At 39.0% G+C, this 56,772-nt stretch carries 50 protein-coding genes and 3 tRNA genes (1 of these 53 running past the window's edge); 4 read left to right on the top strand and 49 right to left on the bottom strand.

The features are described from left to right. Positions 1-212: 212 nt before the first annotated feature. The 14 genes from ACDF53_RS05990 to ACDF53_RS05925 form a co-directional block, all read right to left on the bottom strand. Positions 213-288: transfer RNA gene (locus ACDF53_RS05990), tRNA-Lys, on the bottom strand. A 4-nt stretch (positions 289-292) separates the two neighbouring features. Beyond that, positions 293-367: transfer RNA gene (locus ACDF53_RS05985), tRNA-Gln, on the bottom strand. A 24-nt stretch (positions 368-391) separates the two neighbouring features. Continuing rightward, positions 392-467 (bottom strand) — tRNA-His (locus ACDF53_RS05980). Between the two features lie 217 nt (positions 468-684). Further along, positions 685-1,524, bottom strand: a complete 840-nt coding sequence (gene speE, locus ACDF53_RS05975; protein ID WP_024065843.1) for a polyamine aminopropyltransferase — start codon at positions 1,522-1,524, stop codon at positions 685-687. Between the two features lie 82 nt (positions 1,525-1,606). Beyond that, the gene (locus ACDF53_RS05970; protein WP_257847382.1) at positions 1,607-2,236 is read right to left on the bottom strand and encodes a hypothetical protein; all 630 of its coding nucleotides are present in this window, start codon (positions 2,234-2,236) and stop codon (positions 1,607-1,609) included. A gap of 4 nt (positions 2,237-2,240) precedes the next feature. Then, entirely contained in the window at positions 2,241-2,675 is a 435-nt protein-coding gene (locus ACDF53_RS05965; protein WP_005385683.1) for a peptidylprolyl isomerase, read from the bottom strand. Continuing rightward, positions 2,672-3,379 (bottom strand): ThiF family adenylyltransferase, encoded by a 708-nt coding sequence (locus ACDF53_RS05960; protein ID WP_005385682.1) that lies wholly within the window; start codon positions 3,377-3,379, stop codon positions 2,672-2,674. The genes ACDF53_RS05965 and ACDF53_RS05960 overlap by 4 nt, the downstream gene beginning before the upstream one ends. After that, positions 3,379-3,753 carry a VOC family protein gene (locus ACDF53_RS05955; RefSeq protein ID WP_004695332.1) on the bottom strand — a complete coding sequence of 125 codons (375 nt, stop codon included), beginning with the start codon at positions 3,751-3,753 and terminating at the stop codon, positions 3,379-3,381. The genes ACDF53_RS05960 and ACDF53_RS05955 overlap by 1 nt, the downstream gene beginning before the upstream one ends. Positions 3,754-3,832: 79 nt before the next feature. Next, positions 3,833-6,916, bottom strand: a complete 3,084-nt coding sequence (locus ACDF53_RS05950) for an AAA family ATPase (RefSeq protein ID WP_370815727.1) — start codon at positions 6,914-6,916, stop codon at positions 3,833-3,835. Next, positions 6,917-8,152: an exonuclease SbcCD subunit D gene (locus ACDF53_RS05945; protein ID WP_370815726.1), complete on the bottom strand. Its 1,236-nt coding sequence runs from the start codon at positions 8,150-8,152 to the stop codon at positions 6,917-6,919. It lies immediately after the preceding gene. An 86-nt stretch (positions 8,153-8,238) separates the two neighbouring features. Beyond that, a complete protein-coding gene (locus ACDF53_RS05940) occupies positions 8,239-9,075 on the bottom strand; it encodes a deoxyribonuclease IV (RefSeq protein WP_298632083.1) in 837 nt (278 codons plus the stop codon). Positions 9,076-9,258: 183 nt separating this feature from the next. After that, positions 9,259-9,678, bottom strand: a complete 420-nt coding sequence (locus ACDF53_RS05935) for a Fur family transcriptional regulator (protein ID WP_005385669.1) — start codon at positions 9,676-9,678, stop codon at positions 9,259-9,261. A gap of 171 nt (positions 9,679-9,849) precedes the next feature. Continuing rightward, the gene (locus ACDF53_RS05930) at positions 9,850-11,415 is read right to left on the bottom strand and encodes a DEAD/DEAH box helicase (protein ID WP_295200236.1); all 1,566 of its coding nucleotides are present in this window, start codon (positions 11,413-11,415) and stop codon (positions 9,850-9,852) included. Positions 11,416-11,512: 97 nt separating this feature from the next. After that, complete coding sequence (locus ACDF53_RS05925; RefSeq protein ID WP_303930139.1) at positions 11,513-11,941, bottom strand: phosphatase; 429 nt, start codon at positions 11,939-11,941, stop codon at positions 11,513-11,515. A 294-nt stretch (positions 11,942-12,235) separates the two neighbouring features. Between ACDF53_RS05925 and ACDF53_RS05920 the strand changes: the two genes are divergently transcribed. Beyond that, positions 12,236-12,811: a hypothetical protein gene (locus ACDF53_RS05920; RefSeq protein ID WP_370815725.1), complete on the top strand. Its 576-nt coding sequence runs from the start codon at positions 12,236-12,238 to the stop codon at positions 12,809-12,811. 82 nt (positions 12,812-12,893) lie between these two features. Here ACDF53_RS05920 and ACDF53_RS05915 read toward each other — a convergent pair whose 3' ends face one another. The 6 genes from ACDF53_RS05915 to recQ form a co-directional block, all read right to left on the bottom strand. Next, entirely contained in the window at positions 12,894-13,961 is a 1,068-nt protein-coding gene (locus ACDF53_RS05915; protein ID WP_370815724.1) for a hypothetical protein, read from the bottom strand. A 171-nt stretch (positions 13,962-14,132) separates the two neighbouring features. Beyond that, complete coding sequence (locus tag ACDF53_RS05910) at positions 14,133-15,617, bottom strand: aldehyde dehydrogenase family protein (protein WP_370815723.1); 1,485 nt, start codon at positions 15,615-15,617, stop codon at positions 14,133-14,135. A gap of 293 nt (positions 15,618-15,910) precedes the next feature. Further along, positions 15,911-18,193, bottom strand: a complete 2,283-nt coding sequence (locus ACDF53_RS05905) for a Tex family protein (RefSeq protein WP_370815722.1) — start codon at positions 18,191-18,193, stop codon at positions 15,911-15,913. Further along, complete coding sequence (locus ACDF53_RS05900) at positions 18,190-18,684, bottom strand: dihydrofolate reductase (protein ID WP_060924513.1); 495 nt, start codon at positions 18,682-18,684, stop codon at positions 18,190-18,192. Before ACDF53_RS05900 ends, ACDF53_RS05905 begins: the two co-directional genes overlap by 4 nt. A 129-nt stretch (positions 18,685-18,813) precedes the next feature. Further along, positions 18,814-19,605, bottom strand: a complete 792-nt coding sequence (locus ACDF53_RS05895; protein ID WP_295991769.1) for a thymidylate synthase — start codon at positions 19,603-19,605, stop codon at positions 18,814-18,816. Positions 19,606-19,720: 115 nt separating this feature from the next. Beyond that, complete coding sequence (gene recQ, locus ACDF53_RS05890) at positions 19,721-21,604, bottom strand: DNA helicase RecQ (protein WP_370815721.1); 1,884 nt, start codon at positions 21,602-21,604, stop codon at positions 19,721-19,723. Positions 21,605-21,927: 323 nt separating this feature from the next. Between recQ and putP the strand changes: the two genes are divergently transcribed. Then, positions 21,928-23,415 carry a sodium/proline symporter PutP gene (gene putP, locus ACDF53_RS05885; RefSeq protein WP_370815720.1) on the top strand — a complete coding sequence of 496 codons (1,488 nt, stop codon included), beginning with the start codon at positions 21,928-21,930 and terminating at the stop codon, positions 23,413-23,415. Positions 23,416-23,490: 75 nt separating this feature from the next. Here the strand turns inward: putP and ACDF53_RS05880 are convergent, their stop codons facing one another. The 3 genes from ACDF53_RS05880 to nifJ all read right to left on the bottom strand — a co-directional run bounded on the left by ACDF53_RS05880 (position 23,491) and on the right by nifJ (position 30,294). After that, positions 23,491-24,519, bottom strand: coding sequence for a helix-turn-helix transcriptional regulator (locus ACDF53_RS05880; protein ID WP_370815719.1), 1,029 nt, complete (start codon positions 24,517-24,519; stop codon positions 23,491-23,493). A 349-nt stretch (positions 24,520-24,868) separates the two neighbouring features. Continuing rightward, the gene (locus ACDF53_RS05875) at positions 24,869-26,485 is read right to left on the bottom strand and encodes a methyltransferase regulatory domain-containing protein (RefSeq protein WP_370815718.1); all 1,617 of its coding nucleotides are present in this window, start codon (positions 26,483-26,485) and stop codon (positions 24,869-24,871) included. A 272-nt stretch (positions 26,486-26,757) separates the two neighbouring features. Beyond that, positions 26,758-30,294, bottom strand: coding sequence for a pyruvate:ferredoxin (flavodoxin) oxidoreductase (gene nifJ, locus ACDF53_RS05870; RefSeq protein WP_370815717.1), 3,537 nt, complete (start codon positions 30,292-30,294; stop codon positions 26,758-26,760). A 385-nt stretch (positions 30,295-30,679) separates the two neighbouring features. Here nifJ and ACDF53_RS05865 point away from each other — a divergent pair, with 385 nt between their 5' ends. Together ACDF53_RS05865 and ACDF53_RS05860 are read left to right on the top strand one after the other, a co-directional pair. Next, positions 30,680-31,603, top strand: a complete 924-nt coding sequence (locus ACDF53_RS05865; protein WP_105089649.1) for a LysR family transcriptional regulator — start codon at positions 30,680-30,682, stop codon at positions 31,601-31,603. Beyond that, the gene (locus ACDF53_RS05860; protein ID WP_370815716.1) at positions 31,603-32,031 is read left to right on the top strand and encodes a hypothetical protein; all 429 of its coding nucleotides are present in this window, start codon (positions 31,603-31,605) and stop codon (positions 32,029-32,031) included. The genes ACDF53_RS05865 and ACDF53_RS05860 overlap by 1 nt, the downstream gene beginning before the upstream one ends. Positions 32,032-32,180: 149 nt before the next feature. Here ACDF53_RS05860 and ACDF53_RS05855 read toward each other — a convergent pair whose 3' ends face one another. The 26 genes from ACDF53_RS05855 to hemL all read right to left on the bottom strand — a co-directional run. Next, positions 32,181-32,798: an SAP domain-containing protein gene (locus ACDF53_RS05855; protein ID WP_178885417.1), complete on the bottom strand. Its 618-nt coding sequence runs from the start codon at positions 32,796-32,798 to the stop codon at positions 32,181-32,183. A 249-nt stretch (positions 32,799-33,047) separates the two neighbouring features. Continuing rightward, complete coding sequence (locus tag ACDF53_RS05850; protein WP_370815715.1) at positions 33,048-34,361, bottom strand: MFS transporter; 1,314 nt, start codon at positions 34,359-34,361, stop codon at positions 33,048-33,050. Positions 34,362-34,602: 241 nt separating this feature from the next. Next, positions 34,603-34,959, bottom strand: a complete 357-nt coding sequence (locus ACDF53_RS05845; protein ID WP_058948382.1) for a cupin domain-containing protein — start codon at positions 34,957-34,959, stop codon at positions 34,603-34,605. 28 nt (positions 34,960-34,987) lie between these two features. Next, positions 34,988-35,863 carry a DUF4261 domain-containing protein gene (locus tag ACDF53_RS05840; RefSeq protein WP_298631996.1) on the bottom strand — a complete coding sequence of 292 codons (876 nt, stop codon included), beginning with the start codon at positions 35,861-35,863 and terminating at the stop codon, positions 34,988-34,990. A 21-nt stretch (positions 35,864-35,884) separates the two neighbouring features. Then, complete coding sequence (locus ACDF53_RS05835; protein WP_213467169.1) at positions 35,885-36,880, bottom strand: hypothetical protein; 996 nt, start codon at positions 36,878-36,880, stop codon at positions 35,885-35,887. Continuing rightward, entirely contained in the window at positions 36,843-37,385 is a 543-nt protein-coding gene (locus ACDF53_RS05830) for a hypothetical protein (RefSeq protein ID WP_213467170.1), read from the bottom strand. The genes ACDF53_RS05835 and ACDF53_RS05830 overlap by 38 nt, the downstream gene beginning before the upstream one ends. A gap of 248 nt (positions 37,386-37,633) precedes the next feature. After that, entirely contained in the window at positions 37,634-39,181 is a 1,548-nt protein-coding gene (gene citF, locus ACDF53_RS05825; protein WP_060924527.1) for a citrate lyase subunit alpha, read from the bottom strand. Further along, positions 39,171-40,136 (bottom strand): CoA ester lyase, encoded by a 966-nt coding sequence (locus ACDF53_RS05820; protein ID WP_005382238.1) that lies wholly within the window; start codon positions 40,134-40,136, stop codon positions 39,171-39,173. Before ACDF53_RS05820 ends, citF begins: the two co-directional genes overlap by 11 nt. Further along, the gene (gene citD, locus ACDF53_RS05815; protein ID WP_009351290.1) at positions 40,136-40,405 is read right to left on the bottom strand and encodes a citrate lyase acyl carrier protein; all 270 of its coding nucleotides are present in this window, start codon (positions 40,403-40,405) and stop codon (positions 40,136-40,138) included. Before citD ends, ACDF53_RS05820 begins: the two co-directional genes overlap by 1 nt. A gap of 105 nt (positions 40,406-40,510) precedes the next feature. Beyond that, the gene (locus ACDF53_RS05810; RefSeq protein ID WP_370815714.1) at positions 40,511-41,911 is read right to left on the bottom strand and encodes a DASS family sodium-coupled anion symporter; all 1,401 of its coding nucleotides are present in this window, start codon (positions 41,909-41,911) and stop codon (positions 40,511-40,513) included. Positions 41,912-42,308: 397 nt separating this feature from the next. Continuing rightward, positions 42,309-43,220: a LysR family transcriptional regulator gene (locus ACDF53_RS05805; RefSeq protein WP_370815713.1), complete on the bottom strand. Its 912-nt coding sequence runs from the start codon at positions 43,218-43,220 to the stop codon at positions 42,309-42,311. A gap of 11 nt (positions 43,221-43,231) precedes the next feature. Continuing rightward, complete coding sequence (locus ACDF53_RS05800) at positions 43,232-43,975, bottom strand: Bax inhibitor-1 family protein (protein WP_370815712.1); 744 nt, start codon at positions 43,973-43,975, stop codon at positions 43,232-43,234. A 35-nt stretch (positions 43,976-44,010) separates the two neighbouring features. After that, positions 44,011-45,759 carry a pyruvate kinase gene (gene pyk / locus ACDF53_RS05795; RefSeq protein ID WP_370815711.1) on the bottom strand — a complete coding sequence of 583 codons (1,749 nt, stop codon included), beginning with the start codon at positions 45,757-45,759 and terminating at the stop codon, positions 44,011-44,013. Between the two features lie 148 nt (positions 45,760-45,907). After that, positions 45,908-49,315: a DNA polymerase III subunit alpha gene (locus ACDF53_RS05790; RefSeq protein ID WP_370815710.1), complete on the bottom strand. Its 3,408-nt coding sequence runs from the start codon at positions 49,313-49,315 to the stop codon at positions 45,908-45,910. 12 nt (positions 49,316-49,327) lie between these two features. Beyond that, positions 49,328-50,095, bottom strand: coding sequence for a M48 family metallopeptidase (locus ACDF53_RS05785; protein ID WP_370815709.1), 768 nt, complete (start codon positions 50,093-50,095; stop codon positions 49,328-49,330). A 124-nt stretch (positions 50,096-50,219) separates the two neighbouring features. Then, on the bottom strand, positions 50,220-50,642 hold the full coding sequence (locus ACDF53_RS05780) for a hypothetical protein (protein ID WP_370815708.1): 423 nt from the start codon (positions 50,640-50,642) through the stop codon (positions 50,220-50,222). A gap of 107 nt (positions 50,643-50,749) precedes the next feature. Continuing rightward, positions 50,750-51,022: a hypothetical protein gene (locus ACDF53_RS05775; RefSeq protein WP_370815707.1), complete on the bottom strand. Its 273-nt coding sequence runs from the start codon at positions 51,020-51,022 to the stop codon at positions 50,750-50,752. 273 nt (positions 51,023-51,295) lie between these two features. Beyond that, positions 51,296-51,727, bottom strand: coding sequence for a hypothetical protein (locus ACDF53_RS05770; protein ID WP_370815706.1), 432 nt, complete (start codon positions 51,725-51,727; stop codon positions 51,296-51,298). Between the two features lie 209 nt (positions 51,728-51,936). Next, positions 51,937-52,356, bottom strand: a complete 420-nt coding sequence (locus ACDF53_RS05765) for a hypothetical protein (protein WP_370815705.1) — start codon at positions 52,354-52,356, stop codon at positions 51,937-51,939. Positions 52,357-52,473: 117 nt separating this feature from the next. Next, the gene (locus ACDF53_RS05760; RefSeq protein WP_370815704.1) at positions 52,474-52,851 is read right to left on the bottom strand and encodes a hypothetical protein; all 378 of its coding nucleotides are present in this window, start codon (positions 52,849-52,851) and stop codon (positions 52,474-52,476) included. Positions 52,852-52,960: 109 nt separating this feature from the next. After that, positions 52,961-53,377 (bottom strand): hypothetical protein, encoded by a 417-nt coding sequence (locus ACDF53_RS05755; RefSeq protein ID WP_370815703.1) that lies wholly within the window; start codon positions 53,375-53,377, stop codon positions 52,961-52,963. Between the two features lie 5 nt (positions 53,378-53,382). Continuing rightward, positions 53,383-53,769 carry a hypothetical protein gene (locus ACDF53_RS05750; protein WP_370815702.1) on the bottom strand — a complete coding sequence of 129 codons (387 nt, stop codon included), beginning with the start codon at positions 53,767-53,769 and terminating at the stop codon, positions 53,383-53,385. Between the two features lie 240 nt (positions 53,770-54,009). Next, positions 54,010-54,171, bottom strand: coding sequence for a hypothetical protein (locus ACDF53_RS05745; protein WP_370815701.1), 162 nt, complete (start codon positions 54,169-54,171; stop codon positions 54,010-54,012). Between the two features lie 438 nt (positions 54,172-54,609). Continuing rightward, the gene (locus ACDF53_RS05740; protein ID WP_370815700.1) at positions 54,610-54,837 is read right to left on the bottom strand and encodes a hypothetical protein; all 228 of its coding nucleotides are present in this window, start codon (positions 54,835-54,837) and stop codon (positions 54,610-54,612) included. A gap of 315 nt (positions 54,838-55,152) precedes the next feature. Then, positions 55,153-55,614, bottom strand: a complete 462-nt coding sequence (locus tag ACDF53_RS05735) for a helix-turn-helix domain-containing protein (protein ID WP_105097369.1) — start codon at positions 55,612-55,614, stop codon at positions 55,153-55,155. Positions 55,615-55,698: 84 nt separating this feature from the next. Then, on the bottom strand, positions 55,699-56,772 hold the 3' portion of the coding sequence (gene hemL, locus ACDF53_RS05730) for a glutamate-1-semialdehyde 2,1-aminomutase (RefSeq protein WP_370815699.1). 234 nt of this gene lie beyond the right edge of the window; only the last 1,074 of its 1,308 coding nucleotides appear in the window; its start codon lies off the right edge, out of view — the gene reads right to left on this strand; the stop codon is at positions 55,699-55,701.

Below are 56,772 nucleotides of genomic sequence, written 5' to 3'. Positions count from 1 at the left end.
ATTACCTATCATTGTTCAGTTTTCAAAGATCTGCTACGTTAGTTCTAAGCCCTAACGACTTGTATAGTATATCAATCTAATCTTAAATCGTCAACCTCTTTTTCAAAGATTTTTTCAACTTATTTTTGATTGATTTTATACATACAATCATAACCAAATACTCTATGAATAGAGATAGAAAACTCACAAACCGAAGTTTGTGAGTTTTAATTTGGTGACTCACCCGCGACTCGAACGCGGGACACCCTGATTAAAAGTCAGGTGCTCTGCCAACTGAGCTAGTGAGTCATGTTGGCAGGGGTGGCTGGGATCGAACCAGCGCATAACGGAGTCAAAGTCCGTTGCCTTACCACTTGGCGACACCCCTACAGTGATTATGATGTGTAGGTTATGGGGTGAGTAGTGGGGATCGAACCCACGCGTAACGGAGCCACAATCCGCCGTGTTAACCGCTTCACCATACCCACCACCTTGTAGGTATCGAAGACGTTGTCTTCGTAACAAAGAGAATTATATCTGTTCTAGAGATTTGTGTCAACACCTTTTTCTCAATTTCATTTAACTTTTACAAATAAAATGAAAAAGTGTGTTATCCCTAATATAAACTCTTTCTCCTCATAAAAATAAGGAAGCACATTCATAAGTTATACCTTACGAATGGTGCTTCCCTATTATACATATTATTTACTTAGTTGGCAAATAGTTTTTTACAAAATTTGGCAAAGCAAAGGCAGCCTTTTGAATTTCAGCATTATAGTACTTAGTTTCAAAGTTTTGTTCACGATTTGGTGTCCATGTTAATGGGTCAAATGTTTTGGAACCCAATGTGAAGCAATGCATACCTGCAGGATAAATTGGAATAAATGCAGTATACAAACGCGCAATTGGGAAGTGATTATTTACATAACCAAATACCTTCTCTACGAGCGGTTGATGTAACATAGGAGATTCTGTTTGTTGTACAAATAAGCCATCTTTTTTAAGAGCTTTTAATGTATTCTTATAGAACTCTTCAGTAAATAAACCTTCACCAGGACCGATTGGGTCGGAGCAGTCTACAATAATTACATCATAGTAATCTTCTGCTTCTGCCATGAAACCAATGCCATCACCAATTTTTACAGTCAATTTAGGGTGGTTTTCAATCATAGCTTTAGCAATAGTTGGCAAATATTGTTTAGCAAGCTCCACGACTTTACCATCGATTTCAACCATTGTTACTTCTTTTACACAATCATGGCGTACACATTCTCTAGCTACGCCACCATCACCGCCACCGATGATCAATACACGTTCAGGATTTGGATGTAAAAACAATGGAACATGACTCATCATTTCATGGTAGATGAATTCTTCACGCTCAGACGTTTGGAATACACCATCTAATGCGAGCATCGTACCGTACTCTTTTGATTTAAATACTTCAATTTTTTGGAACTCAGATTCACCAGAGTATAATACTTCTTCTGCTTCAGCGCTAAGACGTAAATGAGGAGTTTGTTCCTCTGTAATCCATTGACTCATGTAGTACCTCCTACTTTTATACTACAATACGCACCGCAGATGATTGCGATGCGTATGTATATTACGTTAATTACTCTGTTACTTAATCTTTACGACTAATATAACAGAAACCGCCACCTAAAATAGTGTCTTTCATCCAATTTGCTAACGAGAAATCACGGATTTCACCTTCATCAAAGATGCCACAGCGAATATCATCGTCATCCATAAATATCTTGTGAATTGGAACCCAATGCCATGTATAAAGAGCTTTTTCTTTACCCTTATGACGATTCAAAAATGCTACAGGCACATCTTGTGCCAATGCATCATGAATAAACTGAGCTGCAGCCTCCACCTCTACACGAGATGCGCAGAACGGAGATACATTCAACATATGTACATCATAAGATAGGTCTTTATCCTCCAGTAAACGAGTAAGACCACGTTCCATCCATTGAGTTTTATAAACACCACCACCAAAGCGTGGCTTTACATATTTCCAAACTAAGTTCATCCGTTCTAAAGCAAGCGTTTGATCGGATGTGGTTTCCAGATCTAATAAGCCATCCCTAAACAGCGAATAACCCAATACTTGTGATGCCGATGTTGGACCACAACCAGACAAGCGTTGCCACTCATCAGTGAACCATTCTTGGTCATACCCATATGATGTTTTACCATTTACATCGATATATAGCCATTCTGGATGTTTAATAGATACATCATTCATGAGATTAACCTTCGATTACTTCAACAGTTTCCATGATGGCACCTTGGTGAATACCATCAACTACGTCCATACCTTCGATTACTTTACCGAATACAGTGTGTACACCATCCAAGTGAGGTTGTGGTTCGTATACGATAAAGAATTGGCTACCACCAGTATTAGGACCACGGTGAGCCATAGACAATGCACCACGTTCATGTTTATGTGGGTTGCCAATCAATTCATCTTTAATTGTGTAACCAGGGCCACCTGTACCATTGCCATTAGGGCAACCACCTTGAGCTACGAAGCCAGGGATTACACGGTGGAAACGAAGGCCATTATAGAAACCTTTGTTAATCAAATCAATAAAGTTTTGTACTGTGCCAGGAGCTTCTTTATCAAATAATTCGATTACGATATCGCCGCCGTCAGCCATATGGATTTTTGCTTTTTTCATTGTTCAGGTACCTCCAAAATTGTACGCAACACATGTGCTGCTAATATAAAACCTGCCACTGGTGGCACAAAACTACATGTACCAGGGCTTGTTGCTTCGCCGCGGAACTGTGGTTTTGTTGGTTTTTCTGTAGAAAATAAAACTAATTGCTTTTTAATACCCCGTTTTTTGAGCTCCCGACGCATAACGCGCGCCAAAGGACATGTATGAGACTTATTGATATCAGCAATCATAAGTTTTTCAGGGTAAAAGCGATTACCGCCGCCCATACAAGAAATAACAGGGATGCTTTCACGTTGACACACCTCAATAATATTAAGTTTTGCCGTTACCATATCGATGGCATCGATTACATAATCAACGTTCAAGCTTTGAATAAATCCAGGGTAATTTTCCTCAGTATACATAATATCATGAGTTTCTATCACTACATCTGGATTAATAGAAAGTGCTCGTGCCTTTGCGACCTCTACCTTACGCTCTCCAATTGTGTCATGAGTCGTAATCATTTGGCGGTTTAAGTTACTAGGTGCAATAGAGTCGCCATCGATAAGAACAATGCGTCCCACACCAGCTCGAACTAGTGCCTCGAGGGCACCACCACCAACGCCACCAACCCCAAAGAGAGCCACAGACGTATCTTTTAAGGTTTTGATTTTATCAGGACCAACCAGCCACTCTAAACGAGTTAACATATATTCCATTAGTATTTACCTGCTGGAATGATTTCTGTCCAATACCCGTCTGGATCAGCAATGAAGTAAATACCCATATCAGCATTTTCGTACGCTACAACGCCCATCTCTTTATGCTTTTTTAGAGCTGCTTCGTAGTCATCTACATAAAACGCTAAATGGAATTCATTGTCCCCTAAATTATAAGGGCGATCCCAGTCGCGCAACCATGTAAGTTCTAGTTCATGCGCTGTATATGGACTTTTTAAATATACAAGAGTGAAAGCACCACTTGGATCTTCTAAACGGCGAGATTCCTCAAGCAACAAGGCCTCTTTATAGAATGCTAAACTCTTATCAAGATCCTTAACATTTATATTATTATGAGCAAATGAAAACTTCATAGGACCTCCTTAATTAATTCCAGTATGTTTTTGTAGGAATTCTCCTCTTTTAATAGTATCACATTTGACAATTCTATAGCTAGTTAATAACAAATTTTGCCGTACTACCATCGTCACCACGTGTGACCTCTAAGTGGGCCGGTATACGAGTCTTTAATTCAGGTACATGGGAAATCATGCCGATAAGACGACCTGATGATTGTAATTTCACCAGTGTTTCCATAGCGAGTTCCAATGTATCAGGATCGAGGGTACCAAAGCCTTCGTCGATAAACATCGTATCCATATGAATACCACCTGCATAACTTTGGATGACATCCGCAAGACCTAAGGCAAGTGCCATAGAGGCCAAGAATGTTTCACCACCAGACAAGGTATTCGCAGGTCTTGATTGACCGGTGAAAGCATCCATGACTGCCAGATCGAGGCCTTGTTTGCCCCGTCCACCACCAGTATAGTCAGAACGTTCCAAGGAATAGCGATTACGGCTCATCGTTTGAAGACGTAAATTAGCTGCATATACGACTTCATCTAAAATAGCTCCCAATACATAGCGCTCAAAGGTTACATTTTTAAACCCTTGTTCACCGCCATTTGCCAAGTCATTTAGGCGACTTAAGAAAGTCACTTCCTCACGGGCTTCTCCCATAGCTTGTTCAAGTGTTTCTAGAGAAACTAGTGTCGTTTCAATATGTTTCGTTTCTCTATCCCAAGCCGCAAGAGAACCCACTAAATCATCACGCTGTTCTACTGCTGCATCATATACTTCATTGGAAACGGTATCACTTGGCTTCACTACAGATTGAGCATGCTTCAATGCCGCATCATATACAGCTTGAGCTTTATTGAAAGCCTCGTCCAATGCATGTAGTTCAGTTCTAAACGTATCTAAAGCCTTATAATCATCCAACGCATCTATAAAGTCATCTTCAGATAAAGAAATCGATTGCAATGATTCTACATAGTCTTTATTGAGTACATCAAGATTTTTTGTTTCTTCCTGCACTTGGGCAGATAAGGTTTCTAGACGTCCCCGTTTAGCATTGAGCACTTCTCTAGCAGAATCTAGATTTACTTTACAAACTTTCACCTGTTCATCGTAGTCTGTAAGCTCAGACGCCAATGATTCTATCTCTTTATGCCATGCAGCTACATCCGTAGTTGGCAAGCTTTCAGAAAGAGCATCAATCTTAGCCTGTACCGTACTAATCTGAACCTCTAAATTATGCAAGTTATCAAGTAGTTCCTTATGAGCCATCTCCAGTTTCGATAGTGTATCTTTAGCCGCACTAAGGTCCCCCTCAGTATTAGCTATAGTGTTGCTCAGTTGTTCAGTGTCGCTACGCAAGGTTGTAAGCTGTTCCATTTTGGATAACAAGTCATGTTGAATAGAAGCAAAAGCCTCTTCTGAAAAACTCTCAATAGATGACTTCAACTGAGAAACTTGGTCTTTAATTTGCTGATCTAACTCATGTAGACGAAGAGCTAACGTTTCTTTCTGACCAATTTCACTAGCTTGCTTTTGTAACTCAAGATCACGCACGGCACGAGCCTCTTCTATCTCCTCTTTAGTGGGATATAACTCAGGCTTGGCTGCCAACTGTGGATGCTCTGTAGAGCCGCATACTGGACAAGGTTCGTTATCTACGACTAAATGAACGAGTTCAAAGGCACGCCCTTCTGCCATCAAATGTTCTAACCGTTCAAGCTGCACCTTTGAATTCTTTACGAATTCATCAAGCGTAGCTAATGCCTTATCTTTAGCATCGATATCATTTTGAACCTTCTGTTTCTCAGCGACCAATTCAGAATATCGTTGCAAATGACTTAACTGTTCTTGGATACGAAGAATAGAGTCTAAGACTTTGCTATTACCTTGTAACTGTTGCCTATCCGCAACTAATTTCGCCTCTAAATCAGCTACTGTCTTATGCTGAGACTGTAACGCAGCTTCGCTTTTCTCACGGTCCTGTGTTACTAATGTACTCTTTAATGTGCTCAATTCCTTATTTAGCAGTGCTAACTCATCAAATTTTTCTGATTGCTGTTCCATTTGGGCCAGCGTAGTTCGCTTAGCTTGCATAGTTTCAGCTTGAGCTTCTAATACTGCATAAGCCTCTATACATTTAGACTCATATTGAGTTGCACTGTCCACATTGTTTTCAGCCTCTGAAAGTGATGTTTCCAAGGTTTTTAACACAGATTGTTTATCACAAACCTGTTTATATAGCTCAAAACTTGGCGTTAAAGAGGTAAGGAACTGAACCTTTTCACGTAAGCTAGTACGCTCCGTTTCTCTTGCTTTCACGAGTTCTAATTTAGAGGTAGCCTCTGCAAGAGATTGTTGTGCTTGGTTATATAAGGCCCACTCATTTCGCAACGTATTGAACTGCTCCACTACAGTTACAGCTTTATCACGGTCAATAACAAGAGCATCACGATGAGGCTCTCTATGTTTCAAAAGATCTCGTACATGTTCAATGGTTAGTACTGGTATATCTTCGTCATGTGGAATGGATTGCAGCAATGTATTTTGTTTTGTTAGATTTTCTTCAATCCCTGCTTTTGTGTCATCATAAGCAGCTTTTAAGGCATCTTGTAATCTTCGGTACAACTCGGTTCTAAAGAGTGTATGTAATAACTCCTCCCGTTCACTGGTGGAGGCTACTAGTAATTTTCGGAATTCCCCTTGCGGTAAAAGAACCACTTGTAAGAATTGATCCTTACGAAAGCCTATGATACGTTGAACAGTATCGCGAATAGCAGCCGCAGAGGTAGCAATAACCTTCCACTCTCCATCTTTCATTTCGTATACAGTAGCACTAGCATTCTGTTCACGCATACCTGTACCACGTTTCTTCGCAACCATTTGCTTTGGCAGTCTTTCAACACGGTACTGAGCATCCCCGATAGCAAAGGAAAAATCTACCCTCGTCATACGATGTGGTTCTGCAAAATCACTGCGGATAGCATCTGTTTTGCGCACTTCCCCACTAGGCTCACCATATAAGGCATACACCATGGCATCAAGTATAGACGTTTTCCCGGCCCCCGTAGGACCAGAGATGAGGAACATAGAATGGTCTTGAAGCTCATTAAAGTCCAAGGTAACCGAATCGCGGTAAGGACCAAAGGCTTCTATAGTTAAAGATATAGGCTTCATTTAGTCCTCCTTTAGAATTCGATCCCATACAGAGTTGATGTATTGTTGCTCACGCTCTGTTAATGGTTCTTTCCACACGGTTTCGGCAAATTGGTTAAACAATTCACGCTCATTTAATTCTTTAAAGACTGCATCCCCCATGTCAGCCATAGGTGCTGCCACACGACCTACTAGGTCAATGGTCATACAGCGATGGTACACTTGGCGCAACTTAGCCATCCCATCCATAATAGGCATTGTATCAAGCAATCGGGCCTGTACATAATCATCTTTATGTTTAGCCTGTAATTCCTTATTGTTTAACAGGTCTTCAAAATAACCTTCTAAAATCACTACGTCGCGCTTCGCTTCTACAGGAATGGTACTAATATCTACCTTACCTTTTGTATCCATATCTATGATGGTAAAAGACTTCTTCTGCGTATGCTCATCAAAAGAGTATTTTAATGGAGACCCACTATAACGAATATAGTCTGCCCCCATCCGTTGCGGTCCATGCAGATGTCCAAGGGCTGTATAGTGAAAGTCTTTAAAGACTTGTGGACTTACTTGTTCACTACCACCGACAGATAAAGTTCGTTCAGAACCCCCTACTTCACCGCCCATTACAAAAGCATGGCTAATGGCAATACTACGCATACCCTTTGGTACTTGTTTATACAAGTAGTCACTCCAAGCCTGATACATTTGATCGTAATTATGTAAATTAAGTGAGACTGGCTCTTGCTCATTAGTCTCCACATAGGAGAACAGGGAGTCCTCGGTCATATCTATATCAACAGATTTTGATACAGTTGCCCCCAACCCTAAAGCATCCCCAATGCGACGCGGCTCGCTAAAGGGCATTGGGCAAATAGCGACCTTACCGTCGGCACCTTCAAATTCAAAAGGTTGTAATGCATGATGAGGGGATCCCCAAATATGAATGCCAGAACGGCTCAACATAGAGCGTCCCACCTCAAGGCGTTCTGCTCCATCGTGATTACCACTTACCACAAAAAGTGGTACCTTATAATCCATAGCGAGACGGGTAATGATAGAGTCCCACAGCTCAACGGCTTCAATGGGTGGCACGGCTCGATCAAATACATCCCCTGCTAGCAATATGCCATCGATTTTTTCATCTTTTAAAATAGAAAAGAACTGTTTCTCCAACACATGAGCTTGGTCTTCGGTTAAGTACTGACCATAAAAAATACGTCCTAAATGCCAATCGGCAGTATGTAAAAAACGCATTTTGTCCCCCTTTCCAGCTCTCCCTATACTTTATATAAATGTAGCTATACAAAGAATTATATAACTAAAGCCATATTTTAGCTTGATTATTGATTCTCTACGATAGAACGCAACATAGCAATCTCTTTCGCATAGCCGTCTAATTCATTTGGTGTTTCTAAATAAAACGGCAAGTTCGTCAATTTAGGATGTGTCACAATACGAGCTATCGCATCGATACCAATGTGACCTTCCCCAATTTTTTCGTGGCGGTCTTTATGAGCGCCCATAGGATTTTTAGAGTCGTTCAAATGAATGGCTTTTAAACGGTCTAAGCCTACAATACGATCAAACTCGTCGATAACACCATCTAGATTATTGACAATATCGTAACCACCTTCGTGGATATGGCACGTATCAACGCACACGCCCATATACTCTTTTAGTTTGACGCCGTCGATGATGCGAGCAATTTCTTCAAAGCGAGAGCCGATTTCGGTACCCTTGCCAGCCATAACTTCTAAGAGAACGGTTGTCTTCATGCCAGGGAATAAGATTTCATTCAAGCACTCCACGATGTATTCGATGCCTTGGTCTACACCTTGCTTTACATGGCTGCCTGGGTGAAAGTTATACATTTGGCCTGGTAAATATTCCATACGCTCTAGATCTTCTGTCATGGCTTGTTTTGCAAAAGTGCGCAAATCTTCTTTTGCTGCACATGGATTATACGTGTAAGGTGCATGAGCTAATAATGTACCAAAGTTATGTTCTTTCATATAGGCACTCAAGCTATTCATATCTTCTACATCGAGGGCACGCATACTACCACCACGAGGATTACGCGTAAAGTATTGGAATGTATTGCCCCCAATTTTAGTAGCTTCCTTCCCCATATTTAAATAACCTTTGCTAATTGATAAGTGACTACCGATGACAAACATAATACTCCTTTATATGATTCTAATAATCTTATTGATAAATACTAATGAAATAGTAATTAATACTAATTAATTACTAAATACTAATTACTAATTGCTAATTAAATACTAACTAAAACGACGACCCATAGAAATAACTAATAAAACCCCTACCGTGAAGGAGCCCTTCGCGACAGGGGTTATGTATTAATGGCTTTCTTTTTTAGCACACTCAGGGCATACACCTTCAAAGGTAATATGTTGACCTGTGATTTGATACTCGCTACCTTGATCAGCAATTGTTTTGATAGCTTGTAAATCAATGCCCATCATATCTTCTACCTTGTTGCAACGGATGCAACGGATATGGGAATGAGCTTGTGTGTCCCAATCGTAATGAGCGCGCTCATCACCAACTTCTAAAATTTTTACAAGACCGATTTTTTCAAAAATCTCCATCGTCTTGTACACTGTAGCCAAGCTCATGCTTGGATGTTCTGGACGCAACGTATGATACAACATTTCTGCTGTTGGATGATCATGATGACCACGCAAGGCATCATAAATCGCAATACGTTGTGGGGTTACTTTAAACCCTTGGCTACGCAAAATTTGTGCGATATCCATAATAATCTACCTTTCTCCACTTGGAAATCTATAAGGCATAGGTCATTATCGACCATTTACAAGAAATAATTATTATTTATTATATCAAAATTCTCAATACTTATCAAGATAGATAGTATTAACTATTAAGTAATAAAAAATATGGATTGCCCGAAAGCAATCCACATTTTATTAGTCTTTAAAGTAAGGTTTGAAACCTTCACCTTGATGACGAGGTTTTTTATCACCACGTGGACGATCAGATCTACGATCATCTCTGCGGCGGTCATCACGACGTTCACCTCTGCGATCATCGCGGCTGCGACGAGGACGATCATCACGACGACGATCCCCATCACGACGGCGATCACCATCTCTACGACGGTCACCACGGCGTCGGTCACTACGGCCACCTTCACGGCGACGGCGTACGCGCAATGGTTTTTCTTCTGTAATATTTACAGGAGTTGTATCTGGTTCTTTTGTTAACAATTTAAGAGCTGCTGCCAAAAGTGTTACGGAATCTGTATCATTCAACAATTCCTCTGCACTAGATTTGAATGGCGCTAATGCTTCTAAATTATCTGTCATTTCAACGAGGCTTTCAATTGCCAAACGTTGTTGACCTTCAAGAACTTCACCTAAGGAAGGTGCACGACGGCGTGCGATTTTACGTTTTGTTAAACGCTCGATAGCATGTAAATGCTCCATTTCACGAGGGATAACGAACGTGAAAGCTTGACCAGCTTTACCGGCACGGCCTGTACGACCTACGCGGTGCGTGTAGCTTTCAGGATCTTGAGGCATATCGTAGTTATATACGTGAGATACACCAGAAATATCAAGACCACGAGCTGCCACATCAGTAGCCACGAGAATATCGATGGTACCTTCGCGGAATTGACGAATTACGCTGTCCCGTTTTTGTTGAGACAAATCGCCATGGATGCCTTCCGCCATGTAACCACGTTTCTTAAGACCTTCAGTTACTTCATCAACACGACGTTTTGTACGTGTGAAGATAATAGCAAGTTCAGGTGTTTGAATATCGAACAAGCGGCAAAGAACATCGAATTTTTGACGGTCTTGCACTTCGATATAATATTGTTCAATTAAGTCCATCGTAACTTGAGTCGGTTTCATACGAATCAATGTTGGCTCTGTCAAATATGTTTCAGCTAATTGTTGGATAGCTTTAGGCATAGTTGCGGAGAACAACAATGTTTGATGGTCTTCTGGGATAGCACCCAAGATTTTATTGATATCATCAACAAAGCCCATGTTTAACATTTCGTCGGCTTCGTCCAATACCACAACTTTCACATGGTCAAAGTGGATAGAACCACGATCCATATGGTCCATCAATCGGCCTGGAGTGGCAACGATGATTTGTGGATTTTTTTTCAAGGCACGGAACTGACGATTAATATCTTGACCACCATAGATAGGTAGTGCTGTGATATTCGTGTATTGAGCCATTTTGTTAAGCTCTTCAGCTACTTGGATAGCTAATTCTCGTGTAGGGGATAAAATAACTACTTGAACGTGACGCTCATTCCCGTCTACGCGTTCCAATACAGGCAAGCCAAATGCTGCTGTCTTACCAGTACCTGTTTGAGCTTGACCGATCATGTCTTTACCGCTCATGGCTACTGGGATAGCTTCCTGTTGAATTGGCGTAGGCTCTTCAAAGCCCATATCGTTTAACGCTCTTAGAACAGGTTCGCTAATCATTAATTGTTCAAATTTTTCTAACATCTAAATGTGTTTCCTCCTATCGCGCACGAATTATGCGCGTTAGAATAGTATATCATATTTCGAAGGTGAGCGCTATAAGAGTAATTACGAATCTAAGCTAAATAGACTTTCTTCTCTCTCTTAACCGTTCTATTAAAACGATTCCACCTGATACACAAAGGAAAACAATGTATGATAAATGAATGGGCATATACAAACATTCAACAAGAACAACCCATATAATTAATAATAATTTAGAAATCCATTTCGTTGTTATTCTATCAGCTATCATAAATATAGATAAATTGATAATTACTTTAATAATTATCGCAGCGATAATAACTATTGACGTAAATTCTTCTCTATAATCTGTCAATTCATATAAAGGATATAATAAATAACTCAAAAGAACACTAAGTATTACTAAGAACCAAATATTTAGCCCCTTTAAAAGCTTAGGTTTACTATAGTAAAATACGCCAACCAAAAGAAAGAGTAAAACACTAAGCAATATGCCTATAATTAATACATAATCTAAGTAAATCATGGTTTATACGACCCTCTCAAAACAACACGTTTTCGTATGACTACAATTATAACATACCGTCTATTTTCATAGATAATAGCCTTACAATACAAAAAAGGTACCTCCTATGAGGTGCCTCTTTGTTATAGTTTATCGAAGAGTTGTATGGAATTAATCAACTATATGAGTAAAAATATATTTTAGGTATAATATAATTAAAATAATATACTTCAAAATTCCGTCAATAATTAAGCAATACCTGTTAAGCAATTACGATTTACTGAACTTTCTAAAGAAGTACAAAAGGAATATACAATGAAACCATTTGCCCTAAAACGATTCGTATTATTGCCGCTCATTATCGTCTCACTCATTCTAACAACGGGTTGTCATCTTCTCTCACATTACAGTGAAGATGAAGTTCAACAATATATAAATAAGAATTATCCTAATCTAACATATCACTTGGAGTCACAAAGGAATAATACATGGCAAGTCACCTTTGACAAATATCCACAAATGCCTATTGAAATATCTGAAGTCATGCACACCTCTGCACCTGTTGTACCACAAGTTGATCGAATACTGATAACCAACATTCCACTGATAACAGCATTCCCATTAATGAAAAACTATCTAACGGCAGAGGAGCTATCCTATGCCACATATGATACATCTTCTTTGTATATTGAAATGCCTATCCCCTATTCGGCTATACAAAATCAAGATGTAATAAACTTTTACAATCGTATGGATCAATTCTGCAAAGAATATGCTGCAACATATCCAGATTTCAAAGAAAAAATATATATTAGAGTCATCATAAAACCATCTGATGGATCTGATGCACCGGAAGAGTATAGAAAAATATTCCGCTTATCTCAATATTAATAAAAGAGGTACCGTCTAGGGTACCTCTTTTACGTATGAGACGACGTTATCATTAGATATTTTAGAATTATTATATGCAACATCATTTCATATTGTCATTAATCCTTATAACTCGTCTAAAGAAATCATATCCTCCATTTATATTATCGCCAATTACCATTTCACTATCTTGAAAGTATGGTGAAACAGGTAAATAGCCCCACATAACGCCTAAGCCTCCACATATATTGCAGCCACCATCTCCACCTTTATAGGAAAATTCATCTTCATCATATACGATTTCTCTACAATACGGATCATCACCTATAATCAAGCCAAAAAAGTTTTCCTTTTCTAATGTATACTCTCCATCATTATCCATCCATTCCATATGTTTTAAGTTCATAGAAAAATCTATATTGTTCCCCCATGGAAAAATAGTCCTACACCCCTTGCCAGCTAAATACTCCCACTCTCTTCGTGTCGGTAAGGAGTACCCATGTTTTTTTATGTTCTGTAACAATTCCTTAAATGTGGTTTCTTCATAAAGTTTACCATACCAATTGTTATCGTCTGTTTGATATAAACAAATGGTATTATGAATCATTGTTTCAGAAAGCCCCTTGCTTTCGGCTTTTTCTATCATCTGTTGCCATTCTTTATTTTGTCTGAGTTCCTCATCTGAAATAGGTGTCCAACAAGTTTGACTATACTCTTTTTGTACCAATAATGGATGGATTACAAACTCATCTTCTTGAGTAAAATTATGTTTAAAATACGTTTCTATGTTGGATAGTACTGCTTCATCTTCTAGTGTTTCGCGAATCTTAGTTTGAACATCGTCTTCACTAAAGATTTCCTCTTCATATCCCTCCACAAATGGATAGGCAAGCTCCACTAAATTTTCATCATTAAAAATATCCTGTAATGGTTTATTTTTAAAATCAAACCCTAACGTAACAGTATCGCCAGGAACAAATACAAAGTCTATACCATCATGTGAACGATATACTGCCGTATATGTAGATTGTCTAAATGCAGCAAAGTGTTTAAAAGATATTAATTCTAGATTATATATTTCTCCAATCTGATCTAACAATTCCTCCTTATCGCTAATAGATAAGAGATCATATTGGGGATTATATAATTTTTTGATGGGAATAGACCTCATTATTTCACCTCTCCTTATTTTTACACATATACGTACACAACAATTATTCTAATCCTCTTTATCATAAAAGTGTATTTTATCTATAACAATATTATAATGAATAACACAAAAGGCACCAATAATTAAATTGGTGCCTCTTTGTTATAGTTTATTGGAGAGATTTATATTTTATTAATCTAAATTGTAGAATCCAGATGGTTTATCACTCAAGTTGATAATGATGTTTTTCATTTGAGTATAGTGTTCAAGGATAACTTTGTGAGTTTCACGGCCGATACCAGATTGTTTATAGCCACCGAATGGTGCGCCTGCTGGGATGGAGTTATATGTGTTAACCCACATACGACCTGTTTCGATTGCTCGAGCCACGCGGATGGCACGGTTAAGGTTTTGTGTGAATACGCCACCGCCAAGGCCGTATAAGCTATCGTTAGCTTGTTCGATCACTTCTTCTTCGCTGTGGAATTTAATAACAACAGCTACAGGGCCAAAGATTTCTTCGCGAGCTACGCGCATATCGTTTGTAGCGTCTACGATAAGTGTAGGTCTAATGAAACAACCTTTACCAAGTTCACCGTCAGTAACGCGTACACCACCAGCTGCAATGCGAGCGCCTTCTTCTTTAGCAAGTTCTACATAGCTAAGTACTTTCTTAACTTGATCTTCGTAAATCAAGGAACCAAGTTGTGTAGATTCTTCCCAAGGTAAACCAACTTTTACCTTATCAAATAATGCGGAAAGTTCAGCTACGAATTTATCGTAAATTGTATCTTGTACGAAGATACGGGAACCTGCACAGCATACTTGACCTTGGTTGAAGAGGATCCCAAGCATTGCCCCATCAAGAGCTTGTTTCCAGTTCGCATCTTCAAAGAAGATATTCGCAGATTTACCACCTAATTCTAATGTAGCAGGAATCAAGCGTTCAGATGCTGCTTTATATACATCAAGACCGACTTCTGTAGAGCCTGTGAAAGCAAGTTTGCTGAAGCCTGGATGATCAAGGATATATTGACCAGATTTAGAGCCTTTACCAGTTACGATATTTACAACGCCTGCTGGCAAGATATCTTTCAAAATATCGCCTAATACTAAAAGGCTAAGGGATGTATGGCTAGAAGGTTTAATTACAACTGTACAACCTGCTGCAAGAGATGGTGCCAATTTCCAAGCTGCCATTAGGAATGGGAAGTTCCAAGGCACCACTTGACCTACAACGCCAATTGGTTCACGTACGATAAGGCTCAATGTATTTTCGTCAAATACTTGAGCAGATCCTTCTTCGGAGCGAAGTACGCCAGCGAAGTAACGGAAATGGTCAGCACCAAGTGGAATATCTACATTCAAAGTTTCACGGATTGGTTTACCATTGTCATAAGTTTCAACTTGTGCCAAGTACTCTTTGTGCGCATCGATAGCGTCAGCAATTTTTAACAAGTAATCAGCCCGTTCTACTTGGGATACTTTTTTCCAAGTTTTGAAAGCTTCTGTTGCAGCATCTACCGCTTTATCAACGTCGTCCTTCGTAGCCTCTGCACAGATAGCGAGTTGTTCGCCATTAGCAGGGTTATATACATTGAATTCAGCACCATCAGATGCCGGTACCCATTCATTATTAATTAAAAGTCCATATCGTTCTTTAAGGTTCAAGCTCATAGCATTACCTCCTATGTAGGAATATAGATTGAGGAAGATTTCCTCTATGAGTTCATCATACTCCTTATATCTAAATATTTCAATCAGATATACTATTTTCGATATATCACTTCTGCATTAATATACATAGTTTTAAGCTATATAGAAAAACCGCACCCTCTAACACCATAGAGGATGCGGTTTTCTATATGATGACTTTTAGTCAATAATATATCTCATTTAATATCTATTAATATAGATTAACTAGATTGCATAGAATAATGAAGCAAAAAGGACCACGTAGTTATATATAACTATGCTTTTCGACGTTCTCCATTATTTCTATTGTTTTGACGGCCACCGTTGTCACGATTATTATTTCGACGTTGACCATTGTTATTTCTGTTTCGGTTATTATCGTTATTCTTTGGCTTTTCTGGTTGTAATGCTTTTACAGATAAACCGATACGATTACGCTTCACATCAACAGAAATAATTTGAGCTTCGATGATGTCGCCTACAGCCAGTACATCGGATGGATGTTGACGGCTATTGCATAATTCACTGCGATGCAAAAGACCATTAGTTTTAAGGCCAAAGTCTACGAAGGCACCAAAGTCAACTACGTTATGAACTGTACCTTTTACCACAGTACCGACTTTGATATCTTCAAGGCTTACTACATGTTTTCTCGTAAGTGGTGCTGGCAAATCTTCACGAGGGTCACGACCTGGTTTTGCCAAAGCAGCTAGAATATCTCGTACAGTTGGTACACCCGCATCAAGTTTTGCGGCCATTTTCTCCGCATCAACGAGCGGTAATTTCACTTGTAACGCTTCTAGTTGTGCCTTATCTTGCAAATCTTTTAAGGTAAATCCTAACTCACCAATAATGCGTTCTGCCAATTCATAGGACTCAGGATGGACAGATGTATTATCTAATGGATTTTTACCGTGTTGCAAGCGAAGGAAACCAGCACATTGCGTAAACGCTGCAGGACCTAAGCGTGGTACTTTTAGCAATTCTTTACGGCTTTTAAATACACCATTCTCTTGACGATACGCAACGATATTCTTAGCCACCGTACTAGAAATACCTGCAATATGTTGCAAAATAGCTGGAGATGCGGTGTTAAGCTCTACCCCAACGTGGTTTACTACGGTTTCAACCACTTGATCTAAAGTATGAGTCAATTGTTTTTGATTTACATCATGTTGGTATTGACCTACACCGATAGATTTAGGATCAATTTTAACAGATTCAGCCAATGGATCTTGCACGCGGCGTGCAATGGATACGGCACCGCGAATTGTTACGTCTAAATCTGGTAATTCATCGATGGCCAATTTAGATGCAGAGTACACAGACGCACCAGCTTCATTGGTGATGATATAGTGACAATCTAATTTTTCCTCTTCAATCATGGTAGATGCAAACTGCTCTGTTTCGTAAGATGCAGTACCATTACCAATGGATAAGAGGGTAACTTTGAACTTACGGATTTTATCAGCCAACACCTTTTGTGCTTCCTTGCGAAGCTTTTCACTATTCGTTAAGTAGTAGGCACCGTAATCTAGCACATTACCTTGTTGGTCGATGATAGCCATCTTACAACCTGTACGGTACCCAGGGTCAAGGCCCATGATAACATGACCGGCCAAAGGCGGTTGTAACAATAGATTTTTAAGGTTTACACCGAACACCTTGATAGCTTGTTCGTCTGCATTTTCCGTCAACTCATTGCGGATATCGCGCTCTAAAGCAGGGAAAATTAAACGTTTGTACGCATCTGCTACGGCCGCTGCTTTATAATCTGCAAAGATAGACTTTGGATTTTTCTCTAACTTTTGCACCATGTACGCTACATATGTATCACCAGGCACAGTAAGAGCTAATTTTAAGGCCCCTAATTTTTCACCGCGATTAACCGCCAAGATGCGGTGAGACGGCATTTGACGAACTGGTTCAGCATATTCTGCATATTGCAAGAACTGTTGCTGTACCTCTTCATCACCAGCCAATTCAGCTTGAATAAAGCCTTCGTTCCACATCTTTTTGCGCAAGTACGCACGGAAGTCTGCACTATCGCTTACGATTTCCGCTACGATATCAGATGCACCTTGAATAGCGTCTTCTGGGGTTGGTACCTCTTCTGTTACAAATTCTTTAGCAATCTCTAACGGATCGCCAGAGGTCACTGTATCGTTAAGGATCATTTCCGCTAACGGCTCTAAGCCACGTTCACGGGCAATCATGGCACGCGTACGTTTCTTAGGACGGTACGGTAAATACAAATCTTCTAATTCTTGAAGTTTTGTAGCAGCCTCTAAGGCTTTCATCAACTCGTCTGTCATCTTTTCTTGCTCTGTAATAGAGGCAATGATTTCTTGACGACGTGTTTCCAAATTGCGCAAATATTTAATGCGTTCTTCAATGGTACGCAATTGCTCATCTTGTAATTCGCCTGTTACCTCTTTACGGTAACGCGCAATAAATGGCACCGTATTGCCTTCGTCCAACAATTCTACGGCAGCTTGCACCTGCTTTGGCTTAACATTTAATTCACTGCCGATAATGGCAAACATTCTTTCACTCATTTAGATGCCTTTCTGCGATAGGTTACAAAACGATGAGGATATTTGTTCTTTTCATCCACCATGCCGTCTACAACGGATTCAATGGTGAAAGCATCCTCTGGAAACTCTGGGAAAAATGCATCCCCTTCAAATTCATGGTCTACTTCTGTGATGTACATCGTATCTACGTAAGGCAAGAAAGCCTCATATACTTGAGCACCACCGATGACATAGGCCGCATCAAGAGCACGCGCCGCTTCTGCAGCCGCCTCAGGGCTATGGAAAATCGTAACCCCTTCAGGCGCATCAAATCCTTTATCGCGGGTAATCACCCAGTGCTCACGATTTGGTAACAAGAACGGCAAGCTTTCAAAGGTCTTACGACCCATAATGATGACATGACCTGTAGTTTTTTCTTTAAAGAATTTCAAATCATTCGGCAAGTGCCAAATCAAGGTATTATCTTTACCGATTACACGATTATGTGCTACGGCTACGATTAATGCTAACATACTGCCCTCTTTCGATTCATACTATATGACAACAGTCATAAATGTAATACTATTTAGCAATTGTTATGAACACCCATATGGCAACAGCCATACATATTATGCTATTTAATAAGGGTCATGAATACTATGCTATACAGCAACAGTCATGGACAATTTACCTAGATGTTCATAGCCATCTAATGTAACGTCCTCTGGTGTGAAATCGTAGAAATCTTTCACGTCTGGATTTACTACAATTTTTGGCGCTGGCAACGCTTGATCGCGGCGTGCCAATTGCTCACGCAATGCTTCTACGTGGTTTTCATACACATGAGCATTGTTAATAACATGAGTAAATTTACCAGGTTTAAGACCTGTTACCTGCGCAATCATGCATTGTAATGCTGCATATTGAGCCGTGTTAAATGGAACGCCTAGGCCCATATCGCCACTGCGTTGAATGAGCATACAGTTCAAGTATCCGTCAGCTACATCCCATAATGTTTCATACGCACATGGTTGTAATGCCATATCATCTAAATCTTCAATATTCCATAAGGTTACAATCATACGACGGCTATCTGGATCTTCTTTGATAGTTTTGATGAGATTGTCTAATTGTTTGTACTTTGCAATTTGGTAACCATAAGCCTTACCAATGGTACCATCTTCGCGCATCCACTCATCCCATACACGTACGTTCATTTCTTGTAATTTACGTACATCGTTGGATTGCATTTGCCAAATCCACAACAATTCTTTTACCGCTGTTTTGAAAGCTACAAACTTTGTAGTCAAAATGGGAAATTCCTCTTGTAAGTCGAATTGCATGATTTGATGAGGTAATTTATAGGTCGCAATGCCCGTACGATTTTGACCATATGTACCATGTTCTAAAATATTTTCAATAATACCGAGGTATTGTGTATCTGCTAGACTCATATATCCCCCTAAATCTATGTATACTAAGTCGAATAACACTAACATTCTGTCTTACAATATATAGTACTATCATACTAAAAAATACATAGCACTACCATATATACAGTAAAATTTATTATCCCTTATATTCTGCAATGGCCTGTAAAAAGCTGAGGCCATATTTTTTCAATTTTGCTTCCCCTACGCCCTTAACATTGCCAAACTCACCCAATGTGGTTGGTCGTAAATTAGCTAAGTCAATAAGCACAGTATCCGGGAAGATAAGATATGGTCGAAGGCCAGCCTCTTCAGCTAAGCGCTTGCGATGTTGTCGTAAGTGTTCAAATAAACCACCTGCACCGGAGCTAGATTTTCCTCGTGCCACAGTGGACGTAGTCCGACTAGTGCGAGATGGTACAGACACATGTTGTCTGATTTCCTCTACCTCTTTATGCCCCGCTAAGACTTCCTCAGCACCAGCTGTCAAAGATAGCACAGGATACTTACCTGTAGAGCTACGCAAGTAGCCAGAGGCCACAAATTGTTGAATAAGGCCCTTAATCGATTTCTCGTCTACATTGCTTAGTAAACCAAAGACAGGCAATGCATCGTGGCCTGCCCGCATGATGCGATCCGTTCGCTCACCGCGCACGATAGAGGTAATCATAGATGCCCCGTAGCGTTCATCGGTCCCCATAATGGCACGGAAGATGGCCTTCGCCTCCTTCGTTACATTTACCTTATCGGCGGAACCTTTACAAGAACTACAATTGTCACATGTGGTCCAAACGGTGCTTTCACCAAAATAGTTAAGCATATATTTACGCAAACAATTACTGCAGAAACAGTAATCAATCATAGACTGCAACTTGCGTAGTTCCACCTCTTGCCGCTCAGGAGTTTCGATGGACTGTTCAATTAGATACTTGTGAACCTGTACATCCTGCCCGCTGTAGAGCAAAATACATTCTGCAGGTGCTCCATCGCGACCTGCACGGCCCGCCTCTTGATAGTAGGACTCCATATTGCGCGGCATTTGGTAATGCAACACATAGCGCACATTACTTTTATCAATGCCCATGCCAAAGGCATTGGTAGCCACCATGACCTGCAGTTTATCATCTGCATAGGCGTTTTGCATCTCACGGCGCACCTCATCGCTGAGACCTCCGTGATAATGACCTACTTTTATGCCTGCACGGGTTAGATTTTCATACACCCGATCTACATCCTTGCGCGTCGCACAGTAAATAATACCATTTTCGTTGGCGTGTTGGCGCACATAATGGACTACATAATCCATGCGCTTTGGTGTACGAATGATAGAGAAGGATAAATTAGGTCGATCAAAACCCGTTACGTACACATTCGCATTATCTAGGCCTAATAGTTTCTTGATATCATTTTCTACATATTTTGTAGCCGTCGCGGTGAAAGCTCCTACGATAGGTCTCTTCGGTAGCGAGTTGAGCCACTCACCAATGAGCCGATAGGACGGTCTAAAGTCATGTCCCCACTCAGAAATACAGTGAGCCTCATCAACGATGACTTGAGCTATAGGCAATGCTCGCAATACATTACAGAAGAAATTAGAGCCTAGTCGCTCTGGTGCAATATATAAGAGCTTAATCTTACCACTGCGTACCTCGTACATAGTCTTATTAAACTCCGCTTGGGTAAGGGTACTATTAATGAGTGCCGCTGGAATGTTCTGCACTAATAGACCATCTACTTGGTCTTTCATAAGGGAAATCAGTGGCGAAAACACGATAGTAAGGCCCGGCTTGCAAAGAGCAGGAATCTGGAAACAGATAGACTTGCCGGCCCCTGTTGGCATGATACCAATTACATCTTCATTGCATAATAAGGAAGCAATAGGAGCCTCTTGAGCCGGTCTAAAGAAGGTATACCCAAAGTATGTTTCCAACATCCGTAATGCCTGTTGTTTCATCATAGCTTGTTGCTTCATATCAACCGACTGTGATGTAATAGCTTGTTTTGAAGCTGGCTGTTGTTCCATAGGTACCTCCTTTCACGTTCCAGAAATATACATACAAGACCATAATTACGACTATCAATGACGAAATTTCGTATACAAAACACGAAATATCGTTTTTCCATTCTTATATTTTAACATATTTCATATGCCATTGGGCTTATTAGTATAAACGATTTATTAGTCCAACGTCTAATGCATATGTAGAAAACTAATCTTTAAAATTTGAATAGAAACTACGTAATATCACGAAATTTTTACACTCTAAAGCGCTAATATATGGTACAATAGGAATTATTTATAATACTATAGAATACAAATTAAACCTAAGGAGGTCTTATATAGGCATGACACAAGACAACTTAATGATTATAATCGCCTTTGCCTTATACCTAGGACTCATGATGTATATCGGGGTCTACTATTACAGGAAATCTAATAGCATTGGTGATTACATCCTCGGTGGCCGACAACTAGGACCATGGATTACAGCACTTAGTGCGGAAGCATCAGATATGAGTGGTTGGATGCTCATGGGTGTACCGGGTCTAGCGTATACTACGGGGATTTCTGGTGTATGGATTGCCGTAGGCCTCACATTGGGTACATGGGCGAACTGGAAATTCGTTTCTAGACGCTTGCGTAACCATACAGAGGTTGCCAGCGACAGTTTAACCTTACCGGATTACTTGAAGAATCGTTTCCACGACCAATCCCATTCGGTAGCTGTCATTTCCGCCTTGTTTATCTTGATTTTCTTCTTGATATATACATCATCAGGCTTTGTAGCAGGTGGCAAGTTGTTCAATACCATCTTTGGTCTTGATTACACAGTGTCTCTCTTTATTACAGCAGGCATCGTCGTATTCTATACATTCCTCGGTGGCTTCCTCGCTGTATCTTGGACAGACTGTATACAAGGGGCATTAATGTTCTTTGCTATCTTAGCAGTACCAATTACGGCTGCCATGTTTATGGGTGGCCCTATTGAAACATTCCAACTCATTCAACATGAGTTCCCGCAAGGACTTAGCTTATTTGGTGATCCATCCGACTGGTTCACATGGGCTATCGGCTTAATTTCTTCTCTTGGTTGGGGTCTTGGTTACTTCGGTCAACCTCATATCCTCGTAAGATTCATGGCTATCTCTGATGCGAAAGAGCTTAAGAAATCTACAAATATCGCCATGGTTTGGGTTATCTTATCCCTTATGGCGGCCATTGCAGTTGGCCTCATCGGTCACGTATACATGTTGCCTGATGTTTTAGTAGGCACTGATGCGGAAACTGTATTCCTCATCATGACAGAACGTCTCTTTACACCATTTGTAGCAGGTCTCATCTGGTCTGCAGTACTCGCAGCTATTATGAGTACCGCATCTGCACAGTTATTAGTAACAGCTTCTGCTATTTCTAACGACTTCTATGCCAATATCATTCATCCTAAAGCAAGTGATAAGGAATTAGTACTCGTAAGTCGTATCGTAGTACTTATCGTAGCATTGATTGCCATCTATATGGCGATGGACCCTGATAGCTACATCTTAACAATGGTTGCCTATGCATGGGCAGGCTTTGGTGCCGCCTTTGGTCCAGCCATCTTGTTCTCCTTATTCTGGAAACGTATGACACATCATGGTTGTATTGCTGGTATCGTCGTAGGTGGTTTAACAGTACTCATTTGGAAACAATTTGGATTCCTTGGTCTTTACGAAATCGTGCCAGGCTTCATCTTCTCTTCCATCGCAATCTACGTAGTGAGTATCATGGGCAAATTACCGCCTCGTCCAGTCCTTAAGGATTACCGAGAAGCAGAAAAAATGCACGTTCTATAAATTAGAAATCGTACATTTGAAAATTACATATATAAAAATAGAGCTAGTTGATTCACCGATCAACTAGCTCTTTTATTATGAGTATTGTTCTAGGCCTTCCTTAATAGCTTCTTTTACTTCTGCTACTAAGGATGCTGGTGAAAGTACTTTCACACTTTGCATATATTGAAGGGCCCAATACTTGAAGGCATCATGATTAACACGTACACGGCATACAACGTCATCAGATGTAACGTTAGTGAATTCTACATTCCCATCGAACCAATCTAAAATTTGATTTACAATGGAGCGCTTCGCCTTAAAGCTTACGGTAACGGATTCACCGCCGAACATGTAGATATGTTCTTTTACATATTGTGACACATTAAAGGTGCGTTGCTGATGATAGCCCTTTATCTCCCGTAAAGGTTTTCTACGTTCGCTAAGCACCGTAATATGTGCAATTCGATCGACACGTAATGTAGACATGTCATCATAATTTTCGTGGTTCCCAACTAGGTAATAATGTCCCCGATTCATAACTAGTTGGAATGGATTGAATACATACTTTCGCTCCTTATTATCTGGACCAAGATTAATATGTAAACGTTTATCCACGTCAGGTTGGCAATAAGCCAAGGAAATTTTTCTCCCCTTTTGTATTGCTTCTTCTATGAGATCAATGTTAAGGAATAAGTCCTGACTTCTATGAAGGTAACCCGTAGCACTTTCAATATCAATACCATGGGGCTTGAAATGAGAGCTACCCAATTTAGCAACACGACTAATTAAATCCTTACGTTGAGATGCGGTAATATGACGAGATGCCAAAATACCGTCAATTAATAATCTCAATTCTGAATCTTCAAAGGTATGAATCATATAGAAATCAGTACGGCGAATAGTACCATCTGCTCCTACGGCAGACTCTTCACATTGAATACCAAAATCACCAGATTCATATAAATCATTTAAATGACGGCCTAAGGTCTTCCGATCGACGGATACCTCGTACCGCTCGGCTAATATACTGCGAATCTCCTCTTGAGATAAAGTATGATTAGCATCCGTTTCACTTTTCAGGATCTCTAGTATATATACTAGAACGGCCTTCTTAGATGCCATAAAAGACTCCTTTTACAAATAATACAATAAAAACAACATTGTAACTAATACAATTTATAATATCATCCACAACACATCGGATGATGTTCACAAAAATACCCATACATAGTATACCACACTTTTCATATATGGTTCATTTATTTCTCATTAATTTTATCGATTTACTATACTTTTTTGGCAATATTAAATAACTAAATGTAATAATTATTAAAAAAGATTAAACTAAATTATATAAAACAAAAACCCATTACTACTTAATACACATAAATGTTATAAGTGTAATGGGTTTTATGTTCATTCTGAAGATTATATGAACCCTAAAATATGTTCTTAGAATTCTAGCGATAGATTATGAAAGACCATCAGTTTTCTTACTTCTAATAAAGCCTAATTGCTCCATACGCTTGGTTAATTCATTATAGAAGGCTTCCGCCATAGCATTTTGATGCTTACCAGTTTGGGCCTTATCAGCTCTAAAGAGAGAATCCTTAATCTTCTTGATCAATGTAGATTTAGCTTTAGGTTTATTCAACAATTCCATGAACAATAAATCCTCTTCGGAAATATCACCAATGGCATCATTGAACATGTTTGCACCATAAATATATTCGCTACCACCGTCAGCAATAGCTTTCACAAAGTTTGTAAAACGTGCTGGTACATAGGATAGACCTTCCATATATTCCTGTTTATCAGGGAATGTTTTGTAGAAGCGAATACCACCGCGTACCATATGTTCAACAATAGCTTTATATAAGCTACATACAGCTGGTTCTAAATCATCTTCAGAGTCATTAGCAGCATCGTGAGCGGCTTTTAGAATGGCGAGAGCTTCAATCATATTGAACGTACCACCATCTTTAATAAGCGCTTGGAATGTATCTTTTACGAGCCCATTATCAAACATTTCTAACGCTTCTTCATCAAAGAGTATTTGGAATACAAAACTATTCACAATAGTACGTACAGGTACTGTATTCACCTTTTCAGGATTAGCTACATCATAGCTAATATTCTTTGCAGCATCTGCTTTACAAATAATAGACTTACGGAATGTTGTGTCAAGCATAAAGTCTAAATATTGTTCTTGATCTACTTGGCTATTAGGAGCTAGTTTTTCAAGCTTATCTGCGATACTTTCATCATAGGTACGAACCATAGACAATGTTAAATCTGCATCACATGCATACGCTAGATTATGGGCCTTCAAATGATCGTTAAATTGGTAAAAATAGCATGGATCATTATGAGGTTCTAAATGGTCATGACCTACATAATAATCATCTTTTTGCATAACAGAACGCAAAGCACCTAAGAATTTACTATTACGATCTTTAAGGTTGTCATAATTAAGAATTTGAGAACCTACTAAGCTGCCCACAGTCTTACCACGCAATACCTTTTCTTTATGTGTTAATTCATCATGACCACGATTAGCAAATAGCATGAGCTGACGTACCTCTTCCATCGTATGCCAGCCAGGATATGTATTATAAGATACATAGGCAATGCCATTATCAGCCAAATGATGGGATATAATATCAAGCAATTTATCCTTCATCTCATCCCTAATCCAAGAGTAAAAACCATGAGCGATGATGTAATCAAAGGTCCCTAGAGTCTCATCAAAGTTCATAATATCCCCTTGAATTAGAGATACATTATCCAACTTAGCATCACTAATAATTTTATTCCCCTTCTCTACTTGATCTTGGGAAAGCTCAATACCAACAAAGGTCGCTTCTGGATTATGTACAGCTTGAGAGATGATATTTCCACCATAGGTTGCGCCTAATTCAAGGACACGAGCTGTCTTTGCGGGCGGAGTATTAAGTCCTACAAGTGTACCATACGCTTCTAAATACGCAGGTGTTGTAAATGGAAATGGATAGGATTTATAGCCTAACTCTTTATATATTGTTTGTTGCATATCATCTGTTGTGATCTGTTGGTTATCCTTAGCCATAAGCACCTCTATATTACGATTAAATTTACCTTGTTATCTATCAATGTATCAATGCAATATACTTACGTATAACTACATAACTATCTAATATTATATCAAATTCCTAGTATATTACCTATGGTAAAAGTATTCGTAACATAGGAATAACATAGTCATGGCGTGCCCATATTAATGTAAGATAGGCCCAAATATATGGAAGATATAATTTTATATACAAAAGAGGCACCCTCGAGAGGGTGCCTCTTATTAGTTCTTAGTCGTTAAATAACGAATTATTTTACGTCTTCGAAACCTTTTTGTAAGCGAACATAGCTTAAGCGACGTTCTTTAGCGTCTTTTTCAGTTTTAGCGAACAATTCTTCTGCAACATCTGGAGCTGCTTTAGCCAAGGAAGCGTAACGAACTTCACCTTTAAGGAAGTCTTGGAAGCTTTCAGTTGGTTCTTTGGAATCCAAGGAGAATGGATTTTTACCTTCTTCTTTAAGTTGAGGGTTGTATCTGTAAAGATCCCAGTAACCAGCTGCAACTGCTTTACGTTGTTCTTCTTGAGCTTTACCCATACCAGCTTTGATACCATGGTTGATACATGGGCTGTAAGCGATGATCAAGGAAGGACCTGGATATGCTTCAGCTTCTGCAACAGCTTTCATCAATTGGTTTTTATCTGCACCCATAGCTACTTGTGCTACGTATACATAACCATAAGACATAGCCATCATGCCAAGGTCTTTTTTCTTAGTACGTTTACCAGAAGCTGCGAATTGAGCAACTGCTGCTACGTTAGTGGATTTGGAAGCTTGACCACCAGTGTTGGAGTATACTTCAGTATCGAATACGAAGATGTTGATGTCTTCGCCAGAAGCTAATACATGGTCAACACCGCCGAAGCCGATATCGTATGCCCAACCGTCACCACCGAAGATCCAGTGGGAACGTTTGATCAAGAATTGTTTTTTCTCAAGAATTTCTTTCAATTCTGGAGTTGTAGCACCTTCAGCTTCGATAGCTGCTACTAAACGTTCGGAACGTTGACGAGTTGCTGCACCAAGGTTAGCGAATTCGATCCATTGTTCCAAAGCTTCTTTCAATTCGCCTGTAGCAGTTTCTACAGCTTTAGAAGCTAATTCTACTAATTGTTGACGAATTTTCTTAACGCCGATGTACATACCATAACCATACTCAGCATTGTCTTCGAACAAGGAGTTTGCCCAGGAAGGACCTTGACCTTGTTGGTTAGTTGTGTATGGAGATGCAGGCATGGATGCACCCCAGATGGAGGAACAACCAGTTGCATTGGCAATCATCATGCGGTCGCCGAACAATTGAGTTAACAATTTAGCGTAAGGAGTTTCACCACAACCTGCGCAAGCACCGGAGAACTCGAACAATGGTTGTTCGAATTGGGAACCTTTAACAGTTTCCTTCTTCATAGGGTTTTCTTTTACAGGAAGGTTAACACCGTAGTTCCATGCTTCAGCTTGTTCGATTTCGGAATCGATGGAAGTCATTACGATAGCTTTGCCCTTAGGAGCTGGACAGATATCAACACAGTTACCGCAACCCAAGCAATCTAATGGGGATACAGCGATACGGAATTGAAGGTCTTTAGCGCCCAATGCAGGGATTGTATCGAAATGTTCTGGAGCTGCAGCCACTTCTGCTTCAGTTGCCAAGATTGGACGAATTGTAGCATGTGGACATACGAAGGAACATTGGTTACATTGGATACAGTTTTCTGGTAACCATTTTGGAACGAACAATGCAGGACCGCGTTTTTCGTATTTAGCAGTACCAGCAGGTAATGTACCATCTTCGTAACCAGAGAATGTGGATACAGGAAGATCATAACCAGCTTGTGCATTGATTGGTTGTGCAATATTTTGAACGAAGGATGGGCAAGATTCGCAACCAGGTTTAACTGCGTGATTGCCGTCATCAACAGCGTCTTTCCAGCTAGCAGGAACATCTACTTTTACCAAAGCGTTAACGCCTTGATCGATAGCAGCGTTGTTCATGTCAACGATGTTTTGACCTTTTTTACCGTAAGAAGTTACTACGGATTCTTTAAGGTATTTAACAGCATCATCTACAGGGATGATTTCAGTCAATTTGAAGAATGCAGCTTGAGTTACCATGTTGATACGACCGCCCAAACCGATTTCGGAAGCGATTTTCGCAGCATTGATAATGTAGAAGTTCAATTCTTTTTCTGCGATTTGACGACGTAATTTAGCAGGTAAATGTTCGTCTAATTCTTCAGGAGACCAAGTACAGTTCAATAAGAATGTACCACCTTTTTTGATGCCGCGGATCAAGTCGTATTCATGTACGTAAGATTGACGGTGACATGCTACGAATTGAGGTTCAGTAATCAAGTAAGGCAAGTTGATTGGGTTTTTACCAAAACGAAGGTGAGACATTGTTACGCCACCAGATTTTTTGGAGTCGTAGTCGAAGTATGCTTGAGCATACATGTCAGTGTGGTCACCGATGATTTTGATAGCGGATTTATTCGCACCTACAGTACCGTCAGAACCGAAGCCCCAGAATTTACATTCAGTCAAACCAGGAGTTTCAACTTCTACGCCTTCAGCACGATCTAAGGACAAGAATGTAACATCATCATTGATACCCAATGTGAAGAATTTCTTGCCGTTTTCAGCAGCCAAGTTATCGAATACAGCTACGATGTCTGCAGGGATAACGTCTTTGGAGCTCAAACCATAACGACCAGCGATAACTTTTACGTTACGGCCACCGTCGATTACAGCAGCTTGTACGTCCAAGAACAATGGTTCAGCCAAAGCGCCTGGTTCTTTAGTACGGTCAAGAACTGCAATGCGTTCTACTGTTTGAGGAAGAGCTTTCAACAAACGATCTGTTGCGAATGGACGGAACAAGTGAACGTTGATGAAACCAACTTTGCGGCCCAATTTGTTTAAGTAGTCAACAGTGGATTGAACTACTTGAGCGGAGGAACCCATAGTTACGATTACGTCAGTTGCATCAGGAGCACCATGGTAGTTGAACAATTGGTAGTTAGTACCAGCCAATTTGTTAACTTCGTTCATGTAGTGTTCTACAACGTCAGGAACGTTCAAGTAGAATTTGTTGGATGCTTCACGATGTTGGAAGTAAACGTCAGGGTTTTCTGCAGTACCACGAGTTACAGGAGCATCTGGGTTCAAAGCATTTTTACGGAATGCTTTAACAGCGTCCATGTCAACTAATGGTTTTAAATCTTCATAGTCCCAGATTTCGATTTTTTGAATTTCGTGGGATGTACGGAAACCGTCGAAGAAGTTGATGAAAGGTACACGAGTTTTAATAGCTGTTAAGTGAGCTACAGCGGACAAGTCCATTACTTCTTGTACGGAGGATTCAGCAAGCATAGCGCAGCCAGCTGCACGAGCAGCCATTACGTCTTGATGGTCACCGAAGATAGCCAAAGCGTGTGCAGCCAATGCACGAGCAGCTACTTGGAATACACCTGGAAGTAATTCGCCTGCTACTTTGTATAAGTTAGGAAGCATCAATAACAAACCTTGGGAAGATGTGAAAGTTGTTGTTAATGCACCAGCTTGTAAAGAACCGTGAGTTGCGGCAGCAGCACCTGCTTCAGATTGCATTTCTACAACTTGAACAGTGTTACCGAAGATGTTTTTACGACCAGACGCAGCCCATTCGTCAATGTGTTCTGGCATTGGGGAAGATGGAGTGATTGGGTAAATCGCAGCAACTTCTGTAAAACCATAAGAAACGTGAGCAGCCGCTTGGTTGCCGTCCATAGTTTTAAATTTACGACTCATGTGATTATTGCCTCCTTAAGCATTTAGCAAAAATAGAACACTTGCTTAATCTATCATTATGTTTAGGAATAACAACCATTACAAACTTGCGCACATGAAAAAATAATGCAATAATATATATGTTATATATAATATGGCATTATGTGTGAACATACTTTTGTATTGGGCACAACCATAATTCCTAATATCATAACTTGATATAGCCCTATAAGCACATTATAACGTGCTGGGCCCTATCAACGCAACACATACAGTGACTGTCGCTTTGCCAATATTGCTATCCATGCTTTACATAAAGTAATAGCTAATTGCGTTATAGTAATAACTATTCTCATTTAGTTTAGGTCACTTCCTATAACCAAGTTTTATTTTTAGGGGGGTAATTATGGATTTTCATCATTTGAAATACTTCGTTGAAGTAGCTGATCAAAAAAGCTTTAGTAAAGCTGCGCGGAATTTGCACATCTCCCAATCCGCTATCAGCCGTACTATTAAAGCTTTAGAAGACGAACTTGGTGTTGTTCTCTTCATGCGTAATGCTAAATCTGTAGAACTTACTGATGGGGGTACCATCTTCTTAACCCACGCAAAACGCGTAGTATTCATGTTTGAACATCTTAAAACTGATTTTGAAAACGAGTTTCGTTTGGAGCAAGGTTCCATCAGAATTGGTATTCCACCAATTACCGATGCACCTATCTTTGCACAGCTTTTAGGGGAGTTCAAAAAAGTATATCCACAAATCGAACTAGAACTTTATGAACAAGGTTCTAAAAAAGTTGAGATCAGTGTTCAAGAAGGCTTAATTGATATTGGTATCATTTGTACGAAACCAAATCCTAAAGAATTTGAGTCCTTCTACCTCACTAGTGACCCACTTTCCGTTATCGTTCCAAAATCTAGCCCTCTAGCGAAAGAAAAAGAAATTCGTTTAGAAATGCTAGCTGATGAATCCTTCGTATTGCACAAAGACGACTTTAACTTGCATGACGAAATCATCAAAGCTTGTAAACATACCGGTTTCCAACCTCATATCGTATTTGAAACAAGCCAACGTGATCTCATGTTGCAAACAGTTAGTGCAGACCTTGCTATCGCATTGTTGCCATCTCGCCTCTGCCCTGAGGTTGGTGAAAACACTGAGGTTGGTTCGAAGGTCGTTGTACGTCCACTCGTACCAGAAATCATTCATACCCTTTATGTTATTTGGAAAAAAGGTCATTACCTCTCCCACGCTTCTCGCTTGTGGTTAGACTTTGTAAATTCCAAATTACCATTACCTGGATTACAACTCGAGGATCGTCAATAATGAACAAACCATCTGGGCTCGCATCTAAATTGCGGGCCCTTTTGAAAGCTAAAGAAACACCCATGTGGGGCGTTATTATCGTGCTGGTTATTGTCATAATCTTCCAGCAAATACAAATTTCAGAATTACAATGGCGCGTCGATGAAGACCATGATGGAGCCTCCGTCGATAGTGTCGCTGGTCGCCTTTACATCCTAGAAGGGATGGCTAATAAACATAGCGACCAAATCGATGATGTCTTTAAGGATATCCGCCAACTACAAAATGATGGTGCCAAATACGACTGGGAACTAAAACAACTACAATGGTTGCACCCAGAACTCAAAGTACAACCACCAGAAGCTAACCCTTCACCATTCAAATCGACAGATTTAAACCTCGATATGAATCCTGGGAAAGTACCGGATGTAATAAAACAAAGTCAATAAAGAAATCAGAAATAAATAAAAGCACCTTATACCTATACAAAAGTCATCACAAATGACTCTTCTCATAGGATATAAGGTGCTTTTATCGTTATTCTTTTATAGATTTAATTACTCGTTTTCCCATACATCTTTACAATGACGAATTGCTTCTACTTGCGATACGCTTCCAATTTATATGCATATTCAGTTAAAAGATTATTTGAATAAATTTTTTCATTTTTTGAATCTCTAACTTCTTTCCAAATAATAGATGCTACTTTTAATTTATTCGAATAATTACAACTACATTCATCTGCACAAAAATCCTTAAAAAATTGATTCCATTGACAAACCGAATTGTCATACTTTGCATAATCTGATTCACCATAATATACTTTCAGCAAATCTCCAATTGTAAAGCTTGTATTTTTTTCACTCTTTACTTTTCTCCAGGCAGTAGCCATATCAGCATTAAATTTAAATCGTGAAACACCTATTAAATCAGAGAAATATTCTCTAAACTTCGTATTAAAGGAAAAATTACATTCAAGTAATGGTGTATCTAAAGTAATAGTTTCCACTTGCCTTCTTCTATTTTTTATTGATGATTTTTTAATTAAATTGCCTTTAAAATACTGCTCAATAATATGATTGAGTTCTTGTTTTGTCCCCCTATATTCTAATCCTAATGATTTACATATTTGTGAAAGTTCATCACGATACCAATAATATTTATTAAATTCATCAAATGATGAAATTTCATCAAACTTGGGTCTACACGCTTTCAATCTTTTGTCTCCTTAAGTTTAAGATACAGCATTTACAGATGTGCCTATTGTAAAAGTTGCTAATACGGTTGCTAAAATAACGTTCTATACATATTATTCTCTCTTTTTTATCCTGTAGATTCTATTATTCTCATTATACATAAAACAGCATTATTACTAAAGAAAAAGAGCTATACCCCATACATTCGCTACAATGTGAATGTATTAGAGATATAGCTCTTTTAATTTTGAAATTTGATGCAGGACTACTTAGTCATCCTTGTGTTCCATAGATTTAGGCAATGTCAAAATCAATAGAGCTGCAAGGAACATACAAGCGCCCATTACATAGTAACCATAAGTAAAGCTGCCTGTATGACCATTGATGAAACCAAGCATGTAAGGACCTACCCAGCCACCCATGTTACCTGAAGAGTTAATGAGTCCCATCGCCCCCGCTGCAGCAGCACCAGATAAGAAGGTTGTTGGCATTGTCCACCATACACCCATGCCACCGTAAACGCCTACAGCAGTTAAGCAGATAAAGAATAAACTAATTTCTGGGGATGAACTATGTGGTGTTGCTAAGAAGCCAATAGTACCAATGAACAATGTAGTAGCAACATGCCAACGTTTTTCATTGCGCTTTTCAGAGGAATAACCACAATATACTTGTACAAGTAATGCAGCAGACATCGGAATCGCAATAGACCATGCTACTACGCTTGGCGGCCAACCAGATAAGCTTTTAAGAACTTGAGGCATCCAGAAGCTAAAGCCCCAGAAGCCAATAACCCATAAGAAGTAAATTAACGCTAAACGTAATACTTTTGGATCTTTTAAAGCTTGCCATGTAGTATATTTCTTTACAGCTTGCTTTTGTTGCTCTTCTTTTTCAAGTTCAGCCTTGATATACGCTTTTTCTGCATCAGTTACCCAAGATGCATGATCTGGACGTTCTTTCATCCAGAATGCGAAAATGAACGCAAAAATTACAGCAGGAATGGCTTCAACGATAAAGAGTGTGCGCCAACCATGCAAACCAAAGAATGTTGTATCTAGCAAGATACCTGCCAATGGACCACCAATGATGTTAGAGAACAATAAAGATGTTAACATCAAGGAGATCGCTTTCGCACGTTCCTTTGGCAAGAACCAATTCGGTATCAGTAACGAATAAATTACAGGATATAAAGAGGCTTCACATAGACCGAGTAAGAATCGATAAATATAAAACTCCAACTCTGTAGTCATCGTCGTCATAAGAATACATACGAGACCCCAACTAAACATGATACGAGCCACCCAATGCATAGCGTTACAGCGAGCAGCTATTAAGGATGCTGGCACTTCAAATAAAACGTAGCCAATAAAGAAAATACCGGCCCCCATACCGAATACCTCTGGCGTTAACCATGGTAAATTCTCTTTCATGGTCAAGCCTGCATAGGCAATATTAACACGGTCTAAGAAGGCAATGATGGAAACAATAAATAAAGGTAAGACTACGTGTAGCATACGCCGCTTTGTAAAGTCTTTGAAATCGATGGCCCCACTTTGAGGCTCTGGTGTAGATGAGTTCATATAATTCCTTTCTACTACTTAAGATATTACATACCTTACTATCTTAAGAAAACAAAAGTCCTCTGTCAATGGAATTATATAGAATATAGAAATAACAAATAGGAATAGTAACACCAAAATAATAGCCTTTAAAAATAGAAAAAGGATATTTGCTAGGAATGACTGTATAAAACAAAAAGCACTTTATAGTATAAATATATCTCTATCACAAGATAAGAAAATACTATAAAGTGCTTTCATATTAATTTGTACTAACAGGATCATAATCAGCAGGCACAGGAGCAACGATACTTACAAAGATAACATCTTCTGTCCCAGTATTTTTTGCGCCATGACATTCACCCTTTTTAGATACTATAACTTGTCCCTTTGTAAAAGGCACCTCTGTATCAGGCGTTGGATAAAATACCCCCTTACCTTGCAATATAACCCATATATCATCAGAGTTATGATGGTAATGCTTTGGTAAGGTTTGCCCAGGTTTAATAACCCATACTGAGCCACCTGTGGAATCAGTTTGATAAAATGGAGTCCTAACAGCTTTCTCCAAACTTTCAACTTTCACAAGTTCCATGTCAAAAATACGTTGATTACTCATAATGCTCACACCTTTCATCGATTAACAACTAACGAGTACCCGATGCATATTCTCCCATATTAATATCTATAACAGTTCGAACAGGTTGAATTAAGGAGTCTTCATACTGAACCGTCCATTTAATATCTGGATTCATATCTCCATTTTCTAAGCCTGCAATTGTTTGCCCGTCATCAATAGGATTATCGTGCTCAAAGATATAGTACAACACACTATACGCATGATTTACGATTTCATCGGGATTCATGCCGTGAAAATGGTACTGCACATCAGGGTAGAATAAAGTGCTCATACCTAACGTATCAACCATCATGTCATCTGTGCCTTGAATGCTAAAATATCGCACATTTACGGCATAATAAATAAAACGAGTCACATTTTTATCTGGATGATTTTCAATAGTGTCACGACTTAAGACCTTCCGAGACGGTCCAAAGACAACGGCCTTGCAAGATGGATATAGCTCTAGCAGTGCATCTACATATTTCACGAGCATATCAGCACGTTCTTTAGGCTCTAAACCTGACGCTAACATATCTGTAGCAAATACTCTATATTGGCACTCATCTAGCAACTCGTCTACATTTGGACAATCCCACACCTGACTACGTTCAAAATCATCTAGTACAGGTTTATCGATTTTCTCACAATTCGTCACCATCAAGGTCGGTGGAACATCAGCATCATTATCCTCATAATGAACCTTATAATCCTGAGGCGCAAAACCAGCAGATTCAACACCATAGCTAAAGCAATCAACAGTGCCTAAATGCTTTGTAAATACCTCTACCATTGTATCGCGGCTAGGCATATCACACTGCTCTGGCATTAATAACTCAACGAAAAACAAACCGCCAGGGCGAACAGAGTTGTCTGTTAGATCTTGCTTAAATACTTGGCTCATATGCTCTCTCCTAATTTTCAACTATTTTTCTGATGAGTGTATTAGTTTATACCATTTTACAATACCCTCAGGGATTAAACAACTATTTCCCTCTATTTTTTCTTTTGCCCAACTATAAAGTTCATCCGGAGAAATACTATGTATATTATCTATATGAGTATCACCTTGAACCTTACCTTCAGATGTAAATAAGTATACTTCTTTATTCGGATGGTCTTTAATCAGCTCTATATAATCATTAATATTTAATTCTTTATTTCCTTTTTTCACTTGAGGATATGCTAATTTACCATTAATTGGATTAACTAACACACATTCATATAATTCAGTAGCTATCTTATTTGTAGATGGAATTGCGATATAATTTGCCTTATCGTATAAATATAAACAAACTAAATCCTCACAATCATTTGGAGATAAACAATCATAAAACAATTGTTGTAAAAACTCTCTATTTGAATGCTCTAATACTAATGGTTTTCCCCCAAATGCATATTCAGCATATTCAAACATATAGTCTTTATTTATACGTTGTATAGTTCGCCCTCGAATAAAGGCTGTTGCGACTGCTCCTGGCACCTGGCTTTCATCACCAATCCGTTCCCACTTAACTCCTGTAATTTGATTAGCTGCATCAAAATCTAATGCATCCTTGTCACAATTATACATAAAATTAGAGTTTTCGTTTACACGCCCTAGATAATAAATACCATTATCACGCATCCAAATATAGTCCCCTGGCTTCACTCGTTTTATAGTTTCTACAGCAACTATCTTCTTACCAGGTTTAATATTGAATAAATTATACTCTTCAAGAACCTTATAATAAATATCTTTAGATTGAATACTAGCTCTGATAGATTGAATTTTATCAAAAGCTTCTGCATTATACTCTTTTATTTGATCATCATTGATACTCCACCCTACAGCTGCAATAGATTCTTCTTTACAATAAGTAGATATTTTTTTACCATCTTTACTATCTGTTTTTGTTTGTAATCTCCATACATTCCCCATTTGACACTCCTTTAAATTTCACATAATACACATCTTTCACTTTATAGTATATCGGATGTTTATAAGTACTACAACTACGTAACCAACGTTTTAATAATAATAAAAAGTCTACATTTTTACAGCAGGTTAGAGTTATCTCTATATGCTGTGGCATCACGTTTATATAATCCAAGCATAAGGATTTATATTCAGGTTCAAATCGTTTCATACTTTCTAATGTTTGTAAAAATTGCGCATATAAATAATCAATACTTTCAGAACGATTACCAAGTTTACAACTCCCCATATCAAATAGATTGCGATAAGAAATATCTCCAGGCAACACAGCCATCCAGTCTAAGGCATACTCTGATACACCAAAAACTGTATTTTCAGGATTAGGTCCATCTAAATCATCCTGTAACCAAGCTGATATTATTTGATACATAGTTAGTTCGCCTACATCACTATAAAATTCACCTAACCCCTCCAGGTCAATCTCTAACTTAGCAATACAACGGTACATAGAAACTACCTCCTAAAGATCTCCAATCTTCTTATAGTAAAAGTATAACTATATCCATGTACTATTTTTGCCACATCAGATTTTGTGAATATTTTTTTAGCTAGTACCAAAGCATTATATAAACATCAAAAGACCCTATCCATGAGTCCAAGGACAATGGATAGGGTCTTTATATTATCTAATCAGCATAGGATGATAAGCCGATGGCGGAACTGTTCCGGATTCCCCGGACTTTCAGCACTACTCAATTATAGAGGTTTACGAACCACGTCGATGATAGAGCCATCGCGATATTCTACGATTGCGATGATATCTTCGTCTTTATCAGATACAGGGATATCTTGTGGTTTACCTACTAAATCAAATGCTAATTGTTGTAATTCTTCAATTGTGAAGATAGGCAAGTTGCTATCTTTGAAGCGTTCAATCAAATCAGTACGAGCTGGGTTGATTGCGATACCGTATTCAGTAACGAGTACGTCAACAGAGGAGCCTGGTGTAATTACAGTTGCAACTTTGTCACGGATCATTGGCAAACGACCACGGATCAATGGACAAGTAATAACTGTACATTTAGCACCTGCTGCTGTATCGGAGTGACCGCCAGAAGCGCCCATCAATACACCGTTAGAGTCAGTCATTACGTTTACGTTGAAATCAAGGTCGATTTCAGTAGCACCAAGGAATACTACGTCTAGGTAGTTTGTAGTGCAGTCAGTCCATGGGTTAGCATACATGGAAGCGGACATTTCGATGTGTGCAGGGTTTTTATCTAAAGAAGCTGCTGCAGTTGTATCGAATGTTTGAGTATCGTAAATTGCACGAATCAAACCTTCTTCAAGCATACCAGTCAAGATACCAGTAGCACCACCGATAGCGAAGCCACCTACTTCACCGCGTTTGCGAAGTTTTTCAGCGATAAATTTCGCCACAGTCAATGGAGCACCACCAGCGCCCAATTGGAATACGAAACCATCTTTAATGATGCCAGCTTGGTCAAGGAATTCACCAGCTAATTCAGCAATTTTAATTTGGATAGGATTTTTAGTGAAACCTACCGCACCAGAAGCGATACCTTCTGGATCACCAATGCTTTCAACCTCAACAACATAATCTACGTCAGTTTGAGGGATTGCATAGTTGTGTACATAGTCAACTAAGTTATCTGTGATAATAACAGTTGTATCTGCATAGTGGGAGTCAACTTTAGCATAGCCAAGTGCACCACATGCGGATTTACCCATACGACCAGTAGCATTACCACGAGGATCAGCTGTAGGAGCAGCCATGAAAGCTACGTCGATATGAACTTCGCCAGATTCGATAGCACGAGCACGGCCACCGTGGGAACGAATCACTACAGGGCGTTTCAATACGCCTGGGTTTTGTGTTAAGAATTTACCAAGACGATCGCGCAAGCCAGATGTTTCAATAGCTGTTACAGTACCATCTTGAATCATTTCTACTAAGAACTCATGGCATGGGGATAAGGAGGAAGACGCAATTGTAATGTCTTTAATACCTTTTGCTTGAACGCGTTCCATAACCATTTTCATTACATAGTCGCCATTGCGCAAGTGATGATGGAAGGACAATGTCATACCATCTTTTACGCCAGCTTTTTCGATTGCTTCATCAATAGAAGCAAGTACTTTATTAGTACCAACACGACTCATGTGTACAGGTTTACCTGCGCGATGAGCTTTAGGTTCAATAGCGAATTCACCTTGATATACTTCGCGACCTTCTAGTGCTGGAATGTTTGTTGGGATATCGCGACCTACTTTATTTAACATCGTATTCTGCTCCTTCCTCTAATTCAACTTTAATGCCTGCTGCACGTGCTTTATCAACTACGCGTTGTGCACGTACTACGATAGGACCATCGATCATTTTACCATCTACGGAGATTACGCCTTTATTGTTGCGCAATGCATCTGCATAGCTGTTCAATACCTTAACGGAATGAGCGATTTCTTTTTCGTCAGGAGTGAATACTTCGTGGATAATTTTAATTTGGCTTGGGTGGATACAAGATTTGCCATCGTAGCCCAAAGCTTTAATGAATTCAACTTCTTCGCGGAAGCCTTGTGGGTCTTTCACGTCGGAGAATACAGTATCAATTACACGGATACCTGCTTCACGTGCGGCATGAAGAATTGTTTGACGAGCGAACAATAATTCAACAGCTGGTTTATGTTTACCTGTACGAAGGTCAGCACGATAGTCTTCAGCGCCAAGAGCGATAGCAACTACGCGAGGACCATGGCAGATTTCACGAACATTGTACAAGCCACGAACAGATTCGATAGCTACGATAATATTGATAGTACCTTCTGGCCAGCCATTAGCTTTTTCTACTTCTTCAATTTTCTTCGCTACGATTTCAACTTCAGACACGTCTTCAGTTTTAGGCAAACGAATCATATCAGGTTTAGCTGGAACGATTACATCAAGATCGTCATAGCCATAAGGAGTTTGTGTAGGATGGTTGATACGAACAACTGTTTCTGCACGGAATTTACGAGATTTCAATGCTTCTGCAGTTAAAAGACGAGCTGTGTCTTTTTCTGTAATAGGCACGGAATCTTCGATATCGATCATGATGGAGTCAGAGCCGTGAATATCAGCACTGTTAATCATTTTAGGTGTATTACCAGGTACGAACATCATGGAACGAGACAAGCGTTTTTTAGCAGCCTCTGTTAATGGATTTGTCTTAACTTCTGGGAATGTTTTATCGTTAGCCATTATGCTTTGCTCCCCCTTTCCAATGCGCCTAATACGCGAGCTTTAATTGTGTAATCCCAAGCATTTTTATCTTGTACGATTACTTTTACGCCGTCAAAACCAGCTTCTTTAACTGTGTTTAAAACAACGGATTTAATTTGATCTCCGTATTGGCGGATAACTTTGGATGTTAATTCAATTTCGATACCGCTAGCAATCGGTTCAACCGTTACTAATGCATCATTTTTTTCGTCGAAGCCAGCTTGTGCAGCTTTTACTAATTGTGCCATGTTGCATCCTTTCACTAAAAATATATCAAATGGCAAAGACCAGACGTGTCGCGAATGTCTGGTCCGTGCCGTTAAAACAATGTTGATTATAAAATTACATGGTGATTAAATCATACCGATGAAAGTCCACCAAGGAATACCTACTACAAAGAGTAGAATCCAACTCAATACTGCTAAGATTGCACCAGCAGTCCACCAATCTTTCAAGTTATTGTAACCTGCAGAGTAGATGATTGGACCAGGAGATGCACCGTAGTGAGTTACAAGACCACCAAACGCATTTGTTGCAAGCAATACTAAACCAAACATAACAGGGTTAACACCAGCTGCCATACCTACAGTTAAGAATACTGGAAGCATAGATGCAATATATGCAGTACTGGAAGCGAATAAGTAACGAATGACTACGCTAATAGCAGAAAGAATCAATACAACTACGAGTGGAGATACATCGAGTGCCAAGTTTGCTTGCATAAATGCTGCAAGCCAAGCGAAGAATTTAGCTTTTGTTAAAGCAGTAGATAAACCAAGGATAGCACCAAACCAGATGAATGTGTTCCAAACAGCTTTAGTTTGAACCATGTCATCCCAAGTGATGATACCAGCGAAGAATACAACAGTCATAGCAACTAAAGCTACTGCTGTTGGGCTCAAGTCAAAACCGATGGAAGGCAATGCCCAACCGATAAGAGCAAGAATAAATACAACAGCCAAGATTTTTTCAGACATTTTCATAGGTCCTAATTTGGCAAGACCATCAGCAGCCAATTTCTTATTGTCAATTTTTACTGCTTCAGGACGGTCAATCCAGTAACCTACAAGTGGTACGAAGATTAACATTACAAGACCTGGAAGAGCTAAGGCCAAAGCCCATTCAGCCCAAGTCATGTTAAGACCAGTGATTTTAGTAACAAAGTCCAACGCCAACACGTTAGGAGCCATTGCTGTTAAGAACATGAAGGATGTAATTTTTGTTACGAAGTAACCATTCATCAAGATGAAGGAACCACCGCGTTTGGCAGTATCGCCAGGATAAGAACCGATGGATTCAGCAATGGATAAGTTAATTGGATATACGATACCAGCCGCACGTGCTGTGTTAGAAGGTGTAGCTGGAGATAATACTAAATCAAGAAGTGCTGTTACATAACCAAGACGCAATACAGTAGAACCGAATGCATTAATCAAATGGTATGCAACGCGGTGACCAAGGCCAGTTTTACCAAACGCAACGCTCAAAGAGAACGCAGCGATGATCATCCACAATGCTGTGGAGCCATAACCTACCAAGATATCTTTTGCATTGTCTAAGAATAATGCAGAAGCAGATAATACAGCTAATAAAATAATTTGAATTGGGTATGGTTTTAAAATCAAACCTACGATACCTGCAATGTAGAAGCCTAAGAGGCGCCACGCTTCCGCAGAAAGCCCTGCTGGTGGAGTTGTAAACCAGAGGATAATTGGAATTAGCACGATAATGGCTAATTTTACGAGTCTTTCCATGTTTTTTCCTTTCTTAAAAACCTAGGCATGTATATCATCCTAACACTCCCTTTGAGATTCGTGATACGCGACTATCATCTATTGAACTCTAGGAGGCTTTGTCTACACTCATTATATATGCTTAAAAGAATTATGAATAATAGATTACCTTTATAGGGGTTATAAAAACTTTTATACCTACCATTCATACTTTTTATGCATTTTGAGCATAGATTTGCAGCCCCAAATGAAAAAAATGCATGTATACGTCCCCAAAGGGGGTATACATGCACTTACATGGTTACTGCCTTGCTCTTTCGAGACACCTTTATTATGACTGATTATATCGAAAAAGTCTAATACTGAAATAGCATGGATAGACGTTTGCAAAGCCTTATATAGACTCGATTTGTATAATCTATCCTTTATATTCTCTAAAAATACTATTATCTACGACAGTATGTTTTTTATAGTAATCACGAACATACTCAATGAATGTTTTAACTACCACAAGATTTTCTGCATCCTTTGTGTACACCATGTTGGTATCACGAGTGATATATGTGCCATCTTTACTACGCAATGGACTTACGTAAATATCCCTGTCCTTACATGATCCAAGGCCCATATAGGTCAAAATAGACCAGCCAAGGCCAGCCCGTACAAAGTGACGGCACGTACTCATAGAGTTTACATCCATCGCAACGCTCGGTGGCTCTTCAAAATGTTCGGCACACCACGTTTCAATGATATTGGCTACGGATGCATCGGTTTGGTATTTAATGAATGGTACCTTTTCAAGAGATTCTGGTGGTACTAATTCCTTATACACCAAGCAATACGGTTCCTCTAATAGTAATTCAGATTTACCAGATACATCATATCCGCCACGAGCAAAGGCAACCATACAGTCACCAGTATTGAACATTTTTACTACTTGATGGCTGAAAGCAGTCTTTACTTGAATATGCACATCTGGATATTGTTCGCGGAAGGATTTCAGTAAGGCCGGTAGTTCATAGTCTGCAAAATTGATAGATGATGCGATTTTCAAGGTTCCTTGAATCTTACCAGACGCTGAGTTCATAGCATTTTCTAAGGCCTCTTGATCTTGCATCATTCTTTTACAGTAATCATAGAAAATCTCGCCTTGTGCCGTAAGGGCAATTCCTTCAGCAGTACGCAACAACAGAGAATGGCCCAAGGCTTTTTCCATATGGCGCAACCGATAACTAAGCGCTGGTTGCGATAAAAATAGTTTTTCTGCAGCCCTTGTAATATTGCCTTCATCGACAACGGTGACAAAGGTTTGCCATTCTCTATCGTCCATAGTATCTCCTTTTATCGCTTATTACCAAAGATGCGCAATAAGGATAAGAATAAGTTAATGAAATCTAAATATAGGCTCAAAGCACCTGTGATTTCAATGCGGTCTAAAATTGTTTCATCCTCCATAAGAGCTACTTGTGTCACATTATTTTTAATGCGGTTCACATCGATAGCCGTAAAGATGGAGAATACTACAACCCCTACATAGCCTAAAACTAGACTCACAGTATCACTAAAGCCACTGAGTACAGCCCAGTTAAAGTAGCGAGCTGCCATCATCACCAAGGATACAATGATCATGCCCAGCAAAGCAGCCATTACATACGGTGTAAGGGATGATAAATTACGTTTTGTAGTAGCCCCTACCACTGCAAAGCCAATGAAGAAGGCCAATGTGCCGATTAACGCAGGGATGACTACTTCAAATACATTGTATCGCAAGGATACGAGCGTCAATGTAAGACCATTCAACGCACTATATAAGAAAAACATACCTCTCAATGTCATAACATTAGCAGTATACGCACGCGCGCTGAATAGGAATACTACGCCAAGCTCAACTAATAGGATAATATTAAAGTTTTGGTACGCAAAACGTAACCAATTAGGATTTGCCAATGCCGCTATACCAACGCCAATAGTCGTAAGTAAGCCTACCACCATCCACAAAAAAGAGCCTTTTAATCGTTGGGATACGATACTTTCAACCTGTGCAACCTCAGTTGCAGTAGGTCCTGTTACATTATATGGATTCATATTATCCCTCCTTATTTAATTATCACTCATAGAGATTATCGAGCATTTGCAATGCCTGCAAACACCTTGCCACGTTCACCGTCGATTGTTACTTCTTGACCTTCTAAAAGTACTTCATGAGCATTTTTAGCACCTAAAATAACTGGAATACCATAGGTAATGCCCGCAATAGCACTATCGGATGTATACCCATCCTCTACAGCAATAATACCACCTGCACGTTTAGCAACAGTCATCAATTCAGGCTCCATTGTGCCTACCACAAGGATGTCGCCGTCTTTGAAGCTTTCATAATTGCCCTTATGATTAGCAGCAATGAATACAGTACCGGTAACGGATTTACGCAAAATACCATTACCAGATAAGAGTACTTGACCAGCAATATGAACACGAATCATATTTGTAGTCCCTGTGGCACCAGATGGTACACCAGCTGTAACAACTACAAGATCACCAGACTCGATAGCACCTGTACCCAAAGCACCTGTAATAGCTTGTTTAACCATTTCATCAGAGTTAACGATTTCATGGCCTTTAATAGCCTCTACGCCCCAGCATAATTGCATGCGGCGAATTGTTTCTTCATGCGGTGTTACAGCAATAATTTTGCAAGCCGGACGATGCCGAGCAGTGCTAATCGCCGTATGACCAGATTCAGTACATGTCAAAATAGCAGCAGCCCCAAGGTTTTGAGCGATGCGCACACTTGCTAAACATACAGCACTGGTAGTGGTCATATCCACATCTTGACGAGCACGATTTTTACTATCGTAAATAGCAGCTTGTTCTGTTACCTCAGCAATGCGAGTCATAGTCGTAACCGCCTCTACTGGGTAAGCACCATTTGCTGTTTCACCAGACAACATGATCGCATCCGTACCATCCAAGATGGCATTGGCTACGTCACTTGCTTCTGCCCGTGTAGGACGTGGATTTTGAATCATGGACTCCAGCATTTGGGTTGCCGTAATAACTGGTTTACCCAAGTCATTACATTTTTCAATCATCATTTTTTGAAGTACTGGTACCTCTTCGGCAGGGATTTCTACACCGAGGTCACCGCGAGCAACCATGAGGCCGTCCGCTACTTCCAAAATTTCATCGATATTTTTAACGCCTTCAGCATTTTCAATTTTTGCAATAATCTTGATATCTTTTTTCTCAGACTCAAGAATGCGACGAATGGCTACAATGTCCTTACCGCGTTGCATGAAGGATGCTGCTACAAAGTCCACACCTTGTTGACAGCCAAAGCGTAAGTCCGCTTCGTCTTGTTCAGATACAGGTGGCAAGCTAAGTGCTACACCTGGCACTGCTACGCGTTTACGGTTACCGATTTCACCGCTATTTTGAACTGTGGTAATAATATTATTACCTTCGATAGCATCGATAGTAAGGGTTACAAGGCCATCGGCCAATAAAATTTTGTCCCCTACGGACACATCCCCTACAAGACCTTTGTGGTTAACAGAGCTAATCTCTTTTGTGCCTTCCACATCATCTGTAGTCAACGTGAATTGTTGACCTGCTTCGAGAAACACTTTTCCCTCTTTAAATAGACCAAGGCGTACCTCTGGGCCTTTTGTATCAAGCAATAAAGCGATTGGTTTATTTACAATCATCGCCGCATCACGCACCATTTGCATGCGCTCGGCTTGCTCTTCATGAGATCCGTGAGAGAAATTGAAACGAGCTACGTTCATGCCAGCTCGCATCATATCTTCTAAGATACCAAATTTATCCGTTCCCGGACCTACAGTACATACGATTTTTGTACGTTTCATTGTTCCTCCTATGAAAACCATCCCTTTTGGATGTTCATATATTATATCAATGTTGGTAAAAGCTATCTGTGCCCTACGCAACATGTGTTATTAAGTAGTGAATATATTTATTACTACCTTAACCTTTATTGAGATTCTTATGCATATATTATTGTACCTCTACGGAGCCATCGCCTAGAATAGCTTCAATAGCATTGATGGATTCATCACTAGGGTCAAAGCACATATTCGGTGGCAAGTTAATGCGTTTCCGTTGTCGGTGCAAGTATAACGACGTTGGCACAGAGCCTGCGGTGTTCGTTAATACCCGTTTTAAGGCTTCACTATTTTCTGGCGTGTCATATTGGCTATAAATATGAATAGCTACATGTTTAGCCTGACTATAGTTTACCTTTAATGGCGTAATGCGGTCTGCAATAATTTGCACACCCTTTTCATCCGCATCAACGCAGCCTTTTACCTTAACGATCATATCGACAGCCAAGAACTGTTGGCTTTGACTAAAGACCTTTGGGAATGCCACCACATTGGCTGCACCAGAGTAATCTTCGATGCGAAGAATAGACATAACCTCGTTTCGTCTCGTCATACGGTCCGTCTTATTTTCAATCAAACCGCCAAAGGTAATTGTTTGGCCGTCGTATTGCTCTGGATTTTCTACGAGAGCACCTAATTCAAAGAGGCCCTCTAATTCCTTAGCATAGCCTCGTAATGGATGGCCTGTGATGTAAAAGCCTGTATATTCCTTCTCATCCTTCAATTTATCGTCCTCCGATAAATCCTCCACATTAGGTACAGGGATGAAATCTACAGACTCCTCTATATCGCCAAAGAGACTCATGGTCCCCATAGCGGCATCCTTTTGCTCTTTAGCGCCAACAGCTTGGGCGCTTTCATACATATGCAACAATTGATTTCTGTTTTCCTTGAAACCATCCATGGCACCGCACCGAATGAGACTTTCAAGAAGTCGTTTATTAACCACCTTATTATCTACACGTTTGCAGAAGTCCACAATATCCGTGTAAAGACCGTGCTCATTGCGCTCAGTAATCAAGCGATCGATGGCATTGTCCCCTACATTCTTGATGCCCCCAAGGCCGAAACGAATAGCATCACCTTGTACGGCAAAGCTGCGTTCAGAATAGTTAATATCTGGGCCAAGCACCTTAACATTGTGCTTCTTGCAGGCATTGATGTAGTAGGTCAATTTTTGCATGTTCTGCATAAAGCTAGTCATAGTAGCGGCCATGAATTCAGGGAAATAGTGGGCTTTCAAATACGCCGTTTGGTACGCAATGTACGCATAGGCCGCACTATGTGATTTATTAAAGCCATAGCCCGCGAAGTATACGAGCAAGTCAAATACTTCGTTCGCAATGGACTCTTCTATACCATTATTAATAGAACCTTGAATAAAGGATTCGCGCTGAGCCTTTAGAACGGATTCCTTTTTCTTACCCATGGCGCGGCGCATTAAGTCCGCTTGACCAAGGGAGAATCCGCCCATGGCGGATGCAATCTGCATAACCTGTTCTTGGTACAAGATTACACCAAAGGTATCTTTCAAAATCGGTTCCAAGATAGGATGTAAATAGGTAACCTCTTTTTTACCGTGACGACGGTCGATAAAGTCCGCTACCATGCCAGAGCCCAATGGGCCTGGACGGTACAAGGCTACCAATGGAATTAAGTCTTCAAAATGTTCAGGCTTAAGATCCATAACGAGCTTAGTAATACCTTCTGATTCGAGCTGGAATACACCAGATGTATCACCCTTTGTGAGGATATCACAAGCCGCCTTGTCGTCTAGTGGAATAGCATCTAAATCGAGGTCAATACCACGGTTCGCCTTGATGAGCTTTAAGGCATCCCCCATAACCGTTAAGGTACGGAGACCCAAGAAGTCCATCTTTAATAGGCCTAATTCCTCGATATTATCCTTATCGTACTGCGTTACAAAGCCTTCTTCATTGGCATTTTGTACTGGTACGTGGTCATCTAGAGGGTCTGCAGAAATTACGACGCCCGCTGCATGAGTGGACGAATTGCGCGCAATCCCTTCTAGTTTTTTACCAAAATCAAATAACTCTTTAACGTTTGGATCAGCTTCGTATAAAGCTTTTAACTCTTTACCTTGCAGTGCCTTATCTAAGGTAATCCCTAGTTCGTTGGGAATCATCTTAGCAATGCGGTTTACTTCCGCTAGAGGCAAGTCGAGCACGCGACCTACGTCTCGAATAACCGCACGAGCCGCCTCTGTACCGAAGGTAATAATCTGAGACACACGAGCTTGACCGTATTTTCGCGTCACATATTCGATGGCTTGACCACGCTTTTCGTAGCAGAAGTCAATATCGATATCAGGCATGCTTACCCGCTCTGGATTTAAGAACCGTTCAAAGAGCAAATCGTACTTTAATGGATCAAGGCCTGTAATGCCAAGTAAATACGCAACTACAGAACCTGCTGCCGAACCACGACCAGGACCTACTAAGATGTCGTGCTCACGGGCATAGCGTACATAGTCCCATACGATGAGGAAGTAATCCTCAAAGCCCATGGTACCAATTACATCTAACTCGTAGTCTAAACGTTTTTGTAATTCTTCGGATGTTTCCCCATAAAGGCGAGGAATTTCTCGTTCACAAACCTTACGTAAATAGGTCTTAGACGTTTCCCCTTCTGGCACATCAAAGTGCGGCAAATGATGTTCGTCAAAATTAAACTCTACATTACAGCGATCTGCAATTTTTAAGGTATTTTCGATGGCCCCTGGAATATGTCCAAATAGCTCCGTCATCTCATCCCCAGATTTTAGATAGAACTCATCATTCGGGAATTTTAAGCGATCTACCTCAGCACGACGTCGGCCTGTCGAAATACATACCTTAATATCCTGCGCATCTGCATCCTCTTTTAAAACATAGTGGAAGTCATTAGATGCTACGATGCCAAGACCGTATTCCTTGCTGAGCTTAATGATCTCCTCTTGAGCCTTTGCCTCCTCTGGCAAGCCATGATTTTGGATTTCTAAGAAGAAATTATCCTTGCCGTACGTCTCGATATACCATTCAATGGATCGCTTCGCGCCTTCCATATTATCTTGCAAAATATACTGAGGAATCTCCCCTTGAATACAAGCACTGAGGGCAATTATGCCCTTGCTGTATTGTCGCAATAAATCACGGTCAGCACGTGGCTTATAATTAAACCCTTCAGTAGAGGCTTTCGACACGATTTTTACGAGATTACGATACCCTTCCATGGTCTCCGCTAATAGAATAAGATGTTTTAATCGTTCACGGCTGCGACCTTCCTGCTTATCAAGACGGCTACCTTCTGTGACATATACTTCACACCCAATAATCGGTTTAACGCCTTGGGCCATACATTCCTTATAAAAATAAATGGCTGCGTACATATTGCCGTGGTCTGTAATGGCAAGGGCTGGCTGATTTAACTCCTTCGCACGACGTACCATGTCAGGCAAACGACTGATACCGTCTAGCAAACTAAACTCTGTATGACTATGTAAATGTACAAATGGCTGCATGGTACACCTCCTTTAAGGGCGATGAGCAAAATACACGTTCAATGACTTCTTACGAGCTTTCCAATCTGGCAAAAACTGTGCCACTAGATTGTGAAAGTTCTTAGAATGGTCTAAATATTTAAAATGAGCAAACTCATGAATCATAACGTACTCAATATACGCCTGTGGCCCCTCTAATAAACGGGTGTTCATCTTTATGAGCTGCTTAGCTGGCGTACAAGAACCCCAACGACTCTTCATACGCTGCTGTTTTATGATTGGCATAGGCACATCAATACCTTGCTTGTGGTAGCGTTGATACACGACCTTTGCCCAATGAACAAAGACCTTCTCCCCTAAATTACGCCAATAACTTTGCATTAATTTATGCTTAGCCTCAAAGGTCGTACCACGAGGTACCACCATAGTAAGGATGGCTTTTCCGTCAAAGCCAATATGAGGCTTTCCGTCCTGCTCAACTAGGCGCAACGTAACAGGAATGCCGAGGATTGATAAACTTTCACCATTCACATACTGCAACGCATCGACGCGCTTGGCATTCAATGCATCAATCTTGTAACGAGCTCGCTCAATGAATGGCATATTCTCAATAACAAACTTGTCCACCCTATAATCCGGCACATAGGCATTCGCCGACACATGGATCACACCATCCTTTGTAATGCGCATGTTCATGTTCTTCACACGCTTGATGGTTAACTCATATTCAATTCTGTCGCCATTATAGGTAATAGACCTAGTTGTTGAAGTATTCATACCTTTTATTTTATCATAAAACACTCATAAAATCGTAAAATTCTAGTAATTTTAATAGGAATTATTCGATATAGATAACATAATAAAATAACAGATAGCTGATTAAACATAATCAACTATCTGCAGTTTGATTTAATATTATTACATTCTAAGGTTGACTGATGACTAGCAACTCCCAATTCCCATCATATGGTCCGGTATAAAGTAAATCTCCACCAAATTGTGCAAAGCCAAATTGATAAGAAGTTATCCTTGAATCAGATACTTTACCTATCATCTTATTGCCTGTAATAGCTTGTAATGGAGGAATAATTAACTCAACAGTCTTCTCTTCTGAAAGATTTGATTTAAAGTGGATATGATTCCCCCACCCACCACCTTTCATACGTCCACCTTCACCTATTTCAGTAATCTCTAGTTGGTCATTATTTTGGATTATATCTTTAGCAACCGTAATAAAGTTATTTACTCGTTCACGATGAAATGGTCGTTGCATAGAATCTCTAATATTGATAGTTACAAAAAGAATAGCAACACATACTAAAAATATTAATAACAATTTTTTTCTCATATAACGCCTTTTTTATATTAAAGTATATAAATAAAATAGCCCTTAACAATAAATACTTAAAGACCTAACTATATTGTTAGAACTTGGAGTCTAAAATTATACTGCTATTAAAAAGAAATTCGGCTACCTTGTGATTTAAACCTTCCAGGTGCTTCTGACAATTTCTTATACATATCAAATGTTTCAGATGGACCTAAACTTTCAATAGGTTGTAAGATCATCTTATCACCGTAATACTGTTGTTGTAATCTAGTAAAATTACTTATAGTTTCAACATCTTCTAGATTTAAATAATATACGATAATTGTATTGCTCTCTTGATTGATAATAACATAGACATCATCATTCATCGCATAAATTTTATCATTAATAATATCCATCGAAATACCTTTATTAATGAGATATACACTGTAAGCCTTATCAAAAATTGTATTGTATCTGCTATCAACTACATACCGATACTGTAAATCATGATATAACCAACCCCCACCTATAAAGAGAAATAGACCAAATATACCTACCAATATCCTGGATAGCTGCAGTAAACTCTTAAAAAAATCTATTATTTTATTCATATTTATATAATTGTAATATTTCTCCATAAGCTCACTATAATATAACAATCTGCAAAAGCTTTTATCCCTAATAATGAATTATAAATGCAATATTTCTAACCAATTATTACGTGCTAACACTACAATATATCCATCATTCTCTGAATACTTTGTTACATATACTCTATACGATTCATTTTCATATACATAACGAGACGCAGTCTGATCAATTAAAGTCCATTCTCCATTTAAGGGCTTTATTGATTTTATATCTTTATGTAGTGAATCCTTCTTTATGTTTATTGATACTCCTATAGATAATAGATTTCTTCTGTTCGAATCATATACATCTCCATCAATTATATAGTGATCTCTCGGGAAAGCTGCATTTAAAGCTTGTGTTAGTTCCATTCTAGACTGCTCAACAGTATCATTAAACAAAAACCTATAGCCTAATCCACAAATTAGCCATACGAAAAAACAGCCTATAAATGTATACCAAACAACAGAATAAATTGTTTTAAATTTCATCCCTCAAAGTCCTTTATACTGCCTATATACTAGATTTATTTAGTAGAGTTGCTAACAAACTAGCCACCAAGTAAAAACAGCGAAAAATATTTCCTAATATGCTAATTATTAGTATTATCTTTTTCCTCAACTACTAATCAACCCCTGCTTCCATTTGGAGTTCTATTTATGCATTAGTTGTTGAGATAGTACAATTTTGCTACCCATAATTAATTTCTTTTTTGTAATATTAAAGTCACTTTATCAGAGCCTCGTTCTTTAAATAGTTCGAGATAAATATTAGTATCATAATCATGTCCAACAATACGATTTTTGTTGATTTCATTCCAGCCTATATTTTGTTTTGAAAGTTCTCCTTTAACATCTCCAATTGTAAGAGAGTCGTACGTAATTTCAAGATTATTATTTTGAGCATTTCTACCAGATGTATAATACTTTTCATTTACTTTTTTCGAGGATATGCTTTCTAATTTTTGCTCATATAATTGAAGGCTTTTCATTTGTTCAGGTCTATTAATATACGCATGTAAAAAAGTAAGCCCCATTAGTAGAAATACAAATAAAGCAAAACCGACATAAAACTTAACTGCAAAAGGCAAACTACTCAATTTAAAATAACTTTTATTCATATTCCACCACTAATCTTAATTTTCATTATTATAAAATAAGTAAATAGGGATAATAAAGATGTAATTCTATTTAATATTTTATTATGAATTATTGTTAACTTTAATGCTAATTAAATGTTACCAACTCCAGATTCCAAGAAAGATTAAAAGGATACTCTGTCCTACAGACACAGCAATTCGACCTTTTCCTATAATACTAATGCCATAGCTTTTTCCTTCCTTGCACATAAAATATTCATTGAGATTTTGCTTTAGTGCAAACATTTCCCACAAAAGAAGAACCGCAAGTATTAACGAAAAAATAGAAAAGCTATGTAAAATCGTCCCACCGAAAATAACCATTAATTCAATCATCAATAATTGACCTAATTGTATCATTGTAAGAACAAGGCTTCTCTTAACATTTGCGCCTGCAATAGTTATTGTATTATTTCGTATAATATATATTGCATACATAGCTAGTAAAATACTACATAAGATACGCCCAGCGTTCATAATCTCTTCTAACTCCACTAATACATTTCTGAATAACTTTACCTATATAACTATTCATTAATTATTACGATTAGCACATAACTAATAGTATGGATTCCATTTGTAAAAGTTAGTAATAATATACAATCATAAATTCATTCATGTTAATAGGTTTTACAGATAATTTTAATACGTCTCCACTAGTTTCTTTTTTAAATGTATTAGCCTCTATTTGTTGCCATCCATTTAAAGCTAAAGATTTTTCTATTGTATCCATATTACTATTACTTACTGCATCAACAATAAAATAAGGTCTAACACTACCAATTTCATATTTAAAAGGATAGATGGCATTGATAGTAAAATGCTCACGATGATCAAAACTTTTATATTCATTCCAAATAAGAGCTTGTCTACCAGAATAAATGGATTCCAATGTATTATCTATTTTCTCTAATACAAGAGCACCACTAAATGAGCCTATGATTATTCCTACTACAAATATAATTATTTTTAATTTATTAATAACAACCCTATCGAAAACCATCTTTATCAATCCACCATTTTATATTTAATTCGTATAAAGTCTTCTTTCAACTGGACTCTAATGCTATTGGTATTAAGACCTGCACTAATTTTGTCCTTATTATCATTTATATCAGCTAAGAATCTACTCTGATTATACTTTGCCTTAAAGTCAGTATAGTCAGAATTCTTCACCATAAACTTATCACCAATGCGAATCCAGTTTATCTCATCAATCAAATCCTCTTTGTAGAGAGAATATCCATATCTGATTAATGCAGAAGAATTGTCATTATAATGATAATATCGAGTAGTGATACCAACAATTATAATTAGTATAAAGGCTACTACAATACCACCAAACATATATTTAAATAAATTTGCCCCAAGTTCTTTCAATAAACTTATTCGCATATATCTTTATTACATCCTTACCCTTCTATAATATAATCTTCCATTATACCTATCAAAATCTCTACTAATATACCAATCTCTATTATCCCCATAAGTAGTACCTTTGTGTTGCAATACACCAAACGGTGTTCTTTTAATTAGCATAGCATGCCCGCTCGGACCATTATAAACCTCTAATGGTTCTTGTGGATGATTATACCAATATTGATAAATTATTCGATTATAATCTGAATCCCATATTTAAGCATCATTTATATTTCCCACATAATCTGTATACGCACCTGTTGCCTCAATTCCATAATGAGTTGTAGATACACCAACATCATAATGAACCGTATCTGCAATATTACCTATAATATAAAGAATTACTCCTATTAAAAGCAAAACTATTCCAATATTCATATTCCCCCATTATTTATCTATTTCATTCTAATCAAGCTCGTTCTCTCTATCCTCATCAGCTCTTTGCTAAGTATTATATTTGGCTAAGAGGTTAAGCCTTTCTTCAGTAGACATAACCCCGCTACTGGATGCATTATCAACCATACATGCTATCAATTCATCAATAATGTCATGTTCAATTGGCTTAGAAACTTTTATATTCTTAAAGGCTTAGACCATAATGCATTAATATCACAAGTATCAACATAAACAATATAAATAGCCGTGGAGAAATTCTATATTTAATTAATAGTTTACTCTCTTTCACCCCAGAAAACTGTGGAAACAAAAATAAAAAAATTAATATTACACACACCAAGAAAAAAGAATAACCTTCTTCAAAGAGCAATCTTTCTATTACATTCATAATTCCGTCCTAAACAAATAAAATAAATCATCTTATTTATTGTCAAAAACAAATTCCACTATAAACAGACCGATAAGCATGAGGATTGCAATAATTCGTGTTAGAGTAGATTCAATAGAACCTGGACGCTTAAAGTCACCATTAAAATGAATCCCTGTATATTGAGGAAATATTATTGCCCATAACAAGATCAAAGTCGCAATCAACCAAGAGTCAACATTTTTATTAATAAAATCTATAATTTCATCTATAAAATACATTCTTATCTCCCTATATTAAATTTAATAGACCACATTAACTCATCTTGATCACTTCTATATTTCAATTATATATTAAACCAACTTATATCACCAACTGATATTTTAATATTGTTATCTTTAATTTATTTTTATAGTTAACCTAAAAAATCTCAAAGCGTTAGCACAGGCATTTACAATATAGTAATACAAAAGCACCATCTACCTAGGTCCGATTTATGTGTCGTTTCCCATTAAGATAGATGGTGCTTTTAAATCACTCTAATTCAGTTGTTCAAATAAACATGTTCCACTCAATCTATAATTTAGTATATTAACCTACTTTATATTTCGTCGTGCCGCTAAGCTACCAGCGCTGTTAGCTAGGCCCGCTCGATTGATATGTGGGTTCCCATGTTTGTACGTTTTTGGCTTGCTACTTTTATCTTCTACCTTTGATTTCTCAAATTTAGTAAATAGATTATCTAGCTCGCGCAAGAGCGCACGTTTTTGTGAGTCTTTCAACTCGAATACTTCACCTTTATAGGCGATGTATTTATTTTTGAGTACAGGACTGAGATCATAGATGGGCTCGTGTTGTTCTCCATTTACATCTAACAGCTCATCCAAGGTCAATCCATAATAGCGAGACAGGGCACAGAGTGTATCTAAATCTGGTTCGCGATACCCTGTTTCGTAATTTGAAAGCGCCGCATTACTGATACCTACGGCCTTTGCTACTTCGATTTGGCTTTTGCCCATGCGCACGCGAGCACGCTTTAAGTTCTTGTAAAACTGCATGTTCATCACCTACATCGATACATAAACAACTACAAACTATATGCTTTCATAATAGTGAATTACTGATTTTATAATAATGTATCACTAATTTTTTAATGTATCACCGATTTTTTTGAAAGCTTCATCAGCTACGGCCAATGTACGTTCGATTTCACTGCTCTTATGGCAGATAGATACGAAGTTACTTTCATAAGGGCTTGGCGCATAGTAGATACCATGGCTCAAGTTATGATGGAAGAACATTTTGAATTGTTCTTCATTACAAGCTGCTGCATCATCGAAGTTTTTAACTGGTTTATCAGTGAAGAAGATGGTGAACATGGAGCCTACCCGTTGCACTACAACAGGCACATTGTATTGAGCTGCCAAACGTTCAAAACCTTCACAAAGAGCTATGGTTGCATCTTCAACTTGTTTAAAAATTGTTGGGTCTCGTTGCAAAATGGAAAGCGTTGCAAGACCAGAGGTAACAGCAATAGGGTTACCGCTTAATGTACCGGCTTGGTAAATAGGACCAGCTGGTGCAATTTGGTTCATAATCTCACGAGCACCGCCAAATACAGCAAGTGGCATACCACCGCCAACGATTTTACCTAAACATGTAAGATCAGGTTTGATGTTATAACGTTTTTGAGCACCGCCGCTGCTAGCGCGGAAGCCACACATAACTTCATCAAAGATCAATAATGCACCATGAGCCTTAGTTACTTCACGCAAGGTTTCAAGGAAGCCTGGTTCTGGAGGCACGCAGCCCATGTTGCCTGCTACAGGTTCTACGATAATCGCCGCAATAGTATCGCCGATGTCGTCGAATAATTTGCGAACTGCATCAGAGTCATTGTACGGCAAAGTTATGGTATTTTCTGCTACGCCTTGTGGAACGCCAGGGCTATCTGGCACACCAAAGGTAGCAAGGCCAGAGCCAGCTTTTACCAAAAGCGCATCACTATGCCCATGGTAACAGCCAACGAATTTTACGATACGATCGCGACCAGTATACCCACGAGCTACGCGCAAAGCACTCATAGTGGCCTCTGTACCAGAGTTAACGAGGCGGATAACCTCCATAGATGGCATAAAGGCTTGTACCTTCTTAGCCAATTCTGTTTCTAGTAGTGTAGGCGCACCATAACTAGTGCCGCGAGGAATTGCCTCTTG

Source organism: Veillonella sp. (assembly GCF_041333735.1).
Classification (GTDB): Bacteria; Bacillota; Negativicutes; order Veillonellales; family Veillonellaceae; genus Veillonella.
The sequence above is the reverse complement of the archived record's forward strand: the minus strand, read 5'-3'. Positions and strand labels throughout refer to the sequence as shown.

Excerpts from the sequence above, each read along its gene's own strand:
- speE (WP_024065843.1), bottom strand. The coding sequence starts at position 1,524 with ATGAGTCAATGGATTACAGAGGAACAAACTCCTCATTTACGTCTTAGC.
- ACDF53_RS05970 (WP_257847382.1), bottom strand. The coding sequence starts at position 2,236 with ATGAATGATGTATCTATTAAACATCCAGAATGGCTATATATCGATGTA.
- ACDF53_RS05965 (WP_005385683.1), bottom strand. The coding sequence starts at position 2,675 with ATGAAAAAAGCAAAAATCCATATGGCTGACGGCGGCGATATCGTAATC.
- ACDF53_RS05960 (WP_005385682.1), bottom strand. The coding sequence starts at position 3,379 with ATGGAATATATGTTAACTCGTTTAGAGTGGCTGGTTGGTCCTGATAAA.
- ACDF53_RS05955 (WP_004695332.1), bottom strand. The coding sequence starts at position 3,753 with ATGAAGTTTTCATTTGCTCATAATAATATAAATGTTAAGGATCTTGAT.
- ACDF53_RS05950 (WP_370815727.1), bottom strand. The coding sequence starts at position 6,916 with ATGAAGCCTATATCTTTAACTATAGAAGCCTTTGGTCCTTACCGCGAT.
- ACDF53_RS05945 (WP_370815726.1), bottom strand. The coding sequence starts at position 8,152 with ATGCGTTTTTTACATACTGCCGATTGGCATTTAGGACGTATTTTTTAT.
- ACDF53_RS05940 (WP_298632083.1), bottom strand. The coding sequence starts at position 9,075 with ATGTTTGTCATCGGTAGTCACTTATCAATTAGCAAAGGTTATTTAAAT.
- ACDF53_RS05935 (WP_005385669.1), bottom strand. The coding sequence starts at position 9,678 with ATGGATATCGCACAAATTTTGCGTAGCCAAGGGTTTAAAGTAACCCCA.
- ACDF53_RS05930 (WP_295200236.1), bottom strand. The coding sequence starts at position 11,415 with ATGTTAGAAAAATTTGAACAATTAATGATTAGCGAACCTGTTCTAAGA.
- ACDF53_RS05925 (WP_303930139.1), bottom strand. The coding sequence starts at position 11,941 with ATGATTTACTTAGATTATGTATTAATTATAGGCATATTGCTTAGTGTT.
- ACDF53_RS05920 (WP_370815725.1), top strand. The coding sequence starts at position 12,236 with ATGAAACCATTTGCCCTAAAACGATTCGTATTATTGCCGCTCATTATC.
- ACDF53_RS05915 (WP_370815724.1), bottom strand. The coding sequence starts at position 13,961 with ATGAGGTCTATTCCCATCAAAAAATTATATAATCCCCAATATGATCTC.
- ACDF53_RS05910 (WP_370815723.1), bottom strand. The coding sequence starts at position 15,617 with ATGAGCTTGAACCTTAAAGAACGATATGGACTTTTAATTAATAATGAA.
- ACDF53_RS05905 (WP_370815722.1), bottom strand. The coding sequence starts at position 18,193 with ATGAGTGAAAGAATGTTTGCCATTATCGGCAGTGAATTAAATGTTAAG.
- ACDF53_RS05900 (WP_060924513.1), bottom strand. The coding sequence starts at position 18,684 with ATGTTAGCATTAATCGTAGCCGTAGCACATAATCGTGTAATCGGTAAA.
- ACDF53_RS05895 (WP_295991769.1), bottom strand. The coding sequence starts at position 19,605 with ATGAGTCTAGCAGATACACAATACCTCGGTATTATTGAAAATATTTTA.
- recQ (WP_370815721.1), bottom strand. The coding sequence starts at position 21,604 with ATGGAACAACAGCCAGCTTCAAAACAAGCTATTACATCACAGTCGGTT.
- putP (WP_370815720.1), top strand. The coding sequence starts at position 21,928 with ATGACACAAGACAACTTAATGATTATAATCGCCTTTGCCTTATACCTA.
- ACDF53_RS05880 (WP_370815719.1), bottom strand. The coding sequence starts at position 24,519 with ATGGCATCTAAGAAGGCCGTTCTAGTATATATACTAGAGATCCTGAAA.
- ACDF53_RS05875 (WP_370815718.1), bottom strand. The coding sequence starts at position 26,485 with ATGGCTAAGGATAACCAACAGATCACAACAGATGATATGCAACAAACA.
- nifJ (WP_370815717.1), bottom strand. The coding sequence starts at position 30,294 with ATGAGTCGTAAATTTAAAACTATGGACGGCAACCAAGCGGCTGCTCAC.
- ACDF53_RS05865 (WP_105089649.1), top strand. The coding sequence starts at position 30,680 with ATGGATTTTCATCATTTGAAATACTTCGTTGAAGTAGCTGATCAAAAA.
- ACDF53_RS05860 (WP_370815716.1), top strand. The coding sequence starts at position 31,603 with ATGAACAAACCATCTGGGCTCGCATCTAAATTGCGGGCCCTTTTGAAA.
- ACDF53_RS05850 (WP_370815715.1), bottom strand. The coding sequence starts at position 34,361 with ATGAACTCATCTACACCAGAGCCTCAAAGTGGGGCCATCGATTTCAAA.
- ACDF53_RS05845 (WP_058948382.1), bottom strand. The coding sequence starts at position 34,959 with ATGAGTAATCAACGTATTTTTGACATGGAACTTGTGAAAGTTGAAAGT.
- ACDF53_RS05840 (WP_298631996.1), bottom strand. The coding sequence starts at position 35,863 with ATGAGCCAAGTATTTAAGCAAGATCTAACAGACAACTCTGTTCGCCCT.
- ACDF53_RS05835 (WP_213467169.1), bottom strand. The coding sequence starts at position 36,880 with ATGGGGAATGTATGGAGATTACAAACAAAAACAGATAGTAAAGATGGT.
- ACDF53_RS05830 (WP_213467170.1), bottom strand. The coding sequence starts at position 37,385 with ATGTACCGTTGTATTGCTAAGTTAGAGATTGACCTGGAGGGGTTAGGT.
- citF (WP_060924527.1), bottom strand. The coding sequence starts at position 39,181 with ATGTTAAATAAAGTAGGTCGCGATATCCCAACAAACATTCCAGCACTA.
- ACDF53_RS05820 (WP_005382238.1), bottom strand. The coding sequence starts at position 40,136 with ATGGCTAACGATAAAACATTCCCAGAAGTTAAGACAAATCCATTAACA.
- citD (WP_009351290.1), bottom strand. The coding sequence starts at position 40,405 with ATGGCACAATTAGTAAAAGCTGCACAAGCTGGCTTCGACGAAAAAAAT.
- ACDF53_RS05810 (WP_370815714.1), bottom strand. The coding sequence starts at position 41,911 with ATGGAAAGACTCGTAAAATTAGCCATTATCGTGCTAATTCCAATTATC.
- ACDF53_RS05805 (WP_370815713.1), bottom strand. The coding sequence starts at position 43,220 with ATGGACGATAGAGAATGGCAAACCTTTGTCACCGTTGTCGATGAAGGC.
- ACDF53_RS05800 (WP_370815712.1), bottom strand. The coding sequence starts at position 43,975 with ATGAATCCATATAATGTAACAGGACCTACTGCAACTGAGGTTGCACAG.
- pyk (WP_370815711.1), bottom strand. The coding sequence starts at position 45,759 with ATGAAACGTACAAAAATCGTATGTACTGTAGGTCCGGGAACGGATAAA.
- ACDF53_RS05790 (WP_370815710.1), bottom strand. The coding sequence starts at position 49,315 with ATGCAGCCATTTGTACATTTACATAGTCATACAGAGTTTAGTTTGCTA.
- ACDF53_RS05780 (WP_370815708.1), bottom strand. The coding sequence starts at position 50,642 with ATGAGAAAAAAATTGTTATTAATATTTTTAGTATGTGTTGCTATTCTT.
- ACDF53_RS05775 (WP_370815707.1), bottom strand. The coding sequence starts at position 51,022 with ATGGATATTATTAATGATAAAATTTATGCGATGAATGATGATGTCTAT.
- ACDF53_RS05770 (WP_370815706.1), bottom strand. The coding sequence starts at position 51,727 with ATGAAATTTAAAACAATTTATTCTGTTGTTTGGTATACATTTATAGGC.
- ACDF53_RS05765 (WP_370815705.1), bottom strand. The coding sequence starts at position 52,356 with ATGAATAAAAGTTATTTTAAATTGAGTAGTTTGCCTTTTGCAGTTAAG.
- ACDF53_RS05760 (WP_370815704.1), bottom strand. The coding sequence starts at position 52,851 with ATGAACGCTGGGCGTATCTTATGTAGTATTTTACTAGCTATGTATGCA.
- ACDF53_RS05755 (WP_370815703.1), bottom strand. The coding sequence starts at position 53,377 with ATGGTTTTCGATAGGGTTGTTATTAATAAATTAAAAATAATTATATTT.
- ACDF53_RS05750 (WP_370815702.1), bottom strand. The coding sequence starts at position 53,769 with ATGCGAATAAGTTTATTGAAAGAACTTGGGGCAAATTTATTTAAATAT.
- ACDF53_RS05745 (WP_370815701.1), bottom strand. The coding sequence starts at position 54,171 with ATGAATATTGGAATAGTTTTGCTTTTAATAGGAGTAATTCTTTATATT.
- ACDF53_RS05740 (WP_370815700.1), bottom strand. The coding sequence starts at position 54,837 with ATGTATTTTATAGATGAAATTATAGATTTTATTAATAAAAATGTTGAC.
- ACDF53_RS05735 (WP_105097369.1), bottom strand. The coding sequence starts at position 55,614 with ATGCAGTTTTACAAGAACTTAAAGCGTGCTCGCGTGCGCATGGGCAAA.